We start from the raw sequence: 56,105 nt of genomic DNA, 5'->3' as shown, positions 1-56,105 counted from the left end.
GATCGCGCCGGCGGTGGCGAAGGCGGCCATGGATACCGGCGTCGCCACCCGGCCGATCGCCGATTTCGAGCATTACCTCGCGGTGCTCGACGACTTCGTGTTCCGCTCCGGCTTCATCATGCGTCCCCTGTTCGCCCGCGCGAAGCAGGACATGAAGCGCGTGATCTATGCCGAGGGCGAGGACGAGCGCGTGCTGCGCGCGGTTCAGGCGGTGGTGGAAGAGGGCATCGCCCGTCCCATCCTGGTGGCCCGTCCCAATGTGGTGGACACCCGCATCAAGCGCTTCGGCCTCGCCATCCAGGCCGGCGTCGACTTCGATCTCATCAATCCCGAAGACGATCCGCGTTACCGCGACTATGTGCGCGACTATATCGAGGTGGCCGGTCGCCGGGGCGTGACGCCGGACGCCGCCCGCACCCTGGTACGCACCCATCCCACCGTGATCGCCGCGCTGGCGGTGCGGCGCGGCGAGGCGGATGCCATGCTGTGCGGCATCGAAGGCCGCTTCACCCGGCATTTCCGCCAGGTGCGCGACATCATCGGCCGCGCGCCGGGCGTGAAGGAACTGGCGGCGCTGTCGCTGCTCATCACGCCCAAGGGCAACTTCTTCATCTGCGACACCCAGATCCAGACCGAGCCGACGGCTCCCGACCTCGCCGAAATGACGGTGCTGGCGGCGGCCCATGTGCGGCGCTTCGGCCTGGAGCCGCGGGTTGCGCTGCTCTCCCACTCCAACTTCGGCAGCCATGAGACGCTCGCGGCCAAGCGGGTGCGGGCGGCCCTGGATATCCTGCGCGAGCGGGCACCCGACCTCCAGGTGGACGGCGAGATGCAGGCCGATGCGGCCCTGGTGGAGGACATCCGCAAGCGCGCGTTCCCGCACTCGCGGCTCAATGGCGTCGCGAACGTGCTGGTGATGCCCGACCTCGACGCCTCCGACATCGCCTACAACATGCTGAAGGTGCTGGGTGATTCGCTGCCCGTCGGACCCATCCTGATGGGCACGGCGAAGCCCGCTCACATCCTGAGCCCCTCGATCACCGCGCGCGGCATCGTCAACATGACGGCGGTGGCGGTGGTGGAGGCTCAGACCGGCCTCTGATCGGCCTCCGGTTCGCGGATGCAGCCACGGGCCCGGTCGCGGTGTCATGCCGCGGCCGGGCCCGTGGCGTATCCGGCACGCTACAGCAGGGGGATCTCGTAGAGCAGATAGGGGTAGGGCGCGTACCAGGCGGGCGGGCAGTGGCGCAGCAGCACCCCGCCATTGGCCTCGATGACCCTGCGCGAGGCGGGATTGTCCTGGGCGCAGCTCAGGCGCGGCACGCACAGCCCCATGCCCCGGCAAATGTCGAGGGCGAGCGCCAGTTGCCGCCGGCCGTAGCCGCGTCCCTGTCGGGAGGGGCGCACCGCATAGCCCACATGGCCGCCGAAATGGACCAGGGACGGCGTGTCGATGCGGGCGCGGATGTTCACGGCACCGATGAAAGCCGGCCCGTCCACCAGCCAATAGGTGGTGGACGGCACTCCCGACAGGCTCGGCCCGCCGGGCTTCGGCATCTGCCCGTCCTCGTCGAGGCGCGCCAGATAGTCGGGGAAGTGGCTCGACACGAAGGCGATGGCGTCGGCGTCGAGGGGCGCGCGGGCGGCCCAGACGAAGCCTTCCCGCAACGCCTCCACATAGCTGTCGCGGAACACCGGGTGGGGACGGGCGAGGAAGCTGTTCTCGATCATGCCCCGCCCCTGCGTGCTCAGCCCTGCCAGCGGCGGGGGCGATAGAAGGTGTGCACGCCGATGCGGTCGAGCTTGTTCATCTCGCGCACCCAGCTCGGATGCACCCAATACGCGTGGTAATGGGTGGCGCGGCCGACGCTGTCGAGCCAGAGCTTGCCATCCAGCATGTCGGCGGCGATCTGCTTGGCCTGCACCCACATGTCCGGCTCGCGGATCACGTCCTTCACATTGTCGCAGGCGAAGGTGAACTGGCAGGCGAGGTGCCGGCTGGCGTTCTGGTAGACGGTGCCGCACACGTCCGCCGGGTAATATCCGGAGAAAACCCGGTTCACGATCACTTGCGCCACCGCGATCTGACCTCGCTTGGGCTCGCCGCGGCTTTCGAAATAGACGGCCTCCGCGAGGCATTTCTGCGCGCGGGCGAGGTTGGCGCCCTGAAGCGCCAAGCGCTGGGCGGGCGAGGGCCAGATGCCGTCGCGCTCGGGGCTCTGCTCCTCCGCCATCGCGGGGGCGAGAGTGGGCGCCGGCGCCGGCGGTGACAGTGGCTGGGGCACGAAACCCTGGTCGGCCAAAGCGTGATACTCGAAGGCCAGCGGCGGGAACTGGCGCGGATCGCTGGCGAACACGGTGGTGGTGTCGTGCAGGATGGCGGGTTCCGCGGCCTCGCCGGGGGAGACCTCGGTCAGGGCGTCGCTCGGTGGGGCGTCCTCGGGCACCGTCTCGGGGACCGGGGGCAGTATGACGTCGGCGGCTTCCATGCCGTCGAAGTCGATGCCGAAGGAGGTGGAGGCGGTGAGGCCGGCACCGTCGTCCTGGATTCCGGGCAGTTCCAGCAGCAGGTCGAGGGCGAGCTCCAGATGGGCGCTCGGCCGGTTGTCGCCGGCGTCGTCAGTGTCCTGCGACGCGGAATCCGCCGCGGTCGCGGGCGGTGCGTCGGGGCCGCTTTGCGGATCAGCCAGCACCAAGAGCGGGGGATATTGAAAGGCGCGGTCGGGGGTGGCGGGCGGCGCGGGCGGTTCGGGCGCGGGCGCCGCCGCGAGGTCGGGAACCGCACGCATGGTGCCGATGGGGCGCGGCAGGTCGAGGGTGGCGACCTTCAGGGTGCGCATGGGGGCCGAAAGGGGGGCGGAGAGCAGCGCGGTGCCGGAGCCATCCGCCAGCCCCGCTTCGCCGGCGGCCAAAGGGCCGGACCCGGTGCCGAGCATGCCGACGGCCACGACGAGCGGCAGCGCGTGCCGCCACACATCCGAAGAAGCCATGGGTCCTGCCCTCGTTCGCCTGACGCGGGGCGGGTGCCGGCCGCGTTCGCGCCCGGTCCCGCCTGGAAAATTGCGATCATGCGTCGTCGCGCGCGCCCCTGTTCTAGAGCCTGTTCCGCGCCCTCTGGGTCGCGAAAATGGCTTCAGATCACGGCATTCGAGCATGTTTCAGCGTGAACCGTTCCCCGATTCGCTTGAAAATGCTCCGATCGCTCGAAACGCTCTCCGTCGCCGGCTGTTGCGGTCCGGCGACAGGCAAGAATATTGGCGGATTACCCTTGATCGGAGGTTAACCGCGCCGCCAATTCCGCCTCGCGGGCGAAGGGGGTAGCGGCTGTGGTCGCAAGGCCACGGGCGCGGGCGAGGCCGTAGGTGCCGAAGCGCACCTTTATGGCTTCCTCCACCCATTTGGCTTCCTGGGCGGCGCGCAGGGCATCCCGGCGCCCCTCGGCGGCGAGAAAGGCGCGGTGGGCGTCCACTTCGAGGTCGAAGGCGTCGAGCCCCTCGCCGCTGGCGGCGGACAGGCGGATCACCGGCACCCGCCACCCCTCGCCCCCGCCCGACAGGGAGAGCGCCCCGGCCACCTCGGAGGCGGCCCGGCGGGAGACCTCCACCATGTCGGCCTTGGTGACGACGATGATGTCCGGCAGCTCCATCACTCCCGCCTTCATGAACTGGAGGCTGTCGCCCGATGCCGGCTGGATGCACAGCACCACGGTGTCGGCGACCAGCGAGATGTCCGCCTCCGACTGGCCGACCCCCACGGTTTCCACGATCACGAGGTCATAGACCGCGCGCAGCAGCACCACGGCGGCGATGGCGTCGTCGGAGAGGCCGCCGAGCCGGTCGCGGGCCGCCATGGAGCGCACGAACACGCCGCGGTCTTCCGGATCGGTCTGGATGCGGGCACGATCACCCAGAAGCGCGCCCTTGGTGCGACGGGAGGAGGGATCGACGGCCAGCACCGCCACCGTCCGGCCCGCCGCCCGCGCCCGGTGCACCAGGGCATTGGTGAGGGTGGACTTGCCGACGCCGGGCGGCCCCGTGAGGCCCAGCACATGGGCCTTGCCGGCCTTGGCGGCGGCATCGAGCAGGGCCACCAGCTCGCCTTGGCCGCGGCGGGTTTCCACCGCGGCGAGAGCCTGGGCGATGGCTCTCTTGCCGCCGGCGCGCAGCGTGTCGAGATCGGGGTGGATCGGGAGGGTCGGCGGCATCAGGCAGAACCGGAGCGGTGAATCGTGCGCCATCACAGCAGCTTTGCCCGCCCCCTGCCAAGGGGCAAGGGCCAAGGGGGCAAGGGGGCAAGGGCATCGCGGGGTGTTCCGCCAGCCAGAATGGAAAAAGGCGCCGGCTGTCGCCGGCGCCCTCCCATTGATCGGATCCGTGCGGGGGTACGGAACCGATCAACAGTTCCCATGAGACCTCATTGGCAATTGGAGCGGGACACGCGGGTCACCGCGCCATTGGGATTTTGCAGGTAGCAGCGGCCGTCCTGGCCCCAGACGTAATAGGGCTGCGGCGGCTGCTCGCTCTGGGCGCCGAGAATCGCCCCGGTGGCGCCGCCCAGCACCGCGCCCACCGCCGCTCCGCCCGCGCGCCCGGTGACCGCGCCGCCGATGATGGCGCCGGTGGCGCCGCCGATGAGGGCGCCGGCCGCCGTATTGTTCTGCGCCTGCGCCGTGGTGGCGAGGCAGGTCAGGGTCAGGGCGACGAGCCCGGCGCGGATCAGCATGGTCTTTCCCCAGGGCCGCGCCGGCGATGCCGCCCGGCCGTGATGACGAAACGCGGTGTAACAAAACAAAGATGAACGGCAGATGAGCAGAATCTGCGGCGAAGGTGAGGCGTCCGCGTTGCTTTTTCCAAGCTTCGCCGTGGCGTGTCGGGCTGCGCCGAACCGGACCCGCTGGCGTGCGCCTTAAGTTGAATGTTCGGTGCCGCTTGGCGGTGTCGATGGACTTGCATTGCGGCGGTGGTCGGGTGCAGGGTTTGCGCCTTCTTCCAAGGACAGTCCATTCATGAGCGAGAGAAACCCCTTCGGCGGGCTTGTGACCCACCTGACGCCGGCCGACGTGAAAGCCGGCCTGAATAACGGCACCATCCTCCTGGTGGATGTGCGCGAGCTCAACGAGGTGCAGGCCGAGCGCATTCCCGGCGCGGTCAATGTGCCGCTGAGCCGGTTCGCGGTGGAGCCGCTGCCGGATCCGGCCGGCAAGCGCCTGGTCTTTTCCTGTCGCTCGGGCCAGCGCTCGCAGCAGGCACTCGCGGCGGCCCAACGGGCCGGCCTGCCGTTCGAGGAGCATATGCAGGGCGGCATCCTGGCCTGGAAGTCCGCCGGCTTCGACATCGAGCGCGGCTGACCGTCTTCCCCTGTTTCCCTTGCGTCGTTGTCCCCCCGATGCCCGGCGCGCCGTTCATCGGGGGGGACCGGCCATGGGACGGGGCGCCCGATTTTACGCCAGCGCGCAGGCGATGGGCCATCGTCGCGCTTGAAGCTTTCGCGGCTTCGCGCTTGGATGGTGGCATCGTCATCTGTGATCTGGAGCATCATGCCGGTATCTGCATCCGGTCAGCCTCTCCAACCCGCGGCGCAGGAAGCGCCGGCGGATGAGGCCGCGGCCTATTTGAATGCCTTCGGCACCCCCGATGTGGTGGAGGTTCTGCTGCCGGACACCTCCGGCATCCTCCGGGGCAAATGGTTGCCGGGTAGCTCTCTCGGCAAGGTGTGGAAGGACGGGGTCGCGATTCCGCTGTCCATCTTCGGCCTCGACGTGTGGGGCTGCGAGGTGGAGGCCACCCAGATCCACCTTGAGACCGGCGACAAGGACGGCCTGTGCTGGCCGGTGCCGGGCACGTTGAAGCCGGTGCCCTGGGCCTCGCGGCCGACGGCGCAGGTGCTCATCACCATGCACCAGCCCGATGGCTCCGCGCGCGGCGCGCCGTGGCGGCTCGATCCACGCCAGCAGCTCGCCAAGATCGTCTCCCGCTTCGACGCCCTCGGGCTCACCCCATGCGTGGCGTTCGAGCTCGAATTCTATCTGTTGAAGCCCGGCGCGCCGGGTGAGGTGCCGCAGCCGGTGTTTCCCGCCACCGGCCAGGCGCGGCAGAACATGTATTCCATGTCCGACCTCGACGCCTTCTCGGATGTGCTGCACGAGATCCGCGAAGCCTGCGTCGCCCAGGGCCTGCCCGCCGACACGGTGATTTCGGAAGCGGCGCCGGGCCAGTTCGAGGTCAATCTCTATCACCGGGTCGATCCCATGGCGGCGGCGGATGACGCCATCCTGCTGCGCCGCCTCATCGACGGCGTGGCCCGGCGCAACGGTCTGCGCGCCACCTTCATGGCCAAGCCGCTGGCGGATTTCGCCGGCAACGGCATGCATGTGCATGTGAGCCTGGTGGAAAAGGACGGCGCCAACCATTTCGCTCGGCCCGACGTGGGCGATGCGGCGCTGCGCCACGCCGCCGGCGGGCTGCTGGCCACCATGATCGATTCCACCTTGCTGTTCGTGCCGAGCTTCAACGGCTACCGGCGGCTGGTGCCGGGCAGCTACGCGCCGGTGTCGGTGACCTGGGGCTATGACAACCGCTCGGTGGCGGTGCGGGTGCCCAACGGCCCGCCCAAGGCCCGGCGCCTGGAGCATCGCATCGCCGGGGCGGAGGCCCATCCCCATCTCGTGCTCGCCGCCATCCTGGCCGGCATGCTGGAGGGGCTGGAACAGAAGATCGAGCCGCCGCCGGCCCTGGTGGGCAACGCCTATGACCATGAGGCGCCCAAGCTGAGCCCCGCCATGGCGGACGCGGTCGCGCGCTTCAGCACCTCGCCCTTCATCGCCAAGGCGTTTGGGGAGGAGTACCGCAGGGTGTATGGGGTGATGAAGGCCGAAGAACTGGCCGCCTTCACGCGGGTCATCCTACCGCTGGAGTATGAAACCTATCTGTGAGCGAAACAGAAGCGTGACATGGGGGGGCATTCGCGTGCCCTTCCATTTCGCTCGTCGCCCGTCGTGGCGGGATCGGTCCGCGTTATGCTTTTTGACTGAGGGATTTTGACTTTTCGGGTTGAGCGCTGTCGCCCGACGCAATAGCCTCCGTTGGCGGGCGGGAGAGACAATCCCGTCGTCTCTCAGAGGAGAACAGCGGATGCGTCGCGCTTTCAAAGCGGCTGTCTTGGGCGTGGGACTGGGCGTGATGCTCGGTGCGGGCGTGGCCTTCAGCGGGCCGGCGTTCGCCCAGGAGAAGGTGCTCAACGTCTTCAACTGGTCGGACTATATCGACCCCACCGTGCTTGAGGACTTCACCAAGGAGACCGGCATCAAGGTCCGCTACGACGTCTTCGACAGCAACGAGGTGCTGGAGACGAAGCTGCTCGCGGGCAAGACCGGCTACGACGTGGTGGTGCCCTCGGGCTCGTTCCTGCAGCGGCAGATCAAGGCGGGCATCTTCATGCCCCTCGACAAGTCCAAGATCCCGAACCTCAAATACGCTTGGCCCGAGGTGACGAGCCGCCTCGCCGTCTATGATCCGGACAATGCCCGCGCCGTCAACTACATGTGGGGCACCACCGGCATCGGCTACAATGTGGACAAGGTGAAGGAACGGCTCGGCGACGTGCCCATGAACACCTGGGACATCGTGTTCAAGCCGGAAAACATCTCCAAGCTGAAGGACTGCGGCGTCTACATGCTGGACGGCCCGGAGGAGGTCATCCCCTCCGCCATGAAGTATCTGGGGCTCGACCCCGATTCCAAGAAGCCGGAGGACATCCAGAAGGCCGGCGAGCTTCTGATGACCATCCGCCCCTATATCAAGAAGTTCGATTCCTCGGGCTATATCAATGCCCTGGCCCGTGGCGACATCTGTCTCGCGGTGGGCTGGTCGGGCGACGTGTTCCAGGCCAAGACCCGCGCCGAGGAAGCCGCCAAGAAGACCAAGAAGCCGCCGGTGAACGTGGGATACCAGATCCCCAAGCAGGGCGCGCTGATGTGGTTCGACAATTTCGCCATCCCGAAGGACGCCAAGCATGTGGATGAGGCGCTGACCTTCATCAATTACATGATGCGTCCGGAAATCGCGGCGAAGAACTCGAACTATATCTCTTACGCCAACGGAAATCTGGAATCGCAGAAATATATCGACAAGGCGATCCTGGACAATCCGTCCATCTATCCGGACAAGGACACCTTCTCGCGCCTGTTCATCGTGACCACCAACGAACCGGCGGTCCAGCGCGTCATTACCAAGACCTGGAACGCCTTCAAGCGCGGCAAGTGAGGCTCTCGCGTCCGGGATGCGGAGAATGAAACACGACCCTCCCGCGCGTCGGGAGGGTCTCCACCAGAATGTTCTCAGCTATTTATTTTTTGAGATTTACGAATTATTTTTGTTATGGTGACTTCGTTGTATTTTGTTGTGGGGGCATTGGCTGGCATGTCTTCGTTCTTCATGAGCGACGTGATGTGTTGCGCATATATGTGTGCCGCTCCAGCCAAGACAAGCGATATTATGCACCGCGTTAATCTCTCGGGCGTCATACTTTTTGTTTCATGCTTTGCTATGTCTATCGCAGTCTGAATGAGAGCAAAGCCGATAAATCCAAGTGACATGTTGTTAAACAAGGTAGATAGGAGTTTTATTTTTTCATTTATAATTTTTGATTCATGTTTTGTGGCGCAACTTGATTGTTTAATTTTTCTGTATATGTAATATAAAGCTATAACTAGAACAGATAAAAATATTCCTGAAATAATGGCTTGGCTGGATTTTATTGTTTCTATGAAAGCATTTCCTTTGTTCGGTGGATCTGCATAAATTATGACTAATACTCCAAATGCGAAAATTAGTGCAATAAATGCCCACGCTATTGCTTTGTCTATCTCTTTAGCGCCGTACCCCATGGCCATCCTCATTGAGTCGATTGTACGTATCCCTTGATGCCATTATGGATTGCGGAGCGCTACTCCGGTAAAGTCCGTCGCAGCTTGAACGGCGCCATGCCTTCGCGGGCGAGTTCGTCGGCGCGTTCGTTCTCGGGGTGGCCGGCGTGGCCCTTCACCCAGTGCCATTGCACCTCGTGGCGCTTGAGGGCTTCGTCGAGGCGCTCCCACAGGTCCTGGTTCTTCACCGGCTTCTTGTCGGCGGTGCGCCAGCCATTGCGCTTCCAGCCGTGCACCCATTTGGTGATGCCGTCCTTCAGATACTGGCTGTCGGTGTGGAGCTGAACGGCGCAGGATTCCTTCAGGGCCTCCAGGGCGCTGATGGCGGCGGTCATCTCCATGCGGTTGTTGGTGGTGATCTGCTCGCCGCCGTTCAGCGTCTTCTCGTGGGCGCCGAAGCGCAGAAGGGCGCCCCAGCCGCCGGGGCCCGGATTGCCGGAGCAGGCCCCGTCGGTGAAAATCGCAACTGTCTTCTTCATGGGATGAGGCCGTAGTCCTCGGCGCCGGCCACCTGCTGGTGGAAGCGCAGCTTCTTGAGATATTCCAGCGGGTCCTTGGGCTTCACCAGCGCCCCGGCCGGCACGTTCAGCCAGTCGACGAGGCGCGTGAGCAGGAAGCGCAGGGCCGCCCCGCGCGCGAGGCGTGGCAGGGCCGCCACCTCCACCGCGCTCAGCGGCCGCAGCGCGCCGTAGGAGGAGAGCAGCGCCCGGCCCTTGGTGACGTTGTAGGAGCCGTCGGCCTCGAAGCACCAGGCGTTGAGGCAGATGGCCACGTCATAGGCGAAGGCGTCGGTGCAGGCGAAATAGAAGTCGATGATGCCCGAGAGCGCCTCATCCAGGAAGAAGGCGTTGTCCGGGAACAGATCGGCATGGATGATGCCGGACGGCAGGCCCTTGGGCCAGTCGCCCTCCAGCGCCGCAAGCTCCTGGGCGATGGTGTCGGCAAGGCCGGGCGCCACCGTGTCGGCGCCGTCGCGGGCGACATCGAACAGCGGCCGCCAGCCGGCCACGGACAGGGTGTTGGCCCGCTCCATGGTGAAATCGGCGCCGGCAAGGTGCAGCCGCGCGAGGCCCGCGCCCAGCTCCGCGCAATGGTGAGCGGTGGGCCGCCGCACCGAGACGCCGGGCAAGAAGGTGACCATGGCCGCCGGCCGCCCGCCCAATTCGCCGAGCACGGTGCCGTCACGCCGTTCCACCGGCTGCGGGCAGGAGAGCCCGCGCGCCGCCAGATGCTGCATGAGGCCGATGAAGAAGGGCAGGTCGCCCCGCGCCACCCGCTTCTCATAGAGCGTGAGGATGAAGGTGCCGCCCGTGGTCTGCACCAGGAAATTGGAATTCTCGACCCCCTCCGCGATGCCGTGGAAGGAGGTGAGGGTGCCAATGTCGTAACGGGCGATGAAGTCGGCCATCTCGGCGGCCGAAACGTCGGTATAGACGGCCACGAATTACTCCGCCGCATCCGGCCGCAGTGCGCGCGGCAGGGGAAAGAAGACATCTTCCTCGGAGGCGGTCACCGTGTCCACCGTCACCGAGAAGCGTTGCGCGAAGGCGTCGATGATCTCTTCCACCAGCACCTCGGGGGCGGAGGCACCAGCGGTGAGGCCAAGCCGGGCGATGGGGCCGAAGGCGCTCCAGTCGATATCGGCTGCCCGCTGCACCAGCACCGCGCGCGGGCAGCCGGCCCGCTCGGCCGCCTCCCGCAGGCGCTGGGAATTGGAGGAATTGGGCGCGCCCACGACGATCAGCGCATCCACCCTGGGCGCCACCTGCTTCACCGCCTCCTGACGGTTGGTGGTGGCATAGCAGATGTCTTCCTTGTGGGGTTCCGCCAGATCCGGGAACCGCGCGCGCAAAATGGCGACCAGGCCGGCGGTGTCGTCCACCGAGAGCGTGGTCTGGGTGACATAGGCGAGGAGAACGCCGACGGGCGGCATCACCGCGCGGGCATCGTCGGGCGTTTCGACAAGGGTGATGGCCCCCTCGGGAAGCTGGCCCATGGTGCCCACCACCTCGGGATGCCCCCTGTGGCCGATCAGCAGGATGTGGCGGCCCTTGCGGTGGTGCACCTCCGCCTCGCGGTGGACCTTGGTGACCAGCGGGCAGGTGGCGTCGATGGCGAACAGGCGCCGGCCCGAGGCCTCCGCCGGCACGCTCTTGGGCACCCCATGGGCGGAGAAAATGACCGGCGCGGACGTGTCCGGCACGTCGGACAATTCCTCCACGAAGACCGCGCCTTTGCGCTTCAGGGCGTCCACCACGTATTTGTTATGCACGATCTCATGGCGCACATAGACCGGCGCGCCGTGGCGCCGGAGCGCCTCCTCCACCGCATCGATGGCCCGGACCACCCCGGCGCAAAAGCCGCGCGGCGCACACAGCAGAATGTGGAGCGGTGGCTTTTCGCCTGTGGCAATCGGCAGCGTCGGGGCGGCGTCCATGGCCGGGGGGTCCTGTTGAGACATCGAGGCAGAAGGGAACGCCGGGTGCCTCCTGTCAAGCGGGATGGGGCTTGGCCCGCGCCGAAGCTGTGTGATGGTTTTGCAACAGGTGCCGCCGGATCTGTCGTGCGTGCGCGAATCACCGCGTGCGACGGTCGTTCGCCCGGCGCCAAGCGGTTAGTGGGCGATCGCTGCAACTGAGTGAGGGAACAGCGCTTTTTCAGTTTCCGCTCCGGCACCGGCTGGCGGCCTGCTCCGTGGAGATGCGTTTAATACATTGATTCATAATCCATTAAAGCCGCCTGCGGAGGTATTAAACAACTGTCACACTTCCTGGTCATAGGAGCGCCTGGGCGCAAGCGGCGCGCGAATCCGCCGTCGACGGCGCCGGATCAGGGCGGGCATCATGAACATTCTGACCAAGGCGGCGGCGGCTCTGCTGTGCACGACCGCATGTTTCGCGTTGCCGGCGCAGGCGCAGACCGCGAGCAACATCGACGTCATCCAGGTGCTGATGCCATTCAGCCAGTTGATGTCGACGGCGGCGGGCCAGACCGCGCTGAAGCAGAATCTCGCGACCTCCATCGCCGTGAACAACGGGGCGGACGCGGAGAGCCGCGCGCAGGCGATCCACGATTACACCATCGATCTTTATCGCGGCACCACGCTGGCGGACGGCCTCGGGCCCAAGCTGCAGAGCGTGTATTTCAACTCCATCTTCAGTGGCGATCCGCGCACCACCTCCACCACCAGCAGCGCCGTGATGGGGCTGTTCACGCAGGCCAATCTGGTGGCGGTCGTGGATGCCAGCGCGGCGAAGAACTTCTTCGGCAGCGGCACGGTGAACGGCTATCCCACCTTTACCCCGGTGCGCGGCGTGTCGCTGCCGGCAGGGGGCCAGTACAACATTTATGACGCGGCCTACGGGCCGCTGGTGCCGCCCCAGCAGACCAACCTTTCCGGCGACTCGCGGCCCTACCAGGTGGCGCCGACGCAGATCCAGGTGTTTTCCGCGCCCACGTTCGTGGCGCCGGAGGTGGGCGGCACCATGGCCGACACCGTGGGGCCGGTGGCCTCCAGCGCCGAGCTCAATTCCGGTCTCACCGCCAGCGCCGCCTTCCCCAGCGGTCACACCACCTATGGCTACACCACCTCATTGCTGTTCGCGATGATGGTGCCGGAAATGTACCAGGAGATGATGACCCGCGGCTCGGAGTTCGGCGACAGCCGCATCGTGCTGGGCGCCCATTACGCGCTCGATGTGATCGGCGGGCGCATCACCGCGACCCATGATCTGGTGCAACTGCTCAACAACAATCCCGATTATGTGGGCCAGTCCATCGACCTCGGCGGCGGCTATACGGTCACCGTGGCGTCGGATTTCTGGGCGCTGTTCGAGGCCGCCACCGTGCAACTGCGCGCGGTGCTGGAGGACGGCTGCGGCACCGACATCGCCACCTGCGTCGCCAGCCAGGCGCCGGACCGCTTCTCCAACTATGCCAAGAACAAGGCCGATTACGAATACCGGCTGACCTACGGCCTGTCGCCCACCGGCCGCACCGATCTGGCGCCGGTGGTACCGGTGGGCGCCGAGGTGCTGCTCGTCACCCGCTTCCCCTATCTGAGCGCGGAGCAGCGCCGGGAGGTGCTCGCCACCACCGAGATCGCCTCGGGCGGCCCGCTCGACGACGGCTCCGGCTGGGCCCGGCTGAACCTGTTCGCGGCGGCGGGCGGCTACGGGGCCTTCCGCATCGACACCACGGTGACCATGGATGCGCGCCTCGGCGGGTTCAACGCCATGGACACCTGGCTCAACGACATCTCCGGTCCCGGCCGGCTCACCAAGGCCGGCACCGGCAGCTTGTTCCTTGCCGGCGCCAACAGCTTTGGCGGCGTCGATGTGGAAGGCGGCATCCTCGGCCTGACCGGCGACAACGTCTTGAGCGGGGCCAGCAGCGTGGGCGGCGCTGGCGCGGCGGCAAACCTCATCGTCTCCGGCACCCTCGCCACCTCGGCCCTGGATGTGCGCGCTCAAGGCGTGCTCATGGGCGCGGGCACCGTCACGGCGCCGGTCACGGTCGGCGCCGGCGGCACTCTCGCTCCGGGCAATGGCGCGGTCGGCACGCTCACCATCAACGGCAACCTGAGCCTGCTGTCCGGGGCGGCCACGGAGATCGAAGTGGCCGCGGGCACGGCCGACAAGGTGAGCGTTTCCGGAACGGCGACCCTTGGCGGTGTGGTGAACGTCTCCGGCGCCCGCGGCGATTTCGAGATCGGCGCGCGCTATGCCATCGTCACCGCCGATGGCGGCCGGGTGGGCACCTTCGACAGCGCAGCGTGGGACCAGTCCATGCTGTTCCTGGACACGGCGCTGTCCTATGACGCCGACACCGCCTATGTGAGCCTCGGCCGCAACGCGGTCGCCTTCGCCGATGCCGCGCGCAGCCCCAATGCCGTCGCCACGGCGCAGGCCCTCGACACCCTCGGCGTCGGCAATGCCGCCTGGGACGCGGTGGTGGAGATGACCGATCCCGGCACCGCCAATGCGGCCTTCAACGCCTTGTCGGGCGAGGTCTACGCCTCCACGCGCGGTGTGCTGATCGAGCGCAGTTCCGATGTGCGCGACACTCTGGTGGATCGCATGCGCGATACCCTGGCGCCAGGCGAGGGCGCGGCGGCGGGGCTGTCCCGCAGCCAGCTCGTGGCGTCCTATGCCGATCCGGCGAAGGCAAGCGCCGGGGCTGCGGCCATCACCAAGGCGGTCGCGCCGGCGCCGGTGCCGGGCTACACCTTCTGGGGCCAGGGCTACGGCAATTTCGGGCGGGCCTGGGCCAACGGCAACGCGGCCACCGTGACCCAGAGCACCGGCGGCTTCCTGATGGGCGTGGATGCGCGGGTCGGCGACGACTGGCGGGTGGGTGTCGCCGGTGGATATTCCAGCACCTCCATGGACGTGGACGACCGCAATTCCTCGGCGAGCAGCGACAATTACACCGCCGCGCTCTATGCGGCCGGGCGTTTCGGCGGCCTCGCCCTGCGCCTGGGCGGCGCCTACACCTGGAACGACGTGTCCACCTCGCGCACCGTGGCGTTTCCGGGTCTCCAGGAGAGCCTCAGTTCCGGCAGCGACCTGGGTACGGCGCAGGTCTTCGCCGACATCGGCTATGATTTGAGCGTCGGCGCCTTCGCCTTTGAGCCGTTCGCCGGCCTTGCTTATGTGAGCCTGTCGGGCGGCGCGTTCACGGAGGGCTTCGGCGGCGCGGCGCTGACCGGCGCCTCGACCGATACGGATGTGACCTTCACCACATTGGGTCTGCGCACCTCCACGGAGGCGGTGCTCGGCGGGGCGACGTATCGGGTGCTGGCGGGGCTCGGCTGGCGCCATGCCTTCGGTGATGTGGATCCCACGGCGACGCTGGCGTTCGCCGCCGGGTCCCTGCCGTTCACGGTGGAGGGCGCGCCCATCGCCGAGGACGCGGCGCTGGTGGAAGCGGGCCTGGGCGTGCGGTTCAGCCCCACCGCCCGGCTGGATTTCACCTATCTCGGCCAGTTGGCGACCCCGGCGGTGGACAACAGCTTCAAGGGCACGTTCTCCTTGCGCTTCTGAGCCCGGACACGGTTGCGACGGCCCGCGCCACAGTGCGGGCCGTCCGCGTTTGGGGTGCCCTCAGCGTCGCGTCGCGCCGCTTTTCCAAGCATGGGCATTTGCAAGTCGCCGCCGGGGCGATTATGTTAGGGGCATCCTGGACATTGCGATGTGTTTCGCGGTCTGCCACCTGGGAAAGGGGGCGCGCCAGCGAACCCGCACATGTCCATCCGCATCGGCCACGCGCCTCGCCGTGGCGCCGGATGCGCCGCGATGAGGAACGCGGACGCGCGAGACGAACCTTTAAGAACACGAACCCCAGCCTCAGAGGCCGCCATGTCGACGAATACCCCATTGATGCCCAAGGCCACCGCTGTCTGGCTCGTGGACAATACGGCATTGTCGTTCGAGCAGATCGGCGATTTCTGCAAGCTCCACCCGCTGGAGGTGAAGGGCATCGCGGACGGCGAGGTGGCGCAGGGCATCAAGGGGCTTGATCCCATTTCCAGCGGCCAGCTCTCCCGCGATGAGATCACCCTCGCGGAGAAGAACCCCGATCGCCGGCTGAAGCTGCTGGAGTCCAAGGTGCGCCTGCCCGAGCAGAAGAAGCGCCGCGGCCCGCGCTATACGCCGGTGTCGCGCCGCCATGATCGGCCAAACGCGATCCTGTGGCTGCTGCGCAACCATCCGGAGCTGAAGGACGCGCAGGTCATCCGACTGGTGGGCACCACCAAGTCCACCATCCAGTCCATCAAGGACCGCACCCACTGGAACGCGGCCCAGCTCTCGCCCATGGATCCGGTGACGCTGGGCCTGTGCAGCCAGATCGACCTCGACCTCGAAGTGCAGCGTGCCGCGAAGGATCGTCCGGCGGCGCTCGTCTCCGAGGAACGTGGCGCCACCCTGCTCCCGGCGGATGTCACCACCGGGCACGAGGAGCAGGAGGAACGCCCCGGCCGCGGACGTGGCTCCCTGGACCTCGAAACCGTGTTCGCCAAGCTCGGCGGCTCCAAGAAGACCGAAGAGCAGGACGAGGAGTGAGGCGCCGGGCCGGCCCCGGCGCAGCCCTAAGGGACCGGTGCCCATCAGGCGCCGGCAATCCCCCCCTGAAGACCAGACCGGCGCCCCTCAGGCGCCGGCGAATCCCGTGAAGAGCAGGTCCGGCGCGCTGAGCGACGGACGGGCGGGCGCCAGCCGTCCCGCCCACAGCAGCGTGACGTCGGTGGCGTCGGGGAAGGTCATCACCGGCGCTTCGCCGAACGGCTGGCTGGACGCGGTGCGCCAGGCCACGCGGGTGATGTCCGCCTCGCTTTCGACCGCGTAATTGGCCCGCAGCGCGGCGAATGGGGTGGTCATCCCGTCGCTGAATTCGGTGTCGAGGGTCAGGGTATTGGTGTCGAGCCCGGTCAGGCGCACCCGTGCCGTGCCGCCGTCGGAGAAGCGCAGGGTGAATGCCCGCGCCTGGGGCGCAAAGCCCACTTCCTTCAGCTTCACCAGCAGCCGTTCCTCCTGCGTCACCGGTCCGATCAGCACCGACGCGCTGAAGGATGTGCTGGCGAGGGGCATGGGCGGCAACGGCCGCAGGCGCCAGGAGCCATCCGCCAGATACAATTCGATCACGGTGGCGCCGCGGTCCGCCGGCTTCAGCCACAGTTCAACCTTGTCGAGGCCCTGGGTCGCGCTTTCGCCGACGCGGAAGGGCACGGCGGCCCGCCGCCAGAACTCCGGCAGCACATAGCCCACCACGGTGAGATCGGGGGTTTCGTACAAGGTGGTGCGCCGCGCGCCGGTGGCGGCGTCGGCCTTGCCATCCGCCTTGGTCGCGCCATTCGCTGCGCCCTTCGCTGCGCCCTTGCCCGCTCCTTGGGCATCGGCGGCGGGCGCGGCCTGCAGGGCGCAGCCGAGATAGGCGGGCACGCTGTGTTCCGACACCATCGCGTGCACATAGGCCGGGTGGTCGGCCGAGATGCGGAACCGGCGCACCGCCGGGGATAAGAGGGTCAGGGCCACGTTCTCGGGGCCGTTGCAGCTCGGGGCGACGCTCTGGTTGCGCACGGTGACGCCGAGCGGCGCCGGGGCTGGGGCGGTCTGTGCCAAAGCGGAGCCGGTGAGCGCCTGTAACGCCGCCGCGGGCGCGAGCGTCGAGAGGGCGGCGGCGGCGACCGTTCGCAGCGCATGGCGGCGCGAGACAGGAGGGGTCCAGTCAGGAGGGGTCCGAGACGGCATGGGCAATCCGCGTGAAAAGGTTGGCCACCTTTCATAGATCAAATCCGCCGCTTCAGAACCTCTCCCCCTCGCATTCCCGCTACGGTGACCCCATATGACGCATATTCCGCAGCGGAATATGTGGAGGCGGCAAAGCCTCCGGGCGAGTGAGGGAGGGTGGGTTCGTGGGGATCAGGCCGGTTCTGGCGATGGTGGCCCTGGTGGCTGCTCTGAGCATGACGATGACCGATATGGCCGAGGCCAAGCGCGGCATGTCCGCGGGCAGCCGTGGCACACGCACCTATACGGCGCCGCCGCCCACCACCACCGCTCCCAATCCCGCGGCGCCCGCCTCACGCTCCACCCTGCCACAGGCGGCGCCCAGCGCCGCCGCGCGGCCCCAGGCGCGACCGTCCTTCTTCGGCTCCGGGCTCGCGGGCGGCCTCATGCGCGGACTGCTCATCGGCGGACTGATCGGCATGCTCATGGGGCATGGCCTGGGCGGGTTCGCCGGCCTGCTCGGCCTGCTGCTCCAGGGCGCGTTGCTGGCCCTGGTGGTGATGCTGGCGCTGCGCTTTTTCCGCCGGCAACAGCCGGCTCCCGCCGGCGCCTATGGCCGCACCGCGTCCCCCGGTGGGGCCGGCGGCTGGCCGGGCGGCATGGGTGGTGAAATGGGTGGCGGCGTGCGCCAGCCCGCGTCGCCGCCCCGGTCCGGACCGGTGGACGAGATCGGCGTCACGCCGGCGGACCTCGACACGTTCGAGCGTCTGCTCGGGGAGATCGAGACCGCCTTCGGCGGCGAGGACGAGGCCGCGCTCCAGGCGCGCACCACGCCCGAGGTGTTCGCCACCATGGTGGCGGAGCTGCGGGCCAATGCCGCGCGTGGCGTGCGCAACATGGTGTCCGAGGTGAAGCTGCTGCAGGGCGATGTCGCCGAATCCTGGCGGGAGGGCCCGCTGGACTATGCGACCGTCGCCATGCGCTACCAGAGCCGCGACGTGGTGCTGGACCGCGCCAGCGGTCGCTTCCTGTCGGGCGATCGCGACCGGCCGGGCCAGAGCACGGAATTGTGGACCTTCGTGCGCGATGCCAATGGCGATGCGGCGGCGCGGGCTTGGCGCCTCGCCGCCATGCAGCCGGCGTGAGCCCGTCGCGGGGGCATGGCGGCAAGACTGAAAAAGGCCGCTGGAAAGGGCCGCTCCGGTTCCGGCCGGGGCGATGCGCCACGCCGCCGGTCGCGAGCTGTAGAGCAAGCTGCCCGCCGCTCCGCGGGGCTTCCCGAGGGCGGCGGGACGTGGTCTAACCCGAAGCGCGCAGGGAAACCCGCGGCGGCGCCCCGGCCAGGCTTCGGCCGGTCCGGGGCGGCTTCGACCGCGGTGGGGTCCGACCCAGGCCGTTCCCGAGCGATGCCTCAAGCCACCCGTCGAGTCGTCATGTCGCAAGCCGTTCCTGCCGCTGCCGTTCCTGCCGCTGCCGTTCCTGCCGCTGCCGCCGCTCTGTCTCCGGCTCCGATGCCGGGGCAGGGGCAGGGGATGGTGAGCGTCCGCCATCTGTCGAAGACCTATGCCAGCGGCCACAGCGCGCTGAAGAACATCAACCTTGAGATCGCGCGGGGCGAGATCTTCGCCCTGCTTGGCCCCAACGGCGCGGGCAAGACCACGCTCATCTCCATCATCTGCGGCCTGGTGAACGCCAGCGCCGGCGAGGTGCGGGTGGCGGGCCATCACATCGTGACGGACTATCGCGCGGCGCGCGCGTGCATCGGCCTGGTGCCGCAGGAACTCGCCACCGAATCGTTTGAAACCGTGGTGGATGCGGTGAGCTTCTCGCGCGGGTTGTTCGGCAAGGCCGCCAACCCCGCCTATATCGAGCAGGTGCTGAAAAGCCTCTCCCTGTGGGAGAAGCGCGACGCGAGGATCATGACCCTTTCCGGCGGCATGAAGCGGCGCCTTTTGATCGCCAAGGCGCTTTCCCACGAGCCGGAGGTGTTGTTTCTCGACGAGCCCACCGCCGGAGTGGATGTGGAGCTGCGCCGCGACATGTGGCGGCTGGTGCGCGGCCTGAAGGCGCAGGGCACCACCATCATCCTCACCACCCACTATATCGAGGAGGCCGAGGAGATGGCCGACCGGGTGGGGGTCATCAACCGGGGCGAGATCATCCTGGTGGAGGAGAAGGCGGCGCTGATGCGCAAGCTCGGGCAGAAGCAGCTCGCCATCGAGCTGTCGGCGCCTCTCGCCGCCGTGCCGGAGGCCCTTTCGTCCTATCACCTCGCCCTCTCCGGGGATGGTCTCCACCTCACCTACAGCTATGGTGTCGATGGGGCTGTCGGCGAGCCGCCCATCGCCCGGCTGCTGGCGGACCTCTCCGCCGCCGGCATCGCCTTCGACGATCTGCGCACGGCGCAGAGTTCGCTGGAGGACATCTTCGTCAGCCTCGTGAGGCCGCAGTCGTGAATCTCCAAGCCATCCGCGCCATCTACGCCTTCGAAATGGCCCGCACCAAACGCACCCTGCTGCAAAGCGTGGTCTCGCCGGTGATCTCCACCTCGCTGTATTTCGTGGTGTTCGGCTCCGCCATCGGCGCGCGCATGACGCAGGTGGAGCATGTGCCCTATGGCGCCTTCATCGTGCCGGGGCTGATGATGCTGACGCTGCTCACCCAGTCCATTTCGAACGCCTCGTTCGCCATTTACTTCCCGCGCTTCACGGGCACCATCTACGAGGTGCTTTCGGCGCCGGTGTCGCCGTTCGAGATCATGTGCGGCTATGTGGGGGCGGCGGCGACGAAATCGGTGCTGCTCGGGCTCATCATCCTGGCCACCGCCGCGCTGTTCGTGCCCATGGAGGTGCGTCACCCGTTCTGGATGCTGGCCTTTTTGGTGCTGACGGCGGTCACGTTCTCCCTGTTCGGCTTCATCATCGGCATCTGGGCCGACGGCTTCGAGCGGCTGCAGCTCATCCCGATGCTGATCGTGACGCCGCTCACCTTCCTGGGCGGAACCTTCTATTCGCTGGACATGCTGCCGCCGGTGTGGCGCACCGTGACCTTGTTCAACCCGGTGGTCTATCTCATCTCCGGCTTTCGCTGGAGCTTCTTCGGCCTGTCCGACGTGGCGGTGGGCGTCAGCTTCGCCATGACCACGGGCTTCCTGCTGGCCTGCCTTCTCATCGTGAGCTGGATGTTCCGGACCGGCTACCGGCTGAAAAGCTGAAGCCGGTCATCCCGGCATCTGCGCCACCCGCGCCAGCCAGCGGCGCACCACCGCTTCCTCCGGCGCCGAGAGATCGTCCTTCAAGACGGGGTCGAGGGCGTGAACGCGCGCGCGCGCCAGCGCCAGCAGGCGTTCGCCGGCCGGTGAGAGCGCCGCCATCAGGATGCGGCCGTGCTGCGCATGGGGGGTGCGGGTGATGAGCCCGGCCCGCTCGAGATTGGCGAGAATCACGCTCACCGTCTGCGGCGTCACCAAAGCGGTGCGGGCGAGGTCCGCGCCCGACAGGCCGGGATAGGCGTGCAGCATGGTCAGCACGGTGAATTGCGGCGCGGTCACGCCGAGGTCGGCCAGCGCCTTTTCCACCCGCTGGCGATAGGCGGTGGCGGCCTGCCGCAGCAGATAGCCGAGGTAGCCTTCGGTGCCGCGCTTGCCCTCGCCCACGGGTGGAAAGGGCGCAGGCGGAACTGGATTGTCACTCATATCAAAGCTCTGATATTATGTTCGAGCTTTGATATTGAGCCATTGAAACGCAGAGGACCAGCCGTGGCCGATCCACTTTCCCGCCCCACCTACAAGGATTTCACCGCCACGGCGCCGGACGTCTATGGCGGCCTTTCGGCGCTGACCCAGGCGGTGGATGCCGCCGGCCTCGACAAGGGGCTCACCGAGCTGGTGAAGCTGCGCGCCTCGCAGATCAATGGCTGCGCCTTCTGCCTCAAGTTCCATCTGAGCGTCGCGCGCCAGGTGGGCGTGCCGCAGGAGAAGCTGGACCTGCTGGCCACCTGGCGGCATGCGGAACTCTTCTCGGCGCGGGAGCAGGCCGCGCTGGCCTATGCCGAGGCCCTGACCCTGCTGGAGGGCGAGCCGGCTTCCGATGCCGTCTGGGCGGCGGTGCGGGCTGAGTTCTCGGAGGCGGAGGCGCTCTATCTCACGGTCACCATCGCCGCGATCAACGCCTGGAACCGCATTGGCATCGGCCTGCGCTTCGCGCCGCCGACGTGATTTGAAAACGCCCTCCCCCGGCGGGGGAGGGCGTCGGGGGCTCAGACGCCGCCGATGCAGACGTACTTGATGTTCAGATAGTCGTCGCAGCCGTATTTGGAGCCTTCGCGGCCCATGCCGCTCTCCTTCACGCCGCCGAAGGGCGCCACTTCGGTGGTGATGACGCCGGCATTGACGCCCACCTGCCCGTATTCGAGCTGTTCGGACACGCGGAAGGCGCGGCCGAGGTCCTTGGTGAAGAAATAGCAGGCGAGGCCGTATTCGGTGGCATTGGCCCGCGCGACCGCCTCTTCCTCGGTCTCGAACTTGAACAGCGGCGCCAGCGGCCCGAAGATTTCCTCGCGCGCGAAGGCCATCTCCTGGGTGGCGCCGGCGAGCACGGTGGGTTCGAAGAAGGTGCCGCCGAGGGCCGAGGCCTTGCCGCCGGTGAGCACGCTGGCCCCCTTGTCGGTGGCGTCCTTCAGGAGGCGCTCCACCTTGGCGACCGCGCGCGTGTCGATCAGCGGGCCGGCGGTGACATCCGGGTCCAGGCCGTTGCCCACCTTGAGGTTCCGCGTGGCCTCGGTGAACCGGGCGGCGAAGGCGTCATAGATGCCGGCCTGCACATAGAAGCGGTTGGCGCATACGCAGGTCTGGCCCACGTTGCGGTATTTGGAGGCGATGGCCTGCTCCACCGCGAGGTCGAGGTCGGCATCGTCGAACACCAGGAACGGCGCGTTGCCGCCCAGCTCCAGGGACACCTTCTTCAGCGTGTCCGCCGACTGCTTCATGAGCAGCTTGCCGACCGGGGTGGAGCCGGTGAAGGTGACTTTCTTCACCGCCGGGTTGGTGGTCATCTCGGTCCCGATGGCGGGGGCATCGCCCACCACGATGTTCACGACCCCGGCGGGAAAGCCCGCCTTCTCCGCCAGCGCGCCCCAGGCGAGGCCGGAATAGGGGGTGAGCTCGGAGGGCTTGGCCACCACCGTGCAGCCCGCCGCCAGCGCCGCGCCCAGCTTGCGCGCGAGCATGGAGGAGGGGAAGTTCCAGGGCGTCACCGCCGCCACCACGCCCACCGGCTCCTTGGTGACCATGATGCGCCGCCCGGCCCAGGGGGAGGGAATCACATCGCCATACAGGCGCCGGGCCTCCTCCGCGAACCAGCGCACATAGGCGGCCGAGATATTGACCTCGCCGCGGGCTTCCGGCAGCGGCTTGCCCTGCTCGGTGGTGAGCAGGACCGCCAGTTCCTCGGCATTCTCCAGGATCAGGTCGGCGAGCTTGTGGAGTTTGCCGGCGCGCTCGGCCGCGGTCAGCGCCCGCCAGCCCTTGAACGCCGCCGCCGCCGCCGCGATGGCGCGGCGCGTCTCGGCGGTGCCGGCCATCGGGATGGTGCCGAGGCGGGCGCCGGTGGCGGGGTTGTTCACGGCGATGGTGGCGCCGCTGTCGGCGTCCACCCAGGCGCCGCCGATCAGCATCTTCTCGCGCAGAAGGGTGAAGGCGGAAGCGGGGGAAGGCGAGGAAGGCTGGGGCGCGACCATGGGATGCTCCTGGACTTGCAGTGCGTTGGCGTTCGGCGTGTTGGTTTGCCGCGTGTCGGAAGGCGTGGCTTGGCGGTGCGGCTCGCGGGCCGCCTCGTCATGGGCCGCCTCGTCACGGGCGGGCGATGTTGGCCCGCCGGGCTCCATATAGGACCAAAGGCGCATGGGCGCGAGATGCGGCCTCGCTCAGGTCGCTGGCTTCACGGCCACAAGGTCGATGAGCGCCGACAGGCCGCAATGGGCGCTGCCCTCGGCGATCTCGGCATCGTAGCTTGTAAGCTCCACGATCGTGAAATCCGCGAAGGCCGCGCGCAGCAGCTCCTCGGTGTAGAGATTGTCCGGCTGGGAGGGGCCGCCGGTGCCGTATTCCACCTGTTTCGGCCGGTAGCCTTCCAGCAGCAGCAGGCCGCCCGGTTTCAGGGCCTTGGCGATGTGCGCGAACATGGCGGTGCGCTGGTCCGGAGGCAGGAACTGGATGAAGATGCCCACCACCACGTCATAGGCGGCGACCGGCCAGCTCCAGGTGGCGAGGTCCACCAGTTCCAGCTCCAGTTCCACACCGCGCGCGGCGGCAAGGCGGCGGGCCTTTTCCTGGGCCACCGCGGAGGAATCGACCGCATGCACGGCAAGGCCCTGCTCGGCGAGCCACACCCCATTGCGCCCCTCGCCGTCGGCGATGGCGATGGCCCGCCCGCCCGCCTTCAGGCGCGGCGCCTGCCGGGCCAGGAAGGCATTGGGCGCGACGCCAAAGAGATAGTCGGCGCGCGCATAGCGCTGATCCCAGAAAGCGGTCATGTCCGGTCCGATCCAAAATGCGCCCCGCGCGCAAGGGACAAGACGCGCCGGTGGCATGCCCATAGGGCGAGGTGACGCAGGGGTGTCTTTTTGTTGATCGAGGTCAAGAAGATATGGCCCTTTGCCAATATATTGAGCCGCTCCAAGGAAGAGGTGGTGCCATGCTGAAGCTTGCGAGTCTCATTTGGTCGATCCTGGCTGTCGCTTTTGCCGGCGCCCTGATCATCGTGGTCCTCAACGTGCCGACTCCCGCGCAGGAGGACATGCGCGCGATTCCCATTGCCGCCGCCATCGGCGCTCTGCTCGCCATTCCCGCGGCGATCTATGTCGCCAAGCGCATCATGGCGCTGACCAAGCAGTGACGCTTGCCGCTGCCGCCGTCGCCGTGCGACGGCTGGCGGGGGGCGAAGGATGGGGTGCAAAAAGGGCCGATGACGTTTCGTCATCGGCCCTTTTTGCGTTCGGCTTCACCTTTTGCGCGTCGTTTTCGCGTGCCTCCCGGTGCCGGCTCCGACCGGTGGGATGACCTCATACCATCGGCCCCCGGTCTTTGACCGGTGCCAAGTGGGCTCGCTCAGGCGCCGCGCGGGCTTGACCAAAGCCCCGTGAGTCAAGCTCACAGGCCTTTGGTATCAGCCGGCCATCGGCCTCATTCGGCGGCTTGGGACGGGGGTCGGACCCAGCGCAGCATCGGTGCGCGGGCGGCGCGGGTCTCGTCGAGGCGCCGGCGCGGCGCGTAATGGGGGGCGCCCAGGAACCGCGCCATGTCGCCGGCCTTCGCCGCCATGGCGAGGTCGCGGAGCGCGCCGATGAACAGGTCGAGAGACGCTTTCGATTCGCTCTCGGTGGGCTCGATGAGCATGGCCCCGTGCACCACCAGCGGAAAATAGACCGTCATGGGGTGGTAGCCCTCGTCGATCAGCGCCTTCGCCACGTCGAGGGTGGTGATCCCGGTGCCGGCGAGCCACGAATCATCGAACAGCGCCTCGTGCATGGCCGGGCGCTCGGCGAACGGGGCCGAAAGCAGGTCCATGAGGCTTGCCCGCACATAATTGGCGGCCAGCACCGCGTCTTCGGACGCCTGCCGCATGCCGTCTGCGCCGTGGGAGAGCATCCAGGCCAGCGCCCGCACGAACATGCCCATCTGGCCATGAAAGGCGCTCATGCGGCCGAGCGCCTGTTCGGCCCCCGGCGCACCCTCCGTCTCCACCAGGGTGAGCGCGCCGTCTTGCTCCACCAGCGCCGGCACCGGGGCGAACGGGGCGAGGGCCGGGGACAGCACCACCGGACCCGCGCCCGGACCACCGCCGCCGTGGGGCGTGGAAAACGTCTTGTGCAGATTGATGTGCATGGCATCGACGCCGAGGTCGGCCACCCGCACCTTGCCGAGGATGGCGTTGAAATTGGCGCCGTCGCAGTAGAAATACGCCCCCGCCGCATGCACGGCGGCGGCAATCTCCACGATGTCCCGCTCGAACAGGCCGCAGGTGTTGGGATTGGTGAGCATCAGCGCCGCCACGTCCGGCGACAGCGCGGCGCGCACCGTTTCCACATCCACGGTGCCGTCGGGGCGGGCGGGCAGCGCGCGCACCTCGTAGCCGATGAGGGCGGCGGTGGCGGGGTTGGTGCCGTGGGCGCTTTCGGGCACCAGGACTACGGTGCGGTTGCGGCCATGGGCGCGGTGGGCGGCCTTGATGGCCATCATGCCGGTCAGCTCGCCATGGGCGCCGGCCTTGGGCGGCAGCGCCACCGCCGCCATGCCGGTGAGGGCGAGGAGCTGGCGGGAGAGCTGCCGCATCAGCTCCAGCGCGCCCTGCACGGTGGAAACCGGTTGCAGCGGGTGCAGGTCGGCGAAGCCGGCAAGGCGCGCCATCTTCTCGTTGAGGCGCGGATTGTGCTTCATGGTGCAGGAGCCGAGCGGGAACAGGCCGCTGTCGATGCCGTAGTTCATGCGCGAGAGGCGCACATAATGGCGCATGGCCTCGGGCTCGGACAGGCCGGGCAGGTCCGGCGCCTCGGCGCGCCTCAGCCCGCCGAGGCGCTCGGAGCGGCCTTCGGGCACGGGCAGATCGACACCGCAGACCTCGGCGCGGCCGATCTCGAAGATGAGGCCCTCTTCCAGGTCGAGGGCGCGGTTTCCGGTGAAGGTTTCCGGCAGGGCGGACAGGGGGGCGACCGGCGCGGGAGCGCCAAGGCCTTCGCGGTTCATGGCTCAGCTCCAGGCGTGCGAAAGGTGGAACAGGTGCGGAGGGCGGAGGGCGTCGTTCACCGGCAGAGCTCCGCCAGGGTTTCGGCGAGGGCGGCGGCGTAGGCGGCGCGATCCTCGGGCGTCGTGACCTCGGTGGCGGCCACCAGCAGCAGATCGTCCAGCCCGGCGCCGGGGGCGAGGCGGGAATAGGGCACGCCGGCAAGGATGCCCCGCGCCGCCAGAAGGTCCACCACCCGCGCCGCCGGGGCCGGCAGGCGCACGGTGAATTCGTTGAAGAAGGTGGCGTTCACCACCTCGACCCCCGGCACGCCGGCCAAGCGGTCGGCAAGGTCGCAGGCGGCGTCATGGTTGAGCTGGGCCAGACGGGTCAGGCCCCTTTGGCCGAGCAGCGTCAAATGGATGGTGAAGGCCAGCGCGCACAGCCCCGAATTGGTGCAGATGTTGGAGGTCGCCTTCTCGCGTCGGATGTGCTGCTCGCGGGTGGACAGGGTGAGCACGAAGCCGCGCCGGCCCTCGGCATCCACGGTCTCGCCAGCGAGGCGGCCGGGCATCTGGCGCACATATTTCAGCCGGGTGGCGAACAGGCCCACATAAGGCCCGCCGAAGTTCAGCGCATTGCCCAGCGACTGGCCTTCGCCCACCACGATGTCGGCCCCCTGCGCCCCCGGCGGTTCGATCAGGCCGAGGGATACCGCCTCGGTCACCACCGCCACCAGCAGCGCCCCCGCCTTGTGGGCGGCTTCGGCGATGGGCTTCAGGTCCACCAGGTGGCCGAACACGTCCGGGCTCTGCACCACCACGCAGGACACCGTGTCGTCGATGGCGCCAATGAGATCTGCGTCGCCGTCGGGCTGGGCGGGCCGGGCCGCGACCGTGTCCTGCGCATAGCGCGACACGGTCTCGATGGTGGCACGGTAGTGGGGATGCAGGTTGCCCGCCAGCAGCGCCTTGCGCCGCTTGGTGACGCGGTGGGCCATCAGCACCGCCTCGGCGGCGGCGGTGGAGCCGTCGTACATGGAGGCGTTGGCCACCTCCATGCCGGTGAGCGCGGCCACCTGGGTCTGAAATTCGAAGAGGTATTGCAGCGTGCCCTGGGCGATCTCGGGCTGGTAGGGCGTGTAGGAGGTGAGGAATTCCGAACGCTGGATCAGGTGATCCACGCTGGCCGGCACATGATGGCGATAGGCGCCCGCGCCCAGGAAGAAGGGCACCGACCCCGCCGCCATGTTGCGCGCGGCGAGGCGGGAGAGGGCGCGCTCGACCTCCCATTCGCCCTGCGCCAGCGGCAGGTCGGGCAGGGCGGTCATGGCCGTGCCGGCGGGGATGTCCGCAAACAGGGCGTCCACCGCGGGCACGCCGACGCGGGCCAGCATTTCGGCGCGATCCTCGGGAGTGAGGGGGAGATAGCGCATGGAAGGGGTCCTCACACCGTCAGGTAGCGAAAATCGATGAGCATCTCGGCGCGCAGGGAATGGGCGACGTAGCATTCCGCGTGGGCCTGATGGTGGATGGCGGCCACGTCCGCGTCGGTGGGCCGCTTCTCTCCGGAAAACACCATCACCGGCGAGAGGGTGACGCGGGAGAGGAAGAGCTTGCCGGCCGCGTTGGGCGTCATCACGCCCTGGGCGGCATCCTCGTAGCTGTCCACCCGGAACCCGGTCTTGCGGGCGAAGTCGAGGGCGAACAGCATGTGGCAGCTCGATGCGGCCGCCACCAGCGCTTCTTCCGGGTCCACCGCGTCGGGGCGCGAGAGCGGTACCCGCACGGAGGAGGGCGCTGAGGAGCCCGGCACCTCGATGCCGTCGAAGGCCCAGACATGGCCGCGGGAATAGCGCCCGTCGGTGAAGACGTCGCCGTCGCGGCTCCAACGGATGGTGGCGCGGAAATCGGTGCTCACGGGCGCGTTCCTCGGAATGGCCGTCGCCGGATGCCTCAGCCGAGGCTTGCGACGAACGCCTTGTAGGCCGCCTCGTCCATCAGGGCATCAAGCTCGGCCGGGTTGGTGATCTTCAAGCGCAGGAACCAGCCTTCGCCTTCCGGCGCCGTGTTCACCAGGGCCGGATTGCCTTCCAGCTCCGCATTCACCGCGATAACCGCGCCGCTGACCGGCGCATAGACCTCGCTGGCGGCCTTCACGCTTTCCACCACGGCCACTTCCTGGCCTGGCTCCACCACCTTGCCAAGCTCGGGCAATTCCACGAACACGATGTCGCCGAGCTGGCTCTGGGCATAATGGGAAATGCCCACCACCCCCTCCTCACCCTCGACGCGCACATATTCATGGTCCTTGCTGTAGCGCACGCTGGTCATGCTTCAGGCCTCTTTCGCAGGTTTGCGCGCCGTGCGCGCGGGCACGAAGGGAAGGGCGGTGACGGTGGCGGCGAGCGCCTTGCCGCGCACCATCAGGTCGAGCCGGGTGCCCGGCGCGGCGAGCGCGGGGGGCACATAGCCCATGGCGATGGGTGCGTTGAGGCTGGGCGCGAAGCCACCGGATGTCACGGTGCCCACCGTCCTTCCGCCATGGACGATCTCGGCGCCCTCGCGGGCCGGGGCACGGCCATCGAGCCGCAGCCCCACGCGCATGCGGGCCGGGCCGTCCGCCAGCTCCTTGAGGATGCGGGCGGCGCCGGGGAAGCCGCCCGCCGTCCGCCGGCGCGCCTGGATCGACCAGGCGAGGCCGGCTTCCACCGGCGAGGTGGTGGTGTCGATGTCGTGCCCGTAGAGGCACAGCCCCGCCTCCAGGCGCAGGCTGTCGCGGGCGCCGAGGCCGATGGGCTTCACCTCCGGCTCCGCCAGCAGCGCGGCCCAGAGCTGGGGGGCATCCGACGCGGCAAGCGAAATCTCGAAGCCGTCCTCCCCGGTGTAGCCCGAGCGGGAGAGGTGGATGGGAAGCCCGTCAAATACGGCGGGGCCGGCCTCCATGAAGGTAAGGCCGGTGGCATCGGGACAGTGGCGCGCCAGCGCGGCGGCGGCCTGCGGCCCCTGCAGGGCGACGAGGGCGCGGTCCAGCAGCGGCGTGAGCGTGACCCCGGCGGGCAGGTGGCCGGCGATATGGGCGAAATCGGCAGCCTTGCAGGCGGCGTTCACCACCAGCAACAGGCGGCCGTTTTCGCCCGGATCACGGGGGCGGGTGACCATCAGGTCATCAAGGATCCCGCCGGAGGGGTCGAGCAGCTGGGAATAGCGCTGCCGCCCCGGCGCGAGGTTCACGATGTCCGCCGGCAGCAGCGCTTCCAGGGCGCGGGCGCAGGCGGCGTGGTCCGCACCCGCGAGCACCGCCTGTCCCATGTGGGAGACGTCGAACAGACCGGCGTGGGCCCGCGTCCAATGATGCTCGGCCAGGATACCCTCGGCATATTGGACCGGCATCTCGTAGCCCGCGAACGGCACGATGCGGGCGCCGAGCGCCACATGGGCCGAGAACAGGGGGGTAGTGTGCAGCAGGGTCGTGAGAAGAGGATCGACGGCGTGCGTCATCGCAGCTCCGGGGAGATAGCGCCATGGTGCGGGACCCTCGGGTCCCTCGGGCGCCCCCTCTGTCTGCGGAACCTGAGAGATTTCGCCATGCCGTTTGGACCGGCGCGGCTTACTCCTTCGGTGAGCCGGCGGCGTGAACCGCGGCTGCTTTCCAGAGTGTCGTCCCCCTGCGGTCCTTTGGCCTGAGCGGTTCCGGGGCGGTTGCGCCTTCGGCGCCGGTTCTGTTCGCCGTGAGGGCGCACAGCCGGTCTCTCCCGCAGGGATCATCCGATGCGATGCCAAAAACGGCCGCGATGTGCACCGCGGCGCGTTCCATAGGCAACGTCGATCGCACAATAAGAAAATTTGTGTGATCGTCAACCCAAGGCCATTCCGACCTTGGTCGCAGACGGTGCGGAGCCCGGTTTTTCCGGGCTTCCGGGGCCGCTCAGCGCGGCGGTGGTTCGAACGCGCTCGAGGACGGCGGGGTGGAGAACGAACTCCCGCTGCTGCTCGATCCGCTGCTGCTGCTCGAAGGCGCGCCGGGCGGCGGACCGAACACGTCGCCGGGATCGGACTTCGGCGCCGCAGCGGCAGGCGCCGGGGCCGCAGGAGCGGCTTCGGAGGCTGCCGGCTTCGGCTTGGGCTTGGTGGGGGTTCGCGGCCGCGAGCTGGTGGGCTTGGGCTTTTCACCCTGCGGGTCGTAGCCCACATAGACCACGTAGCGCTCCACCTCTTCCGGCTTGGGCAGGGGGAAGCTGAGCTGGTCTTCGACCACCGTGAAGGCGGCCTGCTGCTGACCGGCCGCGATCTCCACCGGAACGGTGAAGAATTTGGTGGTGATGGTCTTCGGGTTCGGACCCTCTTCCACCACCGCCAGGCGGACCGGCACGCGCACCGTTCCCGGTGTGCCCTTCTCGCCCATCAGCACCCGGCCCTCGATGCCGACCTTGATGGTCATGGTCTGGCCGGCGATGGCGCATTCGCGGGCGAGCTGGCCCACATTGCCCTGATAGCGCAGCGCGCCACCCTCGGTGACCTGCCAGGTGCCGGCCCCGTTGCGCACGGTCACGCTGGGGCAGGCATAAGTGATGGCGTCGGGCCCCGAGCCCACCGTGAGGGCGGGTGTCGCGGCGCTGGTGACGCCGGCGGCCCGGCCGGTGGCGACCCCGGTGTCCTGGGCGCCGAAGGACCCGTCGAGGTTTTCGCCGGCGGCGCAGCCCGCCAGCGCCAGTGCCAAGGCCACGCCGACAAGGCCGCGTGCCGGTGTGCCTGCGTGCACAAGAGCCGTGTCGCTCGCCAAGTGGCGTCCCATGTCGCTCGTCTCCATAGGCTTATCCATATGGCATGGTTATATCAAACCGCAGGGCGGACGCACCGTGCGAAGGCCGGCTATTTACCCTTTGGTGACCAAAAGCCGAAAATATGGTGAACGGGCGCAGCTCGCCCGCAACCGTTCCTGCGCGACCGCCCGCCCGCCGGTCAGCCGCCCGAAAGGCCCACGGGCTTGCCCACCACCACCACCAGCGCCTTGCGCGCATCGGCGAGCCGGCCGGCGACGTGCTTGATGTCGTCCAGCGTGACGGCTTCCACCATGGCGTTGCGGCGGTCCACGTAATCGATGCCGAGATCGTCGATCTGGATCTGCAGCAATTGTCCCGCCACCTTCGACGAGGTGTCGAAGCGCAGGGCATAGCTGCCGGTGAGATAGCTCTTGGCTTCCTTCAGCTCTTCCGCCGTCGGCCCCTGGTCCAGCATGCGCTGGAACTCGGCGCTGATGAGCGCGATGGATTCGGCCGCCCGCTCGTTCTTGGTGGCGGTGCCGGCGAACCACAGGCCCACATGGGCCAGCGCCACCTGATAGGAATAGACCGAATAGGCGAGCCCGCGGGCCTCGCGCACTTCCTTGAACAGGCGCGAGGAAAAGGCGCTGCCGCCGAGGATGTGGTTGAGCACATAGGCGGCCATGAAGTCCGGATCGCGCCGTTCCAGCCCCACGGTGCCCATCACCACCACCGATTGGGGCACGTTGAGCGGGATCACGTCCACGGTGCCGATCCGCTGCGGGGTGACATTGGCCACCGGCGTCAGCTCGGCCGTCTGCGGCAGGGTGCCGAACGCGGCGTCGAGGCGCTGGCCCAGCTCTTCCGGGCTGATGTCGCCCACCACCGCCACCCGCAGGTTGGAACGCGCGAGGGTCTTGCGGGCGAAGCCGGCGATGTCGTCCCGCGTCAGGCCGGGCACGCTCTCCAGGGTGCCGTCCACCGGCCGGCCATAGGGATGGTCGGGGAAGGCGAGCGCATACCAGCGGTCGTTGGCGATGGCGTTGGGCTCCGTCGAGCGGCGGCGCAGGGTCGCCATCACCGCGGCGCGGATACGCTCCACCGCCTCGGTGTCAAAGCGCGGCTGGGTGACCGCAAGGCGCAGCAGATCGAACGCCACCTCGCGGTTTTCCGAAAGGGTGCGCAGTGAGCCGCGCATCTCGTCCCGGCCGGCATTAAAATGCAGCTCCAGCGCGTGGTCGGCCAGCTTCTGCTGGAACGCCTGGGCATTGAGGTCGCCGGCACCCTCGTCGAGCAGGGAGGCGGTCAGGTGGGCGAGGCCCACCTGCTTCGGCCCGTCCTGGGCGGCGCCGCCGAGAAAGGCGAATTCCATGGCGATGAGGGGCAAGGTGGTGTCGCGCACCAGCCAGGCCTTGATGCCGCCCGGGCTCGTCACCTCGGTGATGCGGCTCGATTGCTGGGCTTGAGCCTCGGTGTTGGATATGAGCGAGAGAGCCATCGTCACCATCACGAAAAAGAGCCAGCCGGCGGCCTTGAGCGCGTCGCCGGCGCAAGAGAAGCGGAACGCCCTCACGAGCGATCGCCCGTCTTGGACGCATCCGCCTTGGGAGCATCCGGTTTCGGCGCGTCCGGGGCGGCGGTCTTCAGATAGCCGGTCACCGCCCGATCGGTGGTCAGGTAGCGCTTGGCGGCGGCCTGCACCTCGGCGCCGCTCACCGCCTTCACCCGCTCGGGCCAGCCGCGCACATCGTCGGCGCTGGAGCCGGTGGCCCAGGCCGCGCCATAGATGCGGGCCAGCGTCGCCTGATTGTCCTGGGCATAGATCATGTCGGCGGTCAGCCGGGTCTTGGCCCGCTTGAGCTCCAGGTCGTCCACGCCCTGGTCCGCCACTTCCGCCACGACGGCGTCGATGGCGGCCTCCAGATCCTCCAGGCTCACGCCGGGGCGGGGGCTGGCATAGACCACGAACCGCGTGGCGTCGTAGGCTGTGCCCTGATACCAAGCACCGGCGCCGGCGGCGAGGCCCTTCTCCGCCACCAGCTGCCGATAGAGGCGACCGGTCTGTCCGCCGCCGAGGATCTGGGACAGCACCTCGAGGGCCTCGGCCTCGTGCGGGGCGGCGATGCGGTCGGACGGCACGAGATACGAGCGTTGCACGCTCGGCTGGGCGACGCGGGCGTCGGCCAGGGACACCCGGCGATGGGCCTGGGGCTCGGGCTCCTGGGGCCGGTTGCGGGCCGGGGTGTCGGCACGCGCCACCTTTCCATATGTCTTTTCGGCAAGCGCGCGCACGTCATCGGCCTTGACGTCACCGGCCACCACCAGCAGCGCGTTGTTCGGCGCGTAATAGCGGCGGTAGAAGGCGAGGGCGTCTTCCCGGTTCAGCTGCTTGATCTCGTGCTCCCAGCCGATGATCGGGTGCTGATAGGGGTGGTTGACGTAAGTGGTCGCCTGCAGGATCTCGCCGAGCCGGGCGCCGGGCTCGTTGTCGGTGCGCATGCGGCGCTCTTCCAGCACCACGTCGCGCTCGGGCAGCACCACTTCGTCGGACAGCTTGAGGCCGGTCATGCGGTCAGCCTCGAAGCCCATCACCTTTTCCAGGTGCTCCCTGGCCACCCGCTGGAAATAGGCGGTGTAGTCCTGGGAGGTGAAGGCATTTTCCTGCCCCCCCAGGCGCGCCACCTCGGCCGAGAACTCACCCTGGGGGTGGGCGTCGGTGCCCTTGAACATCAGATGTTCCAGGAAATGGGCGATGCCGGATTTGCCGGGCTGCTCGTCGGCCGACCCCACCTTGTACCACACCATGTGGGTGACCACCGGCGTGCGGTGGTCGGGGATGACCATGACCTGAAGGCCGTTGTCGAGGGTGAACTGAGAAATATCGGGGCCTGCGGCCGAAACGGCGCGCGGGCCGAGCGCCGCAGCGCTCGCGGCAAGGATGGCAACCATGGCGAAACGGCTCATCTTCACGGGGCGGATCTTCCGGCGATGCACGCGCCGAAGGCACGCACGCTGCTTCAGAAGATAGGAGCTTTGCCGGCGATGGCCAGGGGCATGCCGAGGATTTGAGCGTTTCGAGGCTGCGAGACCACGCTGCGGGGCCACGCTGCGGGGCCACGTCCGCGCCTGCGCGCGTCAGGAGATGAACGCGTCGAGAGATGAACGCGCCAAGACGATGAACGCGCCAAGACATGGAGCCACGACACATGGAGCCGCGACGCGCGCGCGTCGCGGGTGCAATTCCAGGTCCGAGCGGCCGCCGGCGTTAAGCGGTGGCGGCGAGCATGGCGCCGGGGATCAGTTCGTCCGATCGAACAGGGTCGGAACCTTCCACTGCTCCTGCTTCTTCTCCACCACGCCGTAAGGGGCGTTGGGAGCGGGCGTCTGATATCCGGGGGGCGGCTGCAGCAGGGTCTCGCGCTCGGGCTCGCCGTTGAACACCAGGGGCTTTTCCTTCTCGCCGCCGATGCCCGGCAGCCAGCTGTTGGAGCCGAGCTGGCTCGGCAGCAGCACATCGCTCTTGGTGCCGGTGGGCGCCGGCTCGGTGGGGATGACACCCAGGATCTTCTTGCGGCCCTTGTTCAGCTCGGAGGGCATCAAGGGCCGGCCGGGATCATCGCGGATGACCGGCGCGTTGGCGGCGGCGGCCTCGCGCTGGCGCCGGGCGACGTCCGGATCCTTGGGCCAGTTGGGGTTCTTCTGGTGGGCGGCGTCCTCGGGCGTGGGAAGCGGGGCCTCGGCGCTGGCCGGCGGTACCACCAGGGGCGCGCGCTCGCGGTAGTCGATCTCCGGCTTTTCCTTGTCGTCCTTGAGGCCGAACAACTCCATCATGCTGTCGAGCGGATTGGCATTGAACTCGCTCTGAGCGGCCGCCGGCCGCGCCGAGGCGCCGGCCAGCATCAGGCCCAACGCCAACGCGCCGGAAAGGGTCTTCAGGGCCACGAGGGCAGTCGTCGGACGGTGCATCGGCCTCGCCGGGGTCGCGGCATCGGGCCGGGAAACTGGGCTCACGCGCATGGTGCTCCCTCTCATGGCTCGCGCTCTGCTTCAGATTGGGATCGCATTGGGGTCGGCGAGGGCGGCGTTTTTGAGGCGCGCCCGAAAAAAGCATCATAAAGCAGCAGGCCGACGCCGCCAACGACCGCGATATCCGCCACGTTGAACACATACCAGCGGTAACCGCCGGCGTGCAGCGAGATGAAATCGAACACCGCCCCGTAGACCACCCGGTCCACCGCATTGCCGAGGGCGCCGCCGATCAGCAGGCCGAGGCCCAGGGCCTCGGCCGGGCGCTGGGCGCGGGTCAGCCACAGGGCGAACGCCAGCGCCGCCACGACCTTGATGGCCACCAGCACCCAGCGGCCGGTCTCGCCCTGGGGAAACAGGCCATAGCTGATGCCGGCGTTCCACAATGCGACGAGGTCGAGGATCGGCGCGACCGGAACGAGGCCCGGCCCGTGCGCCGCCATGAAGCCAATGGCCCAGGTCTTGGTGACCTGATCGGCCACCAGCACCAGGAACGCCGTCAGAAGCCCCAGGCGGATACGGGACATGTCGGGCCTCCCAGCCTCATTGCGCGGTGGCGGCATGGAATTCCCGGAGAGCGGCCGCGTCGCGCGGCGTCACGTCCGGATATTCGGGATCGGCGCCCACCTCCGGGGAAATCTTCCAGGAGCGGGCGCATTTGCGGCCCTCGGCGCGGGTCGGCACCACCGCGACCCCGGGCACTTCGGCGAGGCGGAACGCTGTGGCCGGGCCGTCCGCGCGCACCAGGGTCGCGGCGCTGGTGATGCAGATCTCGGCCAGGTCGAGCCCGTCGAAGGCGTCGGCCAGCCCGGCGTCGGTCACATAGACCACCGGGGCCGCCTCAAGCGAGGAGCCCATGCGCTTTTGCGCCCGCTCCACCTCCAGCGCGCCGAGCACCACCCGCCGCACCTGCCGCGCCTTGCGCCATTTTTCCGCCAGTGCCGGATCGCGCCAGCTTTCCGGGGTCTCGGGGAAGGCCAGCAGGTGCACCGAGCCGTCCTCATCCCCGGTGCGGGCGATGTACGCCTCTTCCGTGGTGAAGGGCATGATGGGCGCGAGCCATGCGACCACCCGGTTGAAGGTCTCGTCCAGCACCGTCAGGCAGGCCTTGCGGGTGCGCGAGGACAGGGGATCGCAATAGAGCGCGTCCTTGCGCACGTCGAAATAGAAGGCGGACAGCTCGATGTTCATGAACTGCGTGAGCAGCGCGTGCACCTTCTTGTAGTCGAAGGCGCGGTAGGCGGCGCGGATCTCCCCGTCCAGCTCCGACAGGCGGTGCAGGATGAAGCGCTCCAGCGACGGCATGTCGGCGAACGCCACCCGCTCTTCCGGCCGGTAGTGGTGCAGCGAGCCGAGCAGCCAGCGGATGGTGTTGCGCAATTTGCGATAGGTGTCGGCGGTGGTCTTCAGGATCTCCGGGCCGATCCTCAGATCGTCCGAATAATCGGAGGCGCACACCCACAGGCGCAGGATGTCGGCGCCAGAGGTCTTGATGACGTCCTGGGGCGAGGTGACGTTGCCCAGCGACTTGGACATCTTGCGCCCGTCCTCGTCCAGCACGAAGCCGTGGGTCAGCACCGCGTCATAGGGCGGGCGGCCGCGGGTGCCGCAGCTCTCCAGCAGGGAGGAATGGAACCAGCCGCGATGCTGGTCCGAGCCCTCCAGATACATCACCTTGTCCTTGCCCTCGGGCGCCCGCACGGCCTTCAGGTCGTCGCGTACCTCCAGGGTGAAGGTGTGGGTGGAGCCGCTGTCGAACCACACGTCCAGGACGTCGTTCACCTTCACCCAGCCCTCGTCTGCGCGTTCGCGGAGAAAGCGCTCGGCCGCATTCTCCTTGAACCAGGCGTCCGCGCCTTCTTCCTCGAAGGCCGCGGCGACACGGGCGTTGACCTCGCCGTCGTGCAGGATCTCCACCGAGCCATCGCCCACTTCCCGCACGAACACGGTGATGGGCACGCCCCAGGCGCGCTGGCGCGAGACCACCCAATCGGGCCGGTTGGCGATCATGCCGGTGATGCGGTTCTCGCCCGCCGCCGGCACCCATTCCACGGTCTTGATGCCGGCGAGCGCGCGCTCGCGCAAAGTGTCGGGCACGTTGCCGTCGAGGGTGGCCGGGCGCGGCGCCGCGGTGCCGTCGCCATTGCGGATGTCCTGGTCCATGGCGATGAACCATTGCGGCGTGTTGCGGAAGATCACCGGCTTCTTGGAGCGCCAGGAGTGGGGATACTGGTGCTTCACCCGCCCGCGCGCCAGCAGGTTGCCGGCCGCCACCAGGGCCTCGATGACCGCCGGGTTGGCGTCGCCCTTCTCGCCCTTCTCGGTGATGACGCGCCGGCCCTCGAAGCCGGGGGCCTGGGGCGTGTAGAAGGAGTCCGCATCCACCGTGTAGGGGATGGCGGGGCTGATGCCGCGCTCCTCCAGCCAGCGGCGGTGCTGGGTCCAGATCTCGAAATCCTCGCGGCCGTGGCCGGGGGCGGTGTGGACGAAACCGGTGCCGGCATCATCCGTCACGTGGTCGCCGTCGAGCAGCGGGACCGGGAAGGAATATGGAGCTTCGGCTCCGCGGAAGGAGTGCCCAAAAAACGACGCGCCGAAAAATCCAGTCCCTGCTTCCTTCTTCGGTCGAAGTGGGTGCATGCACCAGAGGTCTTCCAGAGTGTGAGCGGGAACGTCACTCAGCCGTGTGAAGCTCAAAACCTTCGCTTGTCGAAATACATCCGCAGCCAATTTATCTGCAAGGATCAATTTATCCCCGGCTTTGCCCCAGTTATCGGCTGGAGCATCTGTAACTTCATATAGGCCATAGGAAATCCTGGATGAGTAGCTGATGGCCCGATTGCCCGGCAAAGTCCAGGGGGTCGTTGTCCAGATGACGACGCTCGCACCGGCGAGCGCATCTGCTTCCAAGTGGTTTCCCTCATCGTCACCATGAGGAACCACCGGGAACTTCACCCACACCGTGTCGCTCGTGAAGTCCTGGTATTCCACTTCGGCCTCGGCCAAGGCGGTCTTTTCCACCACCGACCACATCACCGGCTTGGAGCCGCGATAGAGCAGGCCGTTTTCAGCGAACTTCATGATCTCGCGGGCGATCTGGGCTTCCGCCGCGAACGCCATGGTGGTGTAGGGGTGGTCCCAATCGCCTTCGACGCCCAGGCGCTTGAACTCCTCGCGCTGGATGTCGAGCCAGTGCTGGGCGAAGGCGCGGCACTCCTGGCGGAACGCCACCATAGCCGTGGCGTCGGCGAAGTCGGGCTTGGACTTGCCCTTCTTGCGGTAGTTCTCTTCCTCGATCTTCCACTCGATGGGCAGGCCGTGGCAGTCCCAGCCGGGCACATAATTGGAATCGTGGCCCAGCATCTGTTGGGAGCGCGTCACCACGTCCTTCAGGATCTTGTTGAGGGCGTGGCCGATGTGGATGTTGCCATTGGCATAGGGCGGGCCGTCGTGGAGCACGAAGCGCGGGCGTCCGCGCCCCGCCTCGCGCAGGCGGGTGTAGAGGCCGAGGCGCTTCCAGCGCTCCAGCAGCTCCGGCTCCTTCTTGGGCAGGCCGCCGCGCATGGGAAACTGGGTTTCCGGCAGCAGCAGGGTCTTGGAATAGTCGGGCGTGGCGGAGGGCGTGTTGTCGGTCATGAACGGGCTCGGGAAATGGGGCCGGAGGCGGCCGATGGGCGGAACGCGGCGATAAGGTCCCGGCTCCCCCGCGCGCGTCAGCCGCGCCGGCGGGAAGCCGGGCCGATAATTCGCGCTCCGGCACCGCGCCGCTCCTGGAAGCGCGGCGTGGCCGGGCGCGGCGATGGCGTTCCACCCCACGGGCGTGGGGCCTTGGCGACGTCTGTCATCCTCGGGCCGTGTGAAATCAATCCGAAGGTCGGCTTCTAGCAGGCGTCCGGGGCCGGGGAAAGGGCGCAGATGCAGGCGGCGCGCCGCGGGAGCGTCATGGGCGCGTCTTGGGCGCGGAATGGGCGCGGAATGGGCGCGGAATGGGTGCCGTTCCGGACGCAAAAAGACCCCGGCACCGCGAGGCGCCGGGGTCCGTTGGTTCCCCTCTTATTGATTTGAGACCGGACAGGACCGGGACAGGGCCGGGGGCGGCGGGCGCCCCCGGGGAACTCAGCGCGTCGCGCTCACGAGTGGTAGGCGCGCTCGCCGTGCTCGTTGATGTCGAGGCCCTCGCGCTCCACGTCCACCGACGGCCTGAGGCCGATGATGATGTTGAGCACGAAGAAGATGATGGCCGACACCACGCCCGACCACACCAGGGTCACGAGGGTGGCCTGGGTCTGCACCCACACCTGATGGGCCATGTCGTAGTCGGCCACGCCGCCGCCGCCGAGCGCGGGAGACACCAGGATACCGGTGGCGATGGCGCCGATGATGCCGCCGATGCCGTGCACGCCGAACACATCGAGGCTGTCGTCATAGCCGAGCGCATTCTTCACCGCGGTGCAGAAGAAGAAGCAGATCAGCGCCGCGACGATGCCGAGCACGATCGCGCCCATGGGGCCGGAGGCGCCGCAGGCCGGGGTGATGGCCACGAGGCCGGCCACCGCGCCCGACGCGCCGCCGAGCATGGAGGGCTTGCCGCGCACCAGCCACTCGATCACCAGCCAGCCCACGACGGCGCCGGCGGTGGCGAGGAAGGTGTTGATCATGACCAGGGTGGCAAGGCCGTTGGCTTCGAGGTTCGAACCCACGTTGAAGCCGAACCAGCCGACCCACAGCAGGGAGGCGCCGACCATGGTGAAGGCCAGCGAGTGGGGCGGAAGCTGCTCCTTGCCGTAGCCGATGCGCTTGCCGACGATGAGACAGCCGACGAGGCCGGCGACACCGGCGTTGATGTGCACCACGGTGCCGCCGGCGAAGTCGAGGGCGCCCAGGGTGAACAGGTAGCCTTCCGAGAACCACACCATGTGGGCGATCGGGAAGTAGACGAAGGTGACCCACAGCACGGCGAACAGGATCACCGCCGGGAACTTCATGCGCTCGGCGAACGCGCCGATGGCGAGCGCCGGGGTGATGGCCGCGAACGTCATCTGGAAGGCGATGAAGACGAATTCGGGGATCTGCACGCCCTTGGTGAAGGTGTCGGCCAGGCTGTCCACCGAGACGCCCGCGAGGAACGCCTTGCTGAAGCCGCCGATGAAGGCGTTGCCGGAGGTGAAGGCCAGCGAGTAGCCGTAGATCGCCCATACCAGCATCATCACCGCGGTGATGGTCAGAACCTGCATGAGGATGGACAGCATGTTCTTGGCACGCACCAGGCCGCCGTAGAACAGGGCGAGGCCGGGAACGGTCATCAGCAGGACGAGGACCGTGGAGGTCATCATCCAGGACACATCGCCCTTGTTCACGGTCGAGACGGCGGCGGCGGCGGGAGAGGCGGCGGCCGGCGCCATGTCGGGCTGGGCAAGGGCTGGCAGGGCGAAGGCCGCCGCCGCCAGCAGCGCGGGAACACCCGCGCGGGTCCACGTCTTGAACGTCATGGAATATGGCTCCGTGAAAGAGGTAAGGCTCAAAGCGCGTCGGCGTCGGTCTCGCCGGTGCGGATGCGCACGGCGTGGTCGATGGCGAGAACGAAGATCTTGCCGTCGCCGATCTGGCCGGTCTTGGCGGAAGCGGTGATGGCCTCCACGACCTTGGAAACCTGGTCGGCGGCCACTGCCACTTCGATCTTCAGCTTCGGCAGGAAGCTCACGGCGTATTCAGCGCCGCGATAGATCTCGGTGTGGCCCTTCTGCCGGCCGTAGCCCTTCACCTCGGTCACGGTCAGTCCGTGGACGCCGATACCGGTGAGGGCGTCGCGCACCTCCTCCAGCTTGAATGGCTTGATGATGGCCATGACGATCTTCATGGATCGGTCCCTGTCCCCTGATGGGCATGAATACGACGCCGCGAAGCCCACCCCCGCGTGCCGTCCAGCCGGTGTTTTCTGTCGGCTTCGCCGAGCGGGACGGGGAATTCCGCGCCGCGGCTGGCAAGCCTGCGTACAGCGGAATCAAGGACCGTGCCAGATGTGACAGTGACCGGACTCCCGCTGCTTATTTTCTCGCCATGCGGGGTAATGGCGCGGCGATGCCTGAAGACCGCCGCTTTTTTGGCCTAATTTTTAGGCTATTCGCCTTAAAGGTGGTCAATAAACCCTTATAGGCCCCCGCGCGCTGACGCGGGGGTGAGGGGGCAAAGCATGTGTCTCATCATTTGGCGATGACGTGGCGCATGAGTCCTTCCTGTGCGGCCGAGGCTACGAGGACGCCGTCGCGGGTGAAGAACTCGCCCCGGCAGAAGCCGCGGGATCCGAAAGCCGCAGGACTTTCCTGGCTGTAGAGCAGCCATTCGTCGGCCCGGAACGGGCGATGGAACCACAGGGCGTGGTCGAGGCTCGCCACCTGCAGGTCGCGGTCGAACACCGATCGGCCGTGGGGCAGGAGCGCGGCCTGGAGCAGCGAGAAGTCCGAGGCGAAGGCCAAGACTGCCTGATGCGTGGGCAGGTCGTCCGGCAGCGGCGTGCGCGCCCGCACCCACAGGCTCGGCTTGACGCCGGCGCTGCCGAGATAGGCCGGGTCGAGGGACAGGGGGCGGATCTCCAGCGGGCGGATCGCCATCCAGTCCCGCTGCGCCGCCTCGGGGAAACGCTCCAGCAGGCGCGCCCGCCAGACGTCGTCGGGCGGCAGATCCTCCGGCATGGGTACGTCGGGCATGGTGTTCTGGTGCTCAAGCCCGCCTTCTTCCAGCTCGAACGACACCGCCATGGAAAAGATGGCCTTGCCGTGCTGGATGGCCACCACCCGCCGGGTGGTGAAGGAGCGTCCGTCGCGGATGCGGTCCACCTCATAGACGATGGGAATGGTGGGGTCGCCGCCGAGCAGGAAATAGCCGTGCAGGGAATGGGTGAGGCGCGGGGCATCGACGGTGCGGCGCGCCGCGACCAGCGCCTGGGCCACCACCTGACCGCCGAACACACGTCCGCCACCCGGATTGCCGCTGCGACCGCGGAACAGATTGATCTCCAATTGCTCCAGGTCGAGGATGGACAGAAGCGCTGCAACGTCGGAAGACGGCGTGTCGGTCATGGCGATGGCCTTGGCGGAGCTCGCGACGCGCCGAAACGGGCGTCGGGGGCGAGGATGACGAGGCACGAACACGCCACGCGTCCCCAAGGTGCGTCAAGTCCGTATAGGTGAAGTGCATGTCGTTTGGGGCGCAACCGGTCCTGGCCGGTTGGAGGGGCCCTGGGAAGACCAGGGCCTGGGTCGGCCCGAACCCTAAGACCGCGTAAGGAGATCCGTCCATGAGTGGCCTGTCCGAGCCTGCCGTCGCCCCCTCGCCTTATACCGGAGCGGGCGTCTTTCTTGCCCCGGCGGTGCTGTTCGACGTGGCGATCGTCGGCGGCGGGATGGCGGGGCTCAGCCTCGCTCTGGCGCTGCGGCAGGGGCTCGGCGCCGACGCCCGGATCACTTTGCTCGATCCCGCCCTGGCCGAGCCGGCGATCGATGACCAACGCTGTTCCGCCATCGCCGCCTGCGGGCGGCGCATGCTCACCGTGCTCGGCGCGTGGCCGCGAATCGAGGCCGCGGCGCAGCCGATCCAATCCATGGTGGTCACCGACAGCCGCACCAAGGACGTGGCGCGCCCCACCTTCCTGACCTTCGACGGCGACGTGGCGCCGGGCGAGGCTTTCGCCCACATGGTGCCGAACGCGGTGCTGCAGGGCGCGCTCATCGACGCCGCCGAGGCCGCCGGCATCGAGCTCCAGGCGGAAAGCGTCTCCGCGTTCGCCCCCGAGGGGGTCGCCATGGCGCTCACCACCGGGACCGGCGCAAGCCTGTCCACCCGGCTGCTGGTGGCCTGCGATGGCGCCCGCTCGCGCTTGCGCTCCATGGCGGGCATCGACACCGTGTCCTGGAGCTATGGCCAAAGCGCGCTCACCTTCACGGTGGAGCACGAGCGCCCGCACGAGGGGCGGGCCGAGGAGCATTTCCTGCCACCGGGTCCGTTCGCCATCCTGCCCCTGCCGGGCAACCGCTCCTCCATCGTCTGGACCGAGCGCACCGCCGATGCGGAGCGCCTGGCAGCGCTGCCGGCGGTGCTGTTCCAGGAGGAGCTGGAGCAGCGCTTCGGGCACCGGCTGGGCTGGGTGAAGCCGGTGACGCAGCCGCGCCCCTATCCGCTCGGCTTCTCCATGGCGCGCAGCTTCATCGGCGATCGCTTGGCCCTGGTGGGCGATGCGGCCCATCTCATCCATCCCATCGCGGGGCAGGGGTTGAACATGGGGCTGCGGGATGTGGCGGCGCTGGCCGAGGCGGTGACGGACGCGGCGCGGATCGGGCTCGATTTCGCCGCGCCCCAGGTGCTCGAGCGTTACCAGCGCTGGCGGCGCTTCGACACCTTGGCCATGGGGGTCGCCACCGATGGCCTCAACCGCCTGTTCTCCAACCATTCGGACGCCTTGCGCGCGCTGCGCGACGTGGGGCTCGGCTTGGTGGACCGCATGCCGCGCCTCAAGGGCCTGTTCATCCGCGATGCGGCAGGCCTGACCGGCGCGGTGCCGAAGCTGCTGCGCGGCGAAGCGCTCTGAGCGGCGGGGCCGGCCCTTGGGCGGCCCTTGGGCGGCCCTCATCAGGCGCTGGGATCGGTCGCGTCTTCGTCCGGCGGCGCCACCGGGGCGATGAGGGCGGCGGCGTCGTTGCGCACCGCGTTCACGGCCGGGGACACCGGCCAGAAGGTGAGCTGGGCGGCCGGCGCCGGGCGCAGCAGGTCACGCGGATTATCGGCGGCAAGAAAGCGGGAGATGTCCGCTTCGGCGAGCACGACCGGCATCCGGTCATGCAGCGGGCGCAGAGTTTCGTTCGCCGCGCAGGTGAGGATGGTGAAGGTGCGCAGCCACTGGCCCGTGGCCGGATCCTTCCAGCCTTCCCACAGGCCGGCGAAGGCCATGGGCGCGCCATCGGCGGGGGTGATGTAGAAGGGTTGCGCGGCGCCGTTCCGCCGCCGCCATTCGTAGAAGCCATCGGCGGGGACGATACAGCGCCGTTTCTTGCGCCACGCGTCGCGGAAGGTGGGCTTTTCAGCCACGCTTTCGGAGCGGGCGTTGATGAGGCGCGCGCCGCCGCCGGGGTCCTTCGCCCATACCGGCACCAGCCCCCACCGGAGCAGCGACAGATCAAGCGCGCCGGTGTGGGGATTGAGGCGCACCACCATCAGGTCCTGGGTCGGCGCCGCATTGTAGCGGGGCGGGCAATTGGGCAATTGGAGCGTCGCCACATCGAGCCCGAAATGCTCCGCATAGGCGATGGGCGCCCGGTGCTGGACAAAACGGCCGCACATGCGCGTTCCCCTTCCGCCGCGTGCGCGGCTCCGGCTCAGGACGGGAGGCGGAACCGGCCGTCGATGGCGGGCGGTCCATCGGTGGTGACGCGCCCGGTCTCCACCAGATGCTCCAGGTGGGCCAGCACGGTGAGGGAGGCGGCTCCCACCAGGCGCGGATCCAGGCCGATATAGATGCCGCGCACCAGATCGGGAATGGTTTCCGCCGCGCGGTCGAGCCCGCGCAGGATCGCGGTTTCGCGGGCGATTCGGTGGTCGAGATAGTCGCGCACGAACGCCGGCGCATCGCGCACCGCGCCACCGTGGCCGGGCAGGTACACCCGCTCCTCGCGCCGGCCGAGCCGTTCGAGGGAGTGGATGTAATCGCCCATGGCGCCGTCCGGCGGCGCCACGATAGAGGTCGCCCATGCCATCACATGATCGCCGGAGAACAAAAGGGCGTCTTCCTTGAGCGCGAAGGCGAGGTGATTGGCGGTGTGGCCGGGGGTCGCGAGGGCGGTCAGCGTCCAGGTGCGGCCGGATACGATCTCGCCATCGGCCAGCGCATGATCGGGCACGAAATCCATGTCGGCGCTGGCATCAAGGGGGTTGATCTCGCCGATGTGGAGGGGGCGGGCGGCCCGATGGGGCGCGCAACCCACTATCTTTGCGCCGGTGGCCGCCTTCACGGCCGCCGCGGCCGGTGAATGGTCGCGGTGGGTGTGGGTGACCACCACATGGGACACGGTTTCCCCGGCGACGGCCTGCAGCAGGGTTGCCACATGCTCCGGGCTGTCGGGGCCGGGATCGAGAATCGCCACTTCACCGCGGCCGATGATGTAGGTGCATGTGCCGGTGAAGGTGAACGCCGAGGGATTGGGCGCCACCACGCGCCGCACCAGCGGCGTGACGGGCACCACCTGTCCGGCGGGGGATTCAAAATCGCGATCGAAGGGAATGTCGGCGCTCATGGCCGGAGGCTAGAGCATTTCCGCGCCCACGCGAAAGGGGAAAGACGCGGGATGAACGCGCGCGGGTGGAGCCGGCAGCGCGAGGGCGTCGAAGACCAGAAAGGCCCGCCAATGGGCGGCGGGCCTTTCGCAGGACGCTGACGGCAGGGGTCAGAACTTGTAGTTCACACCAGCCTTGATGGTGTTGAACTTGTTGTCGTTCTCCGCGTCCAAGCCATAGACGGTAAAGGGCAAGATATTGTCCGACGTGCCAAGGTCGACATAGAGATACTCGGCCTTGAATGTCCAATTGTTGGTGAATGCGTATTCCACGCCGCCGCCGATGGTCCAGCCCCAGTTCGTGCTGGAGGTGCCGAAGCTCGGGATTCCGAAGCCCACCTGGGAAGAGGTCCGGCCATAGGCCGCGCCACCCGTGATATAGGGCAGGAAGCGATCGAACGCATAGCCGAGGCGGGCGCGGATGGTTCCGTAATAATCGAGCGACGAACCCATGGACGCGTTGCCGAGGGTCAGCGTGCCGGAAATGTTTGACCACTGAAGGTCCGTCTCGAGGCCCACCACCACATTGTTGGCGAACTGGTAATTGTAGCCGAGCTGCCCGCCCACAAACCAGCCGGACGAGGTGATCGAAGCGCTCCTGACTGGAAGCCAGACGGCGTAGAGGTCGTAATTGTAGGTGTCGCCACCGTAGCCGGCGTTCGCACCGATGTAGAAGCCGGTCCAGGAGAAGACGGGCGCCGCGACGGCCTTCACCGGATACTTGGTGGCGAGGTCGGCAGCCGCCGCCGGAGCTGAAAGCGCGGCCACAGCGACGGTGGCGAGCAGAAACCGCTTCATCATAAGCCCTTCTTCAGTTTTTCAAACTGCCTATGGTGGTCGGCGTCGTGATCTCACCGGCCCCTCTAGCGCTAGGGTTGTAGCACTAGGGTTTCAGCAATTCTGTATCATTGCGGCAACAATTGAGGCGAAAATGACCGGGCCGACCGCCATTTGCGGATGATGTCGCGTGCGGCGCATGTGCAATAATGCACTTACCTATGGGAAATAAGTATCCATCAATGTGAACATGAGGTGGCCGGCAGCGGATGCCGCGCAATGGGATCCGATTACATGTGCCTGCGTCTCAGTTGCATTTTTCTGTGGTGCGGATGCCTTCTGGTCGCCCGCATGTGCCGGCTTCTCCGGAAGGTATCGGGGACACGCCGCGTGGCGATGGACGCGCTGCGGAATAGCTGCGATTCGCACATCGGTGCGATGGCGGCGTCGTTCGGTCCGGTCGTGGCTTTTGTCCCGTGAACCGATATGCGTTGTTCACGAGGTTCACGAGTGTGGCCCCCGTCCGCTTTGGGAATGGTAGCCGATGGATTGGCGCGGGTTCGATGGTCCTCAGGCGGGCGCCGGGGGCAGGTCAGCGCGGGGATGTCCATCCGAGATCCTGGGCGGACGTCGGCCAGCGTGCGAATCGGGCGTGCAAAGGCGAGGGTTCGGAGCACACGTCGCGCGATGCCTGCGGCCTCCACGGCTTTTGCGCTTCACGTCGCGGGCAGCTCTACCCCCGCTCGCTCCCAAGGGGGCATGCGGATAAGGCGCGAGCCGGGGGCGTTTGGGGAACGAGGAGGGAACCGCCGCGCGGTATAGAGAGGCGGGCTCTTCGGGTAGAGATTGAAGGCCGTCGAAGGGGAAAGGGCGAGCTTCCCGCAGGTCTCCGCACCCGCAAAAAAAAGGCGCCGGGCCAAAGCCCAGCGCCTCAATTTCCGAACAGAGCCGATCTGCTGTCAGGACAGCTGTACCCTGCTTCGAATCGTCAGACCCAAAACAATCGGCGCACCGGAGGGTGCGCCGATTGGCAAGGCTCAGAACTTGTAGTTCACACCAGCGCGCATGGTGTTGAACTTCGCCGAGCTGTTCAGAGAGACGAGGTCCAGGACGCCGGAGTTCGAGCTGCCCAGGTCGACGTACAGGTACTCGGCCTTGAACGTCCAGTTGTTGGTGATGGCATACTCGGCGCCAGCGCCGATGGTCCAACCCCAGCTGGTGTTCGAGCCGCTCACGCTCGGGAACACGCCGTAGCCTTCGACGAGGGTGTGCTGGATGTTGCCGTAGGCGGCACCACCGGTGATGTAGGGCAGGAACCGGTCGAAGGCATAACCGAGGCGGGCGCGGATGGTGCCGAAGTAATCGACGTTCGAGCCGGCGATCCAGTTGGTGCCGCCGAGGTTGATGCCGCTGCTCTGGCCGGAGATGTTCGCCCACTGCAGGTCGGTCTCAAGGCCGACAACCACGTTGTTGGCGAACTGGTAGTTGTAGCCGAGCTGGCCACCGACCATCCAGCCCGAAGACTGGGTGTCGACGGAGCCGACGGTCACGCCGAGAGCGACCAGGTCCTGAGAGAACTTGTCTCCGCCGTAACCGAAGTTGGCGCCGATGTAGAAACCGGTCCAAGAGAACACCGGGGCCGCAATGGCCTTGACCGGGTACTTCGTCGCCAGGTCAGCAGCCGCGGCCGGAGCCGAGAGCGCCGCCAGCGCGACAGTGGCGAGAAGGAACCGCTTCATCGTTAATCCCCCATGTTTGGGTTACAAGACTTTGAGCCGACAGGGTCGAGTGCGTTCGCATTCGTTGCCCCCGCCCAGTGAGAGTTGTGTAGCAGAGCCCGCGAAAAGATTCCGTAGCTTTCATGCCACAGTAGATCGAAATCCACGCTCTGCAACCGATGCCCAAGTTACTATAATACCGAAAGGCGCGATGGTGCCTGTTGTTCGGCCCATGAGCCCGGCGGGACTGTGCTGAACTATGGTAAAATATTGGTAAAATAACGGCTTCCGCCACATGATCGTCACTGACGAGGCCACGCTTCCTTGTGCGAACCAGGGCTTTAACGCGACGATATATGGGGGTTGTTGCGCAATCAGTGCGGGTAATGGCGGTAGCCGCGGGTGTGGCGTGGCCGATCCGGTTCTGGCGGGCGGGGAAAGCGGCGTTTGCGCGGGGCGGGGTGGCGGTTGTTCCAAGTCGGGTTGCGCGGGAAACGGGGTGCCAACCGGCATCCCCGCCGGGTCCATAACGGAACGGCAGGGGCGGAGGCGCGGTCGGGCGCGCGACTGGGGCGAACCTGTTGACTTTACGCAAATGTCCTCAGTGCGCCGGGATCCATTTCGGTGCGAAGCTGCTTTAAAGTGCGTTGTCATGCGAGGGGCTCTCGGGTCTGCGCCATCCTCTCGCAGGTGCACGCGCATATGGCCGGGGCGGTGGAGAGCCGCCGGGTCGTGACCGGAGCAGGCAACAGGTGGAGGGTCGGGAGATGTTGAAGACACTTCTCATGGCGGGCGGGCTGGCCATGCTGGCCTCGGCCGCGAGCGCGCAGGGCATGGTGCGCAGCACCGATCTCAGCTGTGCTCAGGCGGCGCGGCTGATCGCCGAAAAAGGGGCGGTGGTGATGGCTACCTCGCCCACATTGTACGACCGCTATGTCCGCGATCTGTCCTTCTGCGACTACGACATGCAGCTGAAGCCGGAATGGGTGCCCACGCGCGACAATCCGCAGTGCTTCATCGGCTACATCTGCTACGAGCCGTCCCGGGGCGGCGGGCGTTCCGGCGGCTGAGCACGCTTGTGGCCGACACGCTTGCGGCCGAATAGAAAGGGACGCCCGAAGGGGCGCCCCTGGTCTTCAGCCGATGCCGCGATCCTTGAGGATGCCCTCGATCTCCTCCAGCACCACCGGATCGTCGATGGTGGCGGGGATGGACCACGCATCGTGGTCGGCGATCTTCTTCATGGTGCCGCGCAGGATTTTGCCCGAGCGGGTCTTGGGCAGGCGGTTGACCGTGACCGCCAGCTTGAAGGCGGCGACCGGGCCGATGCGGTCCCGGACCAGCCCCACCAATTCCTTTTCAATCACCTCGGGCGCGCGCCGCTCGCCGGCCTTGAGCACCACGAAGCCGCACGGCACTTCCCCCTTGAGGGAATCCTTGACGCCGATGACGGCGCATTCGGCCACGTCCGGATGGGAGGCGATCACCTCTTCCATGCCGCCGGTGGAGAGGCGATGGCCGGCGACATTGATGATGTCGTCGGTGCGGCCCATGACGAACACATAGCCATCGTCATCCATGAAGCCGGCGTCGGCGGTCTTGTAGAAGCCGGGATAGTCGACGAGGTAGCTTTCCTTGAAGCGCTCGTCCTGCTGCCACAGGGTGGGCAGGCAGCCGGGAGGCAGCGGCAGCTTGATGACGATGGAGCCCATGGTGCCGGCGGGAACGGGCTTCGCCGCCTCGTCCACGATCTGCACGTCATAGCCGGGCATGGGCACGGTGGGCGAGCCGAGCTTGACGGGCAGAAGCCCGAGCCCGACCGGATTGGCGGCGATGGCCCAGCCGGTCTCGGTCTGCCACCAATGGTCGACCACCGGCACGCCGAGCTGGGTCTCGGCCCACTGCACGGTGTCCGGATCGGCGCGTTCGCCGGCCAGGAACAGGGTGCGGAAATGGCTGAGGTCGTGCCCCTTCTTATAGGCGCACTCCGGGTCTTCCTTCTTGATGGCGCGCAGCGCGGTGGGCGCGGTGAACAGCGCCACCACCTTGTGCTCCTCGATCACCCGCCAGAAGGCGCCGGGATCGGGCGTGCCCACCGGCTTGCCCTCGTAGACGAGGGTGGTGCAGCCGGCGAGCAGCGGCGCATAAACGATGTAGGAGTGACCCACCACCCAGCCGATGTCGGAGGCCGCCCAGAAGACCTCGCCCGGCTTGATGCCGTAGAGGTTTTCCATGGTCCAGGTGAGCGCCACCATGTGGCCGCCGCTATCGCGCACCACGCCCTTGGGCTTGCCGGTGGTGCCGGAGGTATAGAGGATATAGAGCGGGTCGGTGGCGGCCACATCCACGCAGGGCGCGGCCTTGCCGGCGGCCGACGCGGCGGCGCAGGCCTGTGCCCAGTCGATGTCGCGGCCCTCGGCGAGGGTGGCGGGCCCCTGCGGGCGTTGCAGCACCACGCAGTGCTCGGGCTTCACCGCCGACATGGAAATGGCGAGGTCGAGCAGGGGCTTGTAGGGCACAACCCGGTTCGGCTCGATGCCGCAGGAGGCGGCGAGGATCACCTTCGGCTCGGCGTCCTCGATGCGGGTGGCCAGTTCCTTGGCCGCGAAGCCGCCGAACACCACCGAATGGATGGCGCCGATGCGCGCGCAGGCCAGCATGCCGACCAGCGCCTCGGGCACCATGGGCATGTAGACGAGCACGCGGTCGCCCTTCTTGACCCCGAGATCCTGGAGTACGGCGGCGAGCGTCGCCACGTCGTGCTTCAGCTCCGCATAGGTGAGGGTGCGCTTGGACGAGGTGACCGGGCTGTCATAGATGATGGCGACCTGATCGGCGCGGCCGGAGGCCACATGGCGGTCCACCGCATTGAAGCAGGTGTTGCCCACCGCGCCCTCGAACCAGCGACCGTAGACGCCCGCGTCGGGGGCGAACACCTGGGTGGCGGGCGTGGTCCAGTCGATCTTCTTGGCCGCCTCGCCCCAGAAGGCGGACGGATCGTCGCGCCAGCGGGCGTAGGTTTCGCCGTACCGGCTGCTGCTTGTGCTGTCCATGGACGTCTCCCTTATCGGCCGTTCTTTGATTTGGTTAGTGCCGGTGCCCCGGCGACGGGGCAAGTACGCACAACTGCGTACGACGTTGGTTGGATGGATAAAGGGCTTGTTCTATCGTGCCCGCCGATTGCGCCGTTCCAGGGCCGTGGCTAGGTTGCGCGCTCGCGCGGCGCGCGCCATTCGACAGTTGTTCCGCCCCCGCCGATCGGCCGAGAGCGGAACAGCGGGCCGGCGCGGAAAGGACGAAGGGGGATACCATGGCGGGTAGCATCTACGACCTGCATCTCGATCGCAATCAGGCCAATCACCAGCCCTTGACCCCGCTCGGCTTCCTGGAGCGCGCCGCCAGCGTGTTCCCGGACCACACTGCCATCATCCACGGCGCCCTCAAGCGGACCTATCGCGAGTTCTACGCCCGCAGCCGGCGCCTCGCCTCGGCCCTCGCCAAGCTCGGCATCGGCAAGGGCGACACAGTGGCGGTGATGCTCACCAACACCCCGGCCATGCTGGAAGCCCATTACGGCGTGCCCATGACCGGCGCGGTGCTGAACTCCCTCAACACCCGCCTGGACGCCGCCATTCTCGCCTTCACCATCGACCATGGCGAGGCCAAGGTGCTCATCACCGACCGCGAGTTCTCGCCGGTGATGAAGGCGGCGCTGGCCATGGCGGTGAAGAAGCCCATCGTCATCGACTATGACGATCCCGAATTCACCGGCAAGGGCGACCGGATCGGCACCCTGGAATATGAGGCGTTCCTTGAAACCGGTGATCCGGAGTTCGCCTGGACCGGCCCGGACGACGAATGGGACGCCATCGCGCTCAACTACACCTCCGGCACCACCGGCGATCCCAAGGGCGTCGTCTACCATCATCGCGGCGCGCACCTGCTGGCGGTGGGCAATGTGGTGACCTGTTCGCTGGGCAAGCATCCCGTCTATCTGTGGACGCTGCCCATGTTCCACTGCAACGGCTGGTGCTTCCCCTGGTCGGTGACGCTGGTGGCCGGCACCCATGTGTGCCTGCGGCAGGTGCGCGCCAAGCCCATCTTCGACGCCATCGCCGATCATGGCGTGACGCACATGTGCGGTGCGCCCATTGTGATGTCGTCGCTGCTCGGCGCCCCCGAGGCGGAAAAGCGGGCTCTGCCCGGCAAGGTGGAATTCATCACCGCCGCCGCCCCGCCGCCGGAAGCCGTGCTCGCCGCCATGCAGGAGGCCGGCTTCAACGTGGTGCACGTCTATGGTCTGACGGAGGTCTACGGCCCCTCGGTGGTGAACGACTGGCATTCGGAATGGGATGCCCTGCCCGCCGGCGAGCGGGCGGTGAAGAAGGCGCGCCAGGGCGTGCGCTATGCCGCCATGGACGCGGTGGACGTGCTCGACCCCGAGACCATGCGGCCGGTGCCCGCCGACGGCACCTCGCTCGGCGAGGTGATGTTCCGCGGCAATGTGGTGATGAAGGGCTATCTCAAGAATCCCACCGCCACCGACACCGCCTTCGCCGGCGGCTGGTTCCATTCGGGAGACCTCGGCGTCAAGCACCCCGATGGCTACATCCAGCTCAAGGACCGTTCCAAGGACATCATCATCTCCGGCGGCGAGAACATCTCGTCGATCGAGGTGGAGGACGCGCTCTACAAGCATCCGGCGGTGAGCGCGGCGGCGGTGGTGGCCAAGCCCGACGAGAAATGGGGCGAGACCCCGGTCGCGTTCGTGGAGTTGCGCGACGGCATGAGCGTGACGGCCGAGGAACTGCTGGCCCATTGCAAGACCCACCTCGCCGGCTACAAGTGCCCGCGCCACATCGTGTTCGAGCCGATCCCGAAGACGTCGACGGGCAAGATCCAGAAGTTCCGCCTGCGCGAGCTGGCCAAGGAGGTTTAAATGGAGGTCAAGGACGCCAACGGCGCCGTCCTGAAGGACGGGGACAACGTGACCCTCATCAAGGATCTCAAGGTGAAGGGCTCGTCCGTCACCTTGAAGCGCGGCACCCTGGTCAAGGGCATCCGCCTCACTGATGATCCGGACGAGATCGACTGCAAGGTCGAGAAGGTGAAGGGCTTGGTGCTGCGCACCGAGTTCGTGAAGAAGGCCTGAGCGGTCTTCAGGCCAGCAGGTGCTCGGGCGTAAGCCCGAGTTCGGCAAGGGAGCGCCTTATCGGGCGCTCCCAGCCGGTTGCGCCCTTGGCGGCCGCCTCCTCGAAGGCATCGGACAGGGCGAAGGGATCAGCACTCTTCAGCGCGGCGATCAGCGCCTTGGCCTGGGCAAGGTCCTTTTGGCGCTTGGTGGTGTCGCCGCCCCGCTTCTGGGCGATGATGAGCTTATGCACGGCGAAGCGCGCCGGTTGGGGAATCCGCACCGCGATGCCGCTTCGATGGAGGACGGCCGCCGGGATGGGATCGGCGATCAGCCAATCGAGGTGCTGAAGCGGTGTCGCACCTGCCGCCAGGGCCGGGAGTGCCATGGGGCTGGTGTCGGTGCGCCGGCGTTGAGGCGTCAGCAGGTCCACCACGAAGCCTGAGGCGGACCTGAAATGAGACGGCAGAGCCGCCGGATCGAGGCCGGGAAGTCCGCGAAAGGTCGGGTCGGCCCGTTTCAGGATGGTTTCCATCGTCTCTCCTTTCTCGTCCGTCGTGACGGCGAGGCTGGCGGTGGCGATGTCCGCGTCCTGAGTGATGAGGCCGGCGGCGGGAAGCATGTGCCCCAAGGGGGCTGGATAGCATTGATAGGCGGCGGTGCCGACCAGGACCGCCTGCCGGAGCAAGCCGGCATCGCTCATGGCGTCTAGCACATGGGACAGGGCCGGCACCGGCGCGGGCACATGGGCGCGCCTGAGGGTGGAGACGATTTCCTTGCGCGCCGCGGCCCTCGTATTTTCCTCTTCGATCAGGGCGATCCGTTCCACCACGGCCGGGTCATCCGCGCGGCCGACGAAGATGTCACGCCGTACGGTGCCGACCGGCCTCTTGCCGTAGACATACGGAATGCCATTGATCTCGCGATTATAGAGCGAGGTGGGGCGTTCCGCGCTGGCCTGGAGCTGCTGCGCCAGTTCCGCATAGAGGGTCTGCAGCGGGAGCGAGATGGGCTTCATGGTTACAGACGGTTTTTCCAACATTGTCTGTATCATTTATAATTTACAGACTGAAATCGCAATCCTGTCTGTAAGTTTCCGGCTCTCCATCCTTCCCGCTGCCCCTGCGCCACCTTTCCAATCGTTCATCTGGCGGCCATGGTGCGGTCAGGTTTGGGGCGCCACAACGGCGGCAGAGCCTTCAAGCGGAGATGATCCCGGTGCGCGCCCTCCTGTCCCTTCTCGGCGACATCCGCCGCCTCGCGGTGCCCTATTTCAAGAGCGAGGAGAAATGGGGGGCGATCGGCCTGCTCGCGGCGGTGATCGCCCTGGAACTCGCCTGGGTGGGGGCGACGGTGATCCTCAACGAATGGAACGTCGCCTTCTACAACGCCATCCAGGACAAGGACTTCGCGGCGTTCCAGAAGCAGCTCCTCATTTTCTGCGGGATCGCGGCGGGGGCCATCATCGTCGCCGTGTATCAGGTCTATCTGAAGCAATGGCTGGAGATCCGCTGGCGGCGGTGGCTGACGCAGCGCTACCTGGATGCCTGGCTCACCGACGATGTCCATTACCGCCTGCGCCTGTCGGGTGACGCCGCCGACAACCCGGACCAGCGCATCGCCGAGGATGTGCAGCTTTTCGTCGGGCGCACCATCGGGGTCGGCATCGGGCTCCTGGGCACCGTGGTGTCGCTGATCTCGTTCTCGGTCATCTTGTGGACCTTGTCCGGGCCGCTCGCCTTCAGCCTGTTCGGACACGCTTTGTCGATTCCGGGCTATCTGTTCTGGGCGGCGCTGATCTATGCGGCGGCGGGCACCTGGATCGCCCATCTCATCGGCCGCCCGCTGGTGCGCCTCAATTACGATCAGCAGCGCTACGAGGCCGACTTCCGCGTCGATCTGGTGCGCGTGCGCGAGAATGGCGAGCAGATCGCCCTCCTGCATGGCGAGGCCGCCGAGGACCGCAAGCTGGAGGGGCGTTTCTCTCGGGTGTGGGGCAATTTCTTCGATCTCATGAAGGCGCAGAAGCGGCTCACCTGGTTCACCGCGGGCTACAATCAGATTTCCACCATCTTCCCGTTCGTGGTGGTGGCCCCGGCCTATTTTGCCGGGGGCATCCAGCTCGGGCAATTGATGCAGACCGCCTCGGCCTTCGGCTCGGTGCAGGGCTCGTTTTCGTTCTTTGTGTCGAGCTATGTGACGCTGGCGGAATGGGTTTCGGTGGTGCAGCGGCTCACCGGCTTCGAGGCGGCCATCGCCCGGGCACAGGCGCAGGCGGCCAATCCCGCCTTCACCGCGACCGCCCATGGGGAGGGGCCGGCGCTCGGCCTGTCGGGGGTCGAGGTGCGCCTGCCCGGCGGGGCGCCGCTGGTGGCGACCGGGGAACTGGAGATCGGCCACGGCGAGTGCGTGCTCATCACCGGGCCGTCCGGCGCCGGCAAGAGCACGCTGCTGCGGGCCATCGCCGGCATCTGGCCCCATGGCGAGGGGCGGATCGCCCGCAAGGCCGGGCAGAAGGTGATGGTGCTGCCGCAAAAGCCCTATGTGCCGGTGGGCCGGCTGGATGCCGCGCTGGCCTATCCCGCTCCGGCGGCGGGCGTGCCGCAGGAAAAAGCGATTGCGGTGTTGCAGGCGGTGGGGCTGGCGGGCCTGGTGTCGCGGCTGGAGGAGGAGGCGTTGTGGCCCCATGTGCTGTCGCTCGGCGAGCAGCAGCGCCTGTCCATCGCCCGCGCCTTGCTTGAGGCGCCCGACGTGCTGCTGCTGGACGAGGCGACCTCCGCCCTCGACGAGGCCTCGGAAGCCGCGCTCTACCGGCTGCTGCGCACCGCGCTGCCGCGCGCGACCTTCATCTCCATCGGCCATAGGGCGACCCTTCGGGACCTGCACGACCGGGTTCTGCACCTGGAAGGTGATGCGGCGCCGCGTGTTCTGAAGCCGGCCGGAGCCGTGCAATTGCAGCCGGTGTGAGCGGCAGCTCCGTCAGGCCGCCGGGCTCCGGCGGCTTGCGGCAAGCGCGTGCCCGTCGCGCAGGGATAGCCCCATCAGCGTGATGTTGAGGGCGCCGGCAGTCAGCTCCAGCGCCTGCACGGCCATGAAGGTGGTGTCGAACATCCCGGTGGCCGCGCGCGCCTGCAGGAACACGGAGCATGGCAGCAGCACGCATAGCCCGTTGAGGGCGATCACCGGCATGCGCCGCCTCTTGGCCAGGATGCGCGGCGCCCGCGCCTGTCCAGCGAGGCGAAAGCCCGTGGCCCCCGCGACGGCCATGGCCGGCACCAGCACCACCATGCCCCACAAAATGGCGGTCTTTACCCGCGCCACCAGGGCGCCGTCGCCAAGCGCTTCCGCCGCGACGGTGGAGGTCCAGAACAGGACGATCATCGCCAGGGCGATGCCCGCCGCGAGGGGATGGAGATGGCGGATCATGGCGTGTCTTCCGTGGGATGCGCGCGGGGATCGGTGGTCCATCCGGCCAGGGCGTGCCGCGCCTCGGTCTGTTGCGCG

50 protein-coding genes and 2 riboswitches (2 of these 52 cut by a window edge) are annotated in these 56,105 nt (G+C 67.7%); of the genes, 16 read left to right on the top strand and 34 right to left on the bottom strand.

What is annotated here, in order from left to right; genetic code table 11:
• Positions 1 to 1,102, top strand: partial view of an NADP-dependent malic enzyme gene (locus HUW53_RS02030; RefSeq protein WP_237344066.1) — the 3' portion only. Its footprint begins 1,181 nt before the window's first position; 1,102 of the gene's 2,283 nt are visible here — the last part of the coding sequence; its start codon lies beyond the left edge, outside the window; its stop codon occupies positions 1,100 to 1,102.
• 80 nt (positions 1,103 to 1,182) lie between these two features.
• On the opposite strand, the gene HUW53_RS02025 is transcribed toward HUW53_RS02030, so the two are convergent.
• From HUW53_RS02025 to HUW53_RS02010, 4 genes are all read right to left on the bottom strand, one after another.
• Positions 1,183 to 1,731 (bottom strand): GNAT family N-acetyltransferase, encoded by a 549-nt coding sequence (locus HUW53_RS02025; RefSeq protein WP_237344065.1) that lies wholly within the window; start codon positions 1,729 to 1,731, stop codon positions 1,183 to 1,185.
• 17 nt (positions 1,732 to 1,748) lie between these two features.
• The gene (locus tag HUW53_RS02020; RefSeq protein WP_237344064.1) at positions 1,749 to 2,990 is read right to left on the bottom strand and encodes a cell wall hydrolase; all 1,242 of its coding nucleotides are present in this window, start codon (positions 2,988 to 2,990) and stop codon (positions 1,749 to 1,751) included.
• Positions 2,991 to 3,262: 272 nt separating this feature from the next.
• Positions 3,263 to 4,237, bottom strand: a complete 975-nt coding sequence (locus HUW53_RS02015) for an ArgK/MeaB family GTPase (protein ID WP_237344063.1) — start codon at positions 4,235 to 4,237, stop codon at positions 3,263 to 3,265.
• 176 nt (positions 4,238 to 4,413) lie between these two features.
• Entirely contained in the window at positions 4,414 to 4,722 is a 309-nt protein-coding gene (locus tag HUW53_RS02010) for a glycine zipper domain-containing protein (RefSeq protein WP_237344062.1), read from the bottom strand.
• Positions 4,723 to 5,005: 283 nt separating this feature from the next.
• Between HUW53_RS02010 and HUW53_RS02005 the strand changes: the two genes are divergently transcribed.
• The 3 genes from HUW53_RS02005 to HUW53_RS01995 all read left to right on the top strand — a co-directional run bounded on the left by HUW53_RS02005 (position 5,006) and on the right by HUW53_RS01995 (position 8,261).
• Positions 5,006 to 5,347, top strand: a complete 342-nt coding sequence (locus tag HUW53_RS02005) for a rhodanese-like domain-containing protein (protein WP_237344061.1) — start codon at positions 5,006 to 5,008, stop codon at positions 5,345 to 5,347.
• A 189-nt stretch (positions 5,348 to 5,536) separates the two neighbouring features.
• Positions 5,537 to 6,931, top strand: a complete 1,395-nt coding sequence (locus HUW53_RS02000) for a glutamine synthetase family protein (protein ID WP_237344060.1) — start codon at positions 5,537 to 5,539, stop codon at positions 6,929 to 6,931.
• 199 nt (positions 6,932 to 7,130) lie between these two features.
• A complete protein-coding gene (locus HUW53_RS01995) occupies positions 7,131 to 8,261 on the top strand; it encodes a polyamine ABC transporter substrate-binding protein (RefSeq protein WP_370877805.1) in 1,131 nt (376 codons plus the stop codon).
• A gap of 74 nt (positions 8,262 to 8,335) precedes the next feature.
• Here HUW53_RS01995 and HUW53_RS01990 read toward each other — a convergent pair whose 3' ends face one another.
• Genes HUW53_RS01990 through ispH form a run of 4 tightly spaced genes read right to left on the bottom strand, consistent with a single transcriptional unit; the run spans position 8,336 to position 11,360 of the window.
• Positions 8,336 to 8,884, bottom strand: coding sequence for a hypothetical protein (locus HUW53_RS01990; protein ID WP_237344059.1), 549 nt, complete (start codon positions 8,882 to 8,884; stop codon positions 8,336 to 8,338).
• Positions 8,885 to 8,943: 59 nt separating this feature from the next.
• Entirely contained in the window at positions 8,944 to 9,402 is a 459-nt protein-coding gene (gene rnhA, locus HUW53_RS01985) for a ribonuclease HI (protein WP_237344058.1), read from the bottom strand.
• Positions 9,399 to 10,364, bottom strand: a complete 966-nt coding sequence (locus HUW53_RS01980) for a homoserine kinase (protein WP_237344057.1) — start codon at positions 10,362 to 10,364, stop codon at positions 9,399 to 9,401. Before HUW53_RS01980 ends, rnhA begins: the two co-directional genes overlap by 4 nt.
• A gap of 3 nt (positions 10,365 to 10,367) precedes the next feature.
• Positions 10,368 to 11,360 carry a 4-hydroxy-3-methylbut-2-enyl diphosphate reductase gene (ispH, locus tag HUW53_RS01975; RefSeq protein WP_237344056.1) on the bottom strand — a complete coding sequence of 331 codons (993 nt, stop codon included), beginning with the start codon at positions 11,358 to 11,360 and terminating at the stop codon, positions 10,368 to 10,370.
• A 406-nt stretch (positions 11,361 to 11,766) separates the two neighbouring features.
• Here ispH and HUW53_RS01970 point away from each other — a divergent pair, with 406 nt between their 5' ends.
• Positions 11,767 to 14,967: an autotransporter domain-containing protein gene (locus HUW53_RS01970; RefSeq protein ID WP_237344055.1), complete on the top strand. Its 3,201-nt coding sequence runs from the start codon at positions 11,767 to 11,769 to the stop codon at positions 14,965 to 14,967.
• Positions 14,968 to 15,282: 315 nt separating this feature from the next.
• Complete coding sequence (locus HUW53_RS01965) at positions 15,283 to 15,987, top strand: DUF1013 domain-containing protein (protein WP_237344054.1); 705 nt, start codon at positions 15,283 to 15,285, stop codon at positions 15,985 to 15,987.
• A gap of 87 nt (positions 15,988 to 16,074) precedes the next feature.
• Here the strand turns inward: HUW53_RS01965 and HUW53_RS01960 are convergent, their stop codons facing one another.
• Positions 16,075 to 17,172 carry a hypothetical protein gene (locus tag HUW53_RS01960; RefSeq protein ID WP_237344053.1) on the bottom strand — a complete coding sequence of 366 codons (1,098 nt, stop codon included), beginning with the start codon at positions 17,170 to 17,172 and terminating at the stop codon, positions 16,075 to 16,077.
• A gap of 164 nt (positions 17,173 to 17,336) precedes the next feature.
• Between HUW53_RS01960 and HUW53_RS01955 the strand changes: the two genes are divergently transcribed.
• The 3 genes from HUW53_RS01955 (at position 17,337) to HUW53_RS01945 (ending at position 20,365) form a co-directional block, all read left to right on the top strand.
• Positions 17,337 to 18,296, top strand: a complete 960-nt coding sequence (locus tag HUW53_RS01955) for a Tim44 domain-containing protein (RefSeq protein ID WP_237344052.1) — start codon at positions 17,337 to 17,339, stop codon at positions 18,294 to 18,296.
• Between the two features lie 387 nt (positions 18,297 to 18,683).
• The gene (locus HUW53_RS01950) at positions 18,684 to 19,607 is read left to right on the top strand and encodes an ABC transporter ATP-binding protein (protein WP_237344051.1); all 924 of its coding nucleotides are present in this window, start codon (positions 18,684 to 18,686) and stop codon (positions 19,605 to 19,607) included.
• A complete protein-coding gene (locus tag HUW53_RS01945) occupies positions 19,604 to 20,365 on the top strand; it encodes an ABC transporter permease (RefSeq protein ID WP_237344050.1) in 762 nt (253 codons plus the stop codon). The genes HUW53_RS01950 and HUW53_RS01945 overlap by 4 nt, the downstream gene beginning before the upstream one ends.
• 6 nt (positions 20,366 to 20,371) lie before the next feature.
• Here HUW53_RS01945 and HUW53_RS01940 read toward each other — a convergent pair whose 3' ends face one another.
• The gene (locus HUW53_RS01940; protein WP_237344049.1) at positions 20,372 to 20,845 is read right to left on the bottom strand and encodes a MarR family winged helix-turn-helix transcriptional regulator; all 474 of its coding nucleotides are present in this window, start codon (positions 20,843 to 20,845) and stop codon (positions 20,372 to 20,374) included.
• 63 nt (positions 20,846 to 20,908) lie between these two features.
• On the opposite strand from HUW53_RS01940, the gene HUW53_RS01935 reads away from it, so the two are divergent.
• Positions 20,909 to 21,367: a carboxymuconolactone decarboxylase family protein gene (locus HUW53_RS01935; RefSeq protein ID WP_237344048.1), complete on the top strand. Its 459-nt coding sequence runs from the start codon at positions 20,909 to 20,911 to the stop codon at positions 21,365 to 21,367.
• Positions 21,368 to 21,408: 41 nt separating this feature from the next.
• Here the strand turns inward: HUW53_RS01935 and HUW53_RS01930 are convergent, their stop codons facing one another.
• Together HUW53_RS01930 and HUW53_RS01925 are read right to left on the bottom strand one after the other, a co-directional pair.
• Positions 21,409 to 22,887 (bottom strand): NAD-dependent succinate-semialdehyde dehydrogenase, encoded by a 1,479-nt coding sequence (locus HUW53_RS01930; protein WP_272903705.1) that lies wholly within the window; start codon positions 22,885 to 22,887, stop codon positions 21,409 to 21,411.
• 186 nt (positions 22,888 to 23,073) lie between these two features.
• Complete coding sequence (locus tag HUW53_RS01925; RefSeq protein WP_237344047.1) at positions 23,074 to 23,682, bottom strand: SAM-dependent methyltransferase; 609 nt, start codon at positions 23,680 to 23,682, stop codon at positions 23,074 to 23,076.
• A gap of 161 nt (positions 23,683 to 23,843) precedes the next feature.
• Between HUW53_RS01925 and HUW53_RS01920 the strand changes: the two genes are divergently transcribed.
• Positions 23,844 to 24,044: a hypothetical protein gene (locus tag HUW53_RS01920; RefSeq protein ID WP_237344046.1), complete on the top strand. Its 201-nt coding sequence runs from the start codon at positions 23,844 to 23,846 to the stop codon at positions 24,042 to 24,044.
• Between the two features lie 287 nt (positions 24,045 to 24,331).
• On the opposite strand, the gene gcvPB is transcribed toward HUW53_RS01920, so the two are convergent.
• The 14 genes from gcvPB to tesB all read right to left on the bottom strand — a co-directional run bounded on the left by gcvPB (position 24,332) and on the right by tesB (position 41,732).
• Entirely contained in the window at positions 24,332 to 25,891 is a 1,560-nt protein-coding gene (gene gcvPB / locus HUW53_RS01915) for an aminomethyl-transferring glycine dehydrogenase subunit GcvPB (protein ID WP_237344045.1), read from the bottom strand.
• Positions 25,892 to 25,947: 56 nt separating this feature from the next.
• Positions 25,948 to 27,303, bottom strand: a complete 1,356-nt coding sequence (gene gcvPA / locus HUW53_RS01910) for an aminomethyl-transferring glycine dehydrogenase subunit GcvPA (protein ID WP_237344044.1) — start codon at positions 27,301 to 27,303, stop codon at positions 25,948 to 25,950.
• 11 nt (positions 27,304 to 27,314) lie between these two features.
• Positions 27,315 to 27,788 carry an OsmC family protein gene (locus HUW53_RS01905; protein ID WP_237344043.1) on the bottom strand — a complete coding sequence of 158 codons (474 nt, stop codon included), beginning with the start codon at positions 27,786 to 27,788 and terminating at the stop codon, positions 27,315 to 27,317.
• 35 nt (positions 27,789 to 27,823) lie between these two features.
• On the bottom strand, positions 27,824 to 28,201 hold the full coding sequence (gene gcvH, locus HUW53_RS01900) for a glycine cleavage system protein GcvH (RefSeq protein ID WP_237344042.1): 378 nt from the start codon (positions 28,199 to 28,201) through the stop codon (positions 27,824 to 27,826).
• 3 nt (positions 28,202 to 28,204) lie between these two features.
• Complete coding sequence (gene gcvT / locus HUW53_RS01895) at positions 28,205 to 29,368, bottom strand: glycine cleavage system aminomethyltransferase GcvT (protein ID WP_237344041.1); 1,164 nt, start codon at positions 29,366 to 29,368, stop codon at positions 28,205 to 28,207.
• A gap of 55 nt (positions 29,369 to 29,423) precedes the next feature.
• Positions 29,424 to 29,527, bottom strand: a riboswitch (glycine riboswitch).
• Position 29,528: 1 nt separating this feature from the next.
• Positions 29,529 to 29,635: riboswitch (glycine riboswitch) on the bottom strand.
• A 160-nt stretch (positions 29,636 to 29,795) separates the two neighbouring features.
• Complete coding sequence (locus HUW53_RS01890) at positions 29,796 to 30,662, bottom strand: hypothetical protein (protein WP_237344040.1); 867 nt, start codon at positions 30,660 to 30,662, stop codon at positions 29,796 to 29,798.
• A 167-nt stretch (positions 30,663 to 30,829) separates the two neighbouring features.
• Positions 30,830 to 32,203 carry a M16 family metallopeptidase gene (locus HUW53_RS01885; protein WP_237344039.1) on the bottom strand — a complete coding sequence of 458 codons (1,374 nt, stop codon included), beginning with the start codon at positions 32,201 to 32,203 and terminating at the stop codon, positions 30,830 to 30,832.
• Positions 32,200 to 33,594, bottom strand: coding sequence for a M16 family metallopeptidase (locus HUW53_RS01880; protein WP_237344139.1), 1,395 nt, complete (start codon positions 33,592 to 33,594; stop codon positions 32,200 to 32,202). Before HUW53_RS01880 ends, HUW53_RS01885 begins: the two co-directional genes overlap by 4 nt.
• A 333-nt stretch (positions 33,595 to 33,927) precedes the next feature.
• Complete coding sequence (locus tag HUW53_RS01875) at positions 33,928 to 34,641, bottom strand: hypothetical protein (RefSeq protein ID WP_237344038.1); 714 nt, start codon at positions 34,639 to 34,641, stop codon at positions 33,928 to 33,930.
• Between the two features lie 17 nt (positions 34,642 to 34,658).
• On the bottom strand, positions 34,659 to 35,183 hold the full coding sequence (gene lspA, locus HUW53_RS01870) for a signal peptidase II (RefSeq protein ID WP_237344037.1): 525 nt from the start codon (positions 35,181 to 35,183) through the stop codon (positions 34,659 to 34,661).
• A 16-nt stretch (positions 35,184 to 35,199) separates the two neighbouring features.
• Positions 35,200 to 38,292, bottom strand: coding sequence for an isoleucine--tRNA ligase (gene ileS, locus HUW53_RS01865; protein ID WP_237344036.1), 3,093 nt, complete (start codon positions 38,290 to 38,292; stop codon positions 35,200 to 35,202).
• Between the two features lie 494 nt (positions 38,293 to 38,786).
• On the bottom strand, positions 38,787 to 40,145 hold the full coding sequence (locus HUW53_RS01860; protein ID WP_370877806.1) for an ammonium transporter: 1,359 nt from the start codon (positions 40,143 to 40,145) through the stop codon (positions 38,787 to 38,789).
• Positions 40,146 to 40,174: 29 nt separating this feature from the next.
• Positions 40,175 to 40,513: a P-II family nitrogen regulator gene (locus HUW53_RS01855; RefSeq protein WP_234050913.1), complete on the bottom strand. Its 339-nt coding sequence runs from the start codon at positions 40,511 to 40,513 to the stop codon at positions 40,175 to 40,177.
• A gap of 343 nt (positions 40,514 to 40,856) precedes the next feature.
• Positions 40,857 to 41,732, bottom strand: a complete 876-nt coding sequence (gene tesB / locus HUW53_RS01850) for an acyl-CoA thioesterase II (protein WP_237344035.1) — start codon at positions 41,730 to 41,732, stop codon at positions 40,857 to 40,859.
• Positions 41,733 to 41,950: 218 nt separating this feature from the next.
• Here tesB and HUW53_RS01845 point away from each other — a divergent pair, with 218 nt between their 5' ends.
• Positions 41,951 to 43,237, top strand: a complete 1,287-nt coding sequence (locus HUW53_RS01845) for a ubiquinone biosynthesis hydroxylase (RefSeq protein ID WP_272903704.1) — start codon at positions 41,951 to 41,953, stop codon at positions 43,235 to 43,237.
• A gap of 41 nt (positions 43,238 to 43,278) precedes the next feature.
• Here HUW53_RS01845 and HUW53_RS01840 read toward each other — a convergent pair whose 3' ends face one another.
• From HUW53_RS01840 to HUW53_RS01825, 4 genes are all read right to left on the bottom strand, one after another.
• Positions 43,279 to 43,986 carry an SOS response-associated peptidase gene (locus HUW53_RS01840; RefSeq protein WP_237344034.1) on the bottom strand — a complete coding sequence of 236 codons (708 nt, stop codon included), beginning with the start codon at positions 43,984 to 43,986 and terminating at the stop codon, positions 43,279 to 43,281.
• A 35-nt stretch (positions 43,987 to 44,021) separates the two neighbouring features.
• A complete protein-coding gene (locus tag HUW53_RS01835) occupies positions 44,022 to 44,936 on the bottom strand; it encodes an MBL fold metallo-hydrolase (RefSeq protein ID WP_237344033.1) in 915 nt (304 codons plus the stop codon).
• Between the two features lie 150 nt (positions 44,937 to 45,086).
• A complete protein-coding gene (locus tag HUW53_RS01830; RefSeq protein WP_237344032.1) occupies positions 45,087 to 45,776 on the bottom strand; it encodes an outer membrane protein in 690 nt (229 codons plus the stop codon).
• A gap of 1,013 nt (positions 45,777 to 46,789) precedes the next feature.
• The gene (locus HUW53_RS01825) at positions 46,790 to 47,491 is read right to left on the bottom strand and encodes an outer membrane protein (protein WP_237344031.1); all 702 of its coding nucleotides are present in this window, start codon (positions 47,489 to 47,491) and stop codon (positions 46,790 to 46,792) included.
• Positions 47,492 to 48,237: 746 nt separating this feature from the next.
• Between HUW53_RS01825 and HUW53_RS01820 the strand changes: the two genes are divergently transcribed.
• Complete coding sequence (locus HUW53_RS01820) at positions 48,238 to 48,540, top strand: hypothetical protein (RefSeq protein ID WP_237344030.1); 303 nt, start codon at positions 48,238 to 48,240, stop codon at positions 48,538 to 48,540.
• 66 nt (positions 48,541 to 48,606) lie between these two features.
• Here HUW53_RS01820 and HUW53_RS01815 read toward each other — a convergent pair whose 3' ends face one another.
• Positions 48,607 to 50,523 (bottom strand): propionyl-CoA synthetase, encoded by a 1,917-nt coding sequence (locus HUW53_RS01815; RefSeq protein ID WP_237344029.1) that lies wholly within the window; start codon positions 50,521 to 50,523, stop codon positions 48,607 to 48,609.
• Positions 50,524 to 50,780: 257 nt separating this feature from the next.
• Between HUW53_RS01815 and HUW53_RS01810 the strand changes: the two genes are divergently transcribed.
• Both HUW53_RS01810 and HUW53_RS01805 read left to right on the top strand, forming a co-directional pair.
• The gene (locus HUW53_RS01810; protein ID WP_237344028.1) at positions 50,781 to 52,409 is read left to right on the top strand and encodes an acyl-CoA synthetase; all 1,629 of its coding nucleotides are present in this window, start codon (positions 50,781 to 50,783) and stop codon (positions 52,407 to 52,409) included.
• Positions 52,410 to 52,622, top strand: coding sequence for an alkylphosphonate utilization protein (locus HUW53_RS01805; protein ID WP_237344027.1), 213 nt, complete (start codon positions 52,410 to 52,412; stop codon positions 52,620 to 52,622).
• Positions 52,623 to 52,629: 7 nt separating this feature from the next.
• Here HUW53_RS01805 and HUW53_RS01800 read toward each other — a convergent pair whose 3' ends face one another.
• Complete coding sequence (locus tag HUW53_RS01800) at positions 52,630 to 53,643, bottom strand: GSU2403 family nucleotidyltransferase fold protein (RefSeq protein WP_237344026.1); 1,014 nt, start codon at positions 53,641 to 53,643, stop codon at positions 52,630 to 52,632.
• Positions 53,644 to 53,819: 176 nt separating this feature from the next.
• Between HUW53_RS01800 and HUW53_RS01795 the strand changes: the two genes are divergently transcribed.
• Positions 53,820 to 55,568, top strand: coding sequence for an ABC transporter ATP-binding protein/permease (locus tag HUW53_RS01795; RefSeq protein WP_237344025.1), 1,749 nt, complete (start codon positions 53,820 to 53,822; stop codon positions 55,566 to 55,568).
• A gap of 12 nt (positions 55,569 to 55,580) precedes the next feature.
• Here the strand turns inward: HUW53_RS01795 and HUW53_RS01790 are convergent, their stop codons facing one another.
• Together HUW53_RS01790 and HUW53_RS01785 are read right to left on the bottom strand one after the other, a co-directional pair.
• Entirely contained in the window at positions 55,581 to 56,027 is a 447-nt protein-coding gene (locus tag HUW53_RS01790) for a hypothetical protein (RefSeq protein ID WP_237344024.1), read from the bottom strand.
• A protein-coding gene (locus tag HUW53_RS01785) for a MarR family winged helix-turn-helix transcriptional regulator (protein ID WP_237344023.1) crosses the window boundary here: on the bottom strand, positions 56,024 to 56,105 show its 3' portion. It continues 440 nt past the right edge of the window; 82 of the gene's 522 nt are visible here — the last part of the coding sequence; the start codon falls outside the window, past its right edge; its stop codon occupies positions 56,024 to 56,026. The genes HUW53_RS01790 and HUW53_RS01785 overlap by 4 nt, the downstream gene beginning before the upstream one ends.

Origin of the sequence: Xanthobacter agilis, assembly GCF_021730435.1 — a bacterium.
Lineage (GTDB): Bacteria > Pseudomonadota > Alphaproteobacteria > Rhizobiales > Xanthobacteraceae > Xanthobacter > Xanthobacter agilis.
The sequence above is the reverse complement of the archived record's forward strand: the minus strand, read 5'-3'. Positions and strand labels throughout refer to the sequence as shown.

What these genes read in the sequence shown, in the direction of transcription:
- HUW53_RS01855 (WP_234050913.1), bottom strand. Translation starts at nt 40,513, where the DNA reads ATGAAGATCGTCATGGCCATCATCAAGCCATTCAAGCTGGAGGAGGTG.
- HUW53_RS01890 (WP_237344040.1), bottom strand. Translation starts at nt 30,662, where the DNA reads ATGGGACGCCACTTGGCGAGCGACACGGCTCTTGTGCACGCAGGCACA.
- gcvH (WP_237344042.1), bottom strand. Translation starts at nt 28,201, where the DNA reads ATGACCAGCGTGCGCTACAGCAAGGACCATGAATATGTGCGCGTCGAG.
- tesB (WP_237344035.1), bottom strand. Translation starts at nt 41,732, where the DNA reads ATGACCGACACGCCGTCTTCCGACGTTGCAGCGCTTCTGTCCATCCTC.
- HUW53_RS02010 (WP_237344062.1), bottom strand. Translation starts at nt 4,722, where the DNA reads ATGCTGATCCGCGCCGGGCTCGTCGCCCTGACCCTGACCTGCCTCGCC.
- HUW53_RS01880 (WP_237344139.1), bottom strand. Translation starts at nt 33,594, where the DNA reads ATGAGCCGTTTCGCCATGGTTGCCATCCTTGCCGCGAGCGCTGCGGCG.
- HUW53_RS01815 (WP_237344029.1), bottom strand. Translation starts at nt 50,523, where the DNA reads ATGGACAGCACAAGCAGCAGCCGGTACGGCGAAACCTACGCCCGCTGG.
- HUW53_RS01790 (WP_237344024.1), bottom strand. Translation starts at nt 56,027, where the DNA reads ATGATCCGCCATCTCCATCCCCTCGCGGCGGGCATCGCCCTGGCGATG.
- HUW53_RS02025 (WP_237344065.1), bottom strand. Translation starts at nt 1,731, where the DNA reads ATGATCGAGAACAGCTTCCTCGCCCGTCCCCACCCGGTGTTCCGCGAC.
- HUW53_RS01965 (WP_237344054.1), top strand. Translation starts at nt 15,283, where the DNA reads ATGTCGACGAATACCCCATTGATGCCCAAGGCCACCGCTGTCTGGCTC.
- HUW53_RS01995 (WP_370877805.1), top strand. Translation starts at nt 7,131, where the DNA reads ATGCGTCGCGCTTTCAAAGCGGCTGTCTTGGGCGTGGGACTGGGCGTG.
- HUW53_RS01920 (WP_237344046.1), top strand. Translation starts at nt 23,844, where the DNA reads ATGCTGAAGCTTGCGAGTCTCATTTGGTCGATCCTGGCTGTCGCTTTT.
- HUW53_RS01830 (WP_237344032.1), bottom strand. Translation starts at nt 45,776, where the DNA reads ATGATGAAGCGGTTTCTGCTCGCCACCGTCGCTGTGGCCGCGCTTTCA.
- gcvPA (WP_237344044.1), bottom strand. Translation starts at nt 27,303, where the DNA reads ATGCGCTATCTCCCCCTCACTCCCGAGGATCGCGCCGAAATGCTGGCC.
- HUW53_RS01825 (WP_237344031.1), bottom strand. Translation starts at nt 47,491, where the DNA reads ATGAAGCGGTTCCTTCTCGCCACTGTCGCGCTGGCGGCGCTCTCGGCT.
- HUW53_RS02005 (WP_237344061.1), top strand. Translation starts at nt 5,006, where the DNA reads ATGAGCGAGAGAAACCCCTTCGGCGGGCTTGTGACCCACCTGACGCCG.
- HUW53_RS01840 (WP_237344034.1), bottom strand. Translation starts at nt 43,986, where the DNA reads ATGTGCGGCCGTTTTGTCCAGCACCGGGCGCCCATCGCCTATGCGGAG.
- HUW53_RS01860 (WP_370877806.1), bottom strand. Translation starts at nt 40,145, where the DNA reads ATGACGTTCAAGACGTGGACCCGCGCGGGTGTTCCCGCGCTGCTGGCG.
- HUW53_RS01925 (WP_237344047.1), bottom strand. Translation starts at nt 23,682, where the DNA reads ATGACCGCTTTCTGGGATCAGCGCTATGCGCGCGCCGACTATCTCTTT.
- HUW53_RS01930 (WP_272903705.1), bottom strand. Translation starts at nt 22,887, where the DNA reads ATGGTCGCGCCCCAGCCTTCCTCGCCTTCCCCCGCTTCCGCCTTCACC.
- HUW53_RS01800 (WP_237344026.1), bottom strand. Translation starts at nt 53,643, where the DNA reads ATGTTGGAAAAACCGTCTGTAACCATGAAGCCCATCTCGCTCCCGCTG.
- HUW53_RS01990 (WP_237344059.1), bottom strand. Translation starts at nt 8,884, where the DNA reads ATGGGGTACGGCGCTAAAGAGATAGACAAAGCAATAGCGTGGGCATTT.
- ileS (WP_237344036.1), bottom strand. Translation starts at nt 38,292, where the DNA reads ATGACCGACAACACGCCCTCCGCCACGCCCGACTATTCCAAGACCCTG.
- gcvT (WP_237344041.1), bottom strand. Translation starts at nt 29,368, where the DNA reads ATGACGCACGCCGTCGATCCTCTTCTCACGACCCTGCTGCACACTACC.
- HUW53_RS02020 (WP_237344064.1), bottom strand. Translation starts at nt 2,990, where the DNA reads ATGGCTTCTTCGGATGTGTGGCGGCACGCGCTGCCGCTCGTCGTGGCC.
- ispH (WP_237344056.1), bottom strand. Translation starts at nt 11,360, where the DNA reads ATGGACGCCGCCCCGACGCTGCCGATTGCCACAGGCGAAAAGCCACCG.
- HUW53_RS01970 (WP_237344055.1), top strand. Translation starts at nt 11,767, where the DNA reads ATGAACATTCTGACCAAGGCGGCGGCGGCTCTGCTGTGCACGACCGCA.
- HUW53_RS01845 (WP_272903704.1), top strand. Translation starts at nt 41,951, where the DNA reads ATGAGTGGCCTGTCCGAGCCTGCCGTCGCCCCCTCGCCTTATACCGGA.
- lspA (WP_237344037.1), bottom strand. Translation starts at nt 35,183, where the DNA reads ATGTCCCGTATCCGCCTGGGGCTTCTGACGGCGTTCCTGGTGCTGGTG.
- HUW53_RS01950 (WP_237344051.1), top strand. Translation starts at nt 18,684, where the DNA reads ATGGTGAGCGTCCGCCATCTGTCGAAGACCTATGCCAGCGGCCACAGC.
- HUW53_RS01820 (WP_237344030.1), top strand. Translation starts at nt 48,238, where the DNA reads ATGTTGAAGACACTTCTCATGGCGGGCGGGCTGGCCATGCTGGCCTCG.
- HUW53_RS01805 (WP_237344027.1), top strand. Translation starts at nt 52,410, where the DNA reads ATGGAGGTCAAGGACGCCAACGGCGCCGTCCTGAAGGACGGGGACAAC.
- HUW53_RS01960 (WP_237344053.1), bottom strand. Translation starts at nt 17,172, where the DNA reads ATGCCGTCTCGGACCCCTCCTGACTGGACCCCTCCTGTCTCGCGCCGC.
- HUW53_RS02015 (WP_237344063.1), bottom strand. Translation starts at nt 4,237, where the DNA reads ATGGCGCACGATTCACCGCTCCGGTTCTGCCTGATGCCGCCGACCCTC.
- HUW53_RS01940 (WP_237344049.1), bottom strand. Translation starts at nt 20,845, where the DNA reads ATGAGTGACAATCCAGTTCCGCCTGCGCCCTTTCCACCCGTGGGCGAG.
- HUW53_RS01835 (WP_237344033.1), bottom strand. Translation starts at nt 44,936, where the DNA reads ATGAGCGCCGACATTCCCTTCGATCGCGATTTTGAATCCCCCGCCGGA.
- rnhA (WP_237344058.1), bottom strand. Translation starts at nt 9,402, where the DNA reads ATGAAGAAGACAGTTGCGATTTTCACCGACGGGGCCTGCTCCGGCAAT.
- gcvPB (WP_237344045.1), bottom strand. Translation starts at nt 25,891, where the DNA reads ATGAACCGCGAAGGCCTTGGCGCTCCCGCGCCGGTCGCCCCCCTGTCC.
- HUW53_RS02000 (WP_237344060.1), top strand. Translation starts at nt 5,537, where the DNA reads ATGCCGGTATCTGCATCCGGTCAGCCTCTCCAACCCGCGGCGCAGGAA.
- HUW53_RS01810 (WP_237344028.1), top strand. Translation starts at nt 50,781, where the DNA reads ATGGCGGGTAGCATCTACGACCTGCATCTCGATCGCAATCAGGCCAAT.